The sequence below is a fragment of the Streptomyces sp. MCA2 genome (assembly GCF_023544705.1).
Classification (GTDB): Bacteria; Actinomycetota; Actinomycetes; order Streptomycetales; family Streptomycetaceae; genus Streptomyces; species Streptomyces decoyicus.
Map to the genome: position 1 here is coordinate 1 of NZ_JAMJFM010000030.1, position 57,671 is coordinate 57,671.

Sequence of the window (57,671 nt, forward strand, 5' to 3'; positions counted from 1 at the left end):
CCGCCTCCCCGTTGCCCCCCGTCTGCCGCCCCCTGCCTGTGCCGCCGCCCCTCCCCGGGGCGGGGCCGGGATGGCTCCGCAGGCGGCGGACGGCGTGGGACGGAATAGGGTGGTGGACGCCTAGACGTTCAGCCCCCGCCGAGGAGCCACCCGCCGTGTCTGACCCGCTGCGCCCGCGCGCATCCCTTCGTACCGCCGTGGTCTGGGACGTCCTCAAGGACGCCCTGGAGCGCCGGGTCAAGGCCGCCGGCCGCGACGCCCTGGACGTCCTCGACACCGGCGGCGGCACCGGCAACTTCGCCGTGCCGGTCGCCCGCCTCGGCCATCGCGTCACGGTCGTCGACCCCAGCCCCAACGCCCTCTTCGCCCTGGAGCGTCGCGCCGCGGAGGCGGGCGTCGCCGACCGGGTACGCGCGGTCCAGGGCGACGCCCACGGCCTGTTCGACGTCGTCGAGCGCGGCGGCTACGACACCGTGCTCTGCCACGGCGTCCTGGAGTACGTCGACGACCCGGCCGAGGGCGTCCGCAATGCCGTCGAGGCGCTGCGCCCGGCCGGCACCCTCAGCCTGCTCGCGGCCGGTCTGGGCGGCGCCGTCCTCGCCCGCGCCCTCGCGGGCCACTTCACCGAGGCCCACCACGCCCTCACGGACCCGGCCGGGCGCTGGGGCGAGGGCGACCCGATGCCGCGCCGGTTCACCGCCGACCAGCTCGCCGAGCTGGTGTCCGCCACCGGACTACAGGTCGGCGCGGTGCACGGAGTACGGGTCTTCGCGGACCTCGTCCCCGGGGTGCTGGTCGACACCGAGCCGGGCGCCATGGAAGCCCTGCTGAAGCTCGAAGCGGCCGCCGCGGAACAGCCCGCCTTCCACTCCGTGGCCACTCAGCTGCATGTCCTCGCCGAGCGCGACTGACCCACGTGGCACACCCGGCTACCGCGTGCAGTCGGCCACAGACCACCCGATCAGCCCCTTCGCCCCGTATGATCGGGGTACGACGTTCCGGCATGGCGGACAGGCGGGTGGGGAATGCAGGCAACATCACCACCGGTCGCCGCGGCGGCCCGGACAGTGAATTGGCGTCGAGGGGCGGGTTTCACGGGGACGATTCCCTGCCTATCCTGAAAGGGTCGCACCCCGGTCGCCCCCCGCGACCGACGAGTAGGAGGACTCCGTGCCGCTCTCGGAGCACGAGCAGCGCATGCTCGAGCAAATGGAGCGAGCGCTGTACGCCGAAGATCCCAAGTTCGCGACAGCGCTTGAGGGAAGCGGGCTGCGTACGTACACCCGGCGACGGGTCTACCAAGCGGTCGCGGGCTTCCTGGTGGGTATCGCCCTGCTCATGGCCGGCATGGTCGCGCAGCAGATCTGGATCAGCGTGGTGGGTTTTCTCGTCATGCTCGGCTGCGCGGTGCTGGCGGTCACCGGCTGGCGCAAGGCTCCCAAGCCCGGTGAGCAGCAGTCCGCTGCGGGGTCCGGAGGTGGTGTAGGTGCTCCGGCGCGCCGCCAGGCAAGGCAGCGCCGCTCGATGATGAACCGCATCGAGGACCGCTGGCAGCGCCGCAGGGACGAGCAACAGGGGCACTGAGCCGACGCAGCGACGGGGCGCGCGGGACTGCTTCCAGTGGGTCAGCCGAGCCCCGCTCCAGTCAGCCGTCGCGCCTGTGCGGCAGTTGCTCCAGCCGTTTCGTTTTCCCAGCCGTTCTCCAGCTGTCCTGGAGCTGTCATTCCGGCACTTCTTCGGGCTGTGTGCCGACCGCTCCACCCCGCGCTTTCCTCTCCACCTCCACCCGGCACATTCCTGCCCACTCTGCTACCAACTCTGCGCGGCTCGCCGACCGGTGAGCTGTCCCCTTCTCCACCGGCCCGGTGATCCGGTTCGCCACCGGCCCGGTGATCCGGCGCTTCGGCGCGCATCAGCTTTCGCCGCGGTACCGGCCTTCACCGTGGGCACCGGGACCTGCGTGCCTGTGGCCGCCCGACAGGATCGGGCGGCCACAGCACGTTGTCGTGCCTCCTGCCCCGTGCTCAGGCCCGCTGCCGGCCCGGCCGGAGGGCGGCCGCCGCGCGCCGTGCGGCCGCAACCGGGCGGCTGTTGCGGCACCGGAGCAGCAGGGCCCTCCAGCGGGCGGACCAGGCCCAGCGGAGGCGGGCCGTCGAGCGCGGGGCGAGCCGGGCGCGCCACCGCAGACGAGGGGGCGCGCAGGTCCGGAGCCCGGCGTGGACCTGTTGCACATCCCGGGTGAGCCCGGACACCGGCTGGGGTTGCGGTGCATACAGAACCTGCTCGACCGCCGCCGCAACCCGGTGGGCGGCCGCGGCGGGCTCCGGTTGCAGTTCTCCGATGTCGATGATCCGGGCGGCCGCCTTGCGCGGGGTCAGCGACTCGTTCGGCACGATGCCGAAGTCCCAGGCGGTGTCCAGCAGCTCCCGCCAGGCGGCGAGGGTGGCCGCCGCGAAGTCCCCGTCCGGGCCGCCGCCCGCCAGCCGTCTGGAGCGCGTCCGCGCACGCCACAGCAAGGGGGCCGTGGGCAGCAGCAGGACGAGCAGGGCGGCCAGTGCCAGTCCGGCGGTCGCCCAGGGGGACGAGCCGCTCTCCGGCGGGCGGGTGCCGGACTCCGCGGGCAGCGCGACACATCCCGTGCCGGAGCCCGACCGCTGCTCGCCGGGGCCGCACGAGGGAGCCGTCGAGGGGCCCTCCGAGGGGTCCGCGGTCCGGGACGGTGCGGGGTCCGGGCTGCCGGGGTCGGCCGTGCCCGGGGTGTCGGGGTATGCGTAGTCAGGGATACTGCCCCGGCTCGGGGTCGGCTCGAAGCGGGTCCAGCCGATGCCCTGGAAGTACAGCTCGGGCCAGGCGTGTGCGTCCTTGAGACCGACCGAGGTCGTGCCGTCGGGCTGCTTGGTGCCGGGAGTGAAACCGACCGCGACCCGGGCCGGTATGCCCAGCGTCCGGGCCATCGCCGCCATCGAGAAGGAGAAGTGGACGCAGAAGCCCTCCTTCTGCCGCAGGAACCGGGCAATGGCCTCGGAACCGCTGCCCGCCCGGACGTCGGTGCTGTAGGAGAAGCCGCCGTTGACCGCGAACCAGTCCTGGAGTCTGACGGCCTTGGCGTAGGCGGTCGGTGCGCCGCGGGTGACCCGGCGCGCGGTGCTCCGTACGACCGGGGGCAGTGAGCCCGGGACCTTGGTGTACTCGCGGAGCAGGCCGGCGGACGGGGCCGGTGCGGCGGCCAGCTGCTGGGAGGTGGGCCGCACTTGCAGGCTCTCGACCTGGTACTGCATGCCATGGGTGTTCTGGCCGCGGTCCCCGACGAGCGTGCGGCCCTGGGGCTCGAAGCGCCAGCGCCCGGAGATGTCCACCTTGGACGCCGGGTAGGGCAGCGGCAGCCAGTTCTGGGCGTACCACTCGGCCGTCGAGATGGAGGTGTTGATCCGGTTGAGGCTGACCGCGGAGCTGAGTCCGGACGGTCGCGGAAGCTCTTCGGGGACGTCCGTGACCGTACGCTCGGACGGCTTCCAGGTCGTGCCGTCGAACTGGTCGAGGGCGACGATCCGCAGATACAGATCGCGGGTGTCGGAGGCGGTCGTGCGGTAGTTGAGGACTTCCTTGTCCTCGGGCTGGTTGAGGCTGTCCTGCAAGGACACCAGCGGGTTCACCGCGGAGATCGTGCCGCCACCGCTGCCGGGGCCCGCACCGCTGCCGGAGCCCACCAGCAACCCGGCGTCGAAGGAGGGCAGCACGGCGGGCACCGCCACGGCGATCCCGAGCGCCACCGCACCGATCCTGCGGCCCGCACGGACCGGGGCGGACGCCTGTCCGTCGGGGCCGGAGGCGAATCCCCGTCCGCGGTCCGGCCGGTCCGCTCCGGCACCCGGCCCGCCGAACACCCGGCCCCACTGGGAGAGCCGGTCGCGGCCCTCGGCCAGCAGAAGCAGCAGATAGCCGGCCGCCGCGACCAGGAACAGCAGCCAGCCCGCACCGCCCTTCGACAGCCCCGCGGCCACCGAATAGAGCGCCAGCAGCGGCAGCCCGGCGGGCGCGGCGCTGCGGTACGTGACCGCGAGCGCGTCCACTATCAGGCCGATCACCAGCACGCCGGCGATCAACAGCAGCCGGATGCCGGGGGTGACGGGGGCGGGGATGGCGTACCGGCCGACATCCTGCATGCCGTGGCGCAGCAGCCGGCCGAATTCCGCGAGGGCGTCCGGGCCCGGCAGCAGTCCGAGGACCGCCTCCTGCCGGGCGAACAGCAGGGTCAGCAGCAGCAGGGCGGACAGTGCCTGTGCGGCGATGGTCAGGGGTCCGGCGAGGGGCACCCGGCGGGCGGCCGCGCCCACGCCGGTCATGAGGCCCAGCAGGATCGCCGCCTCGAACATCCAGCTGATCGGATCCACCAGCGGCAGCAGTGCGCCCGCGGCGCACAGGGTGGCCACCGCCGCACACAGCGCCAGCCGCGCCCGGCCGCTCATGCTCGTGCCTCGCTTCGCTCGGGACCCGGGCACCGCCCGCACCGTCCGCTGACCCGGCCGCGGGGCCGGGGCGCACTCGCCCGCCCGTCCCTCGCCGGCCGGCCGTCCGTCACCCGTCCGATGTTCACGCCCCCGTTCATGACCAGCCCCCGGCCGCCGTCTCCGGCGCGCCCGTCTCCGCCGACCGCTGCGGCCCGGCTGCGGCACGGTCCGCGGCCGCACGCCACAGGTCGGCGAGCGCCTCGCCGGGCGTCACCGGCAGCGCGGTCCAGCCCGCCCTGCGCAGCAGCCGCAGCCGTTCGGCCACCGGGACCTGGCCGCCGGAGAATCTGATGCCGCCGGGACCCCGCATCCAGGCGTCGCCGTCCAGGACGAAGGCGACGGCGGCGCTGCTGCGCTGCCGCATCCGCCCGGCGACCGCCGCCTGTTCCTCGTCCAGATCGCCGAAGAAGGCGATCAGCAGTCCTTCGTTGCCGCCGCGCACGAGGTCGTACGCCGCCGATAGCCCCTCCTCCTCGGAGTGGTCGACGACGGCGAGGGTGTCCAACAGCAGGCCCACGGCTTCGGCGGATTCGGCGCCGCCCGCGAAGCTGCCGGCGCTGTCGGGGCCCGGTACCGAGGTGCCGGTGTCGGTCAGCAGCCGTACCGAGAAGCCGCGCTCCAGCAGATGTACCGCGGTCGAGGCGGCGCCGGCCACCGCCCACTCGAAGGCCGAGTCGGGGCCCGCTCCCGGGTAGGCGATCCCGCGGGTGTCGAGCAGGACCGTGCAGCGCGCCTTCTGCGGCTGCTCCTCCCTGCGGACCATCAGTTCGCCGTAGCGCGCCGTGGACCGCCAGTGGACCCGGCGCAGATCGTCGCCGTGCCGGTACTCGCGCGGAATGAGGTCGTCCTCGCCGGCCAGCGCCAGCGAGCGCTGGCGTCCGTCGCCGTACCCGGCGGCCTCACCGGCCAGCCGCACCGGCGGCAGCGGTTCGACCCGCGGCACCACCGTCAGCGTGTCGACGGAGCTGAACGCACGGGTCAGCTCGCACATGCCGAACGGGTCGGAGAGCCGCAGTTGCAGCGGCCCCAGCGGATAGCGTCCGCGCAGGTCGGAGCGGACGCGGTAGGAGACCTCGCGGCGGCCGCCGGCCTCGACCCGGTCCAGGACGAAGCGCGGCCGGGGCCCGAGGACGTACGGCACCCGGTCCTGGAGCATCAGCACGCCCGTCGGCAGCCGGGAGATGTTCTCCATCCGCAGCCGGACCCGGGCCTCGGAGGCCGCGGGCACCCGGGCGGGGGAGAGCGTACGGCTGCCCGCGACGCGGTAGCGGGTGCGCTCCAGGACCAGGACACACACCAGCGGGAGGGCGGCGAGCAGCAGGCCGACCCGCAGCAGATCCGCCTGCCCCAGGAGGTAGGAGCACACCACGGCGGCCAGCCCGGCCGCCAGGAACGATCTGCCCCGTGTCGTCAGCCCCCCGAGGGCCGCCCGCAGTCCGCCCCGCTCCGGCGCCCCTTCGCCTCCCCCCTCGGACATCACAACCCCCGTACGCCGGGCGGCTGCTGGCCGGGATGCCGCCACGCCTGCGCGGACGGGTCGGGGACCGGGACGCGCCGGAGGATCTCCTGCACGATCTGTTCTGCCGTACGGCGGTTCAACTGGGCCTGGGCGGTGGGCAGCAGCCGGTGCGCGAGCACCGCCACCGCCAGCGACTGCACATCGTCCGGGAGGGCGTACTCCCGTCCCAGGAGCGCGGCCGATGCCTTGGCGGCGCGCAGCAGATGCAGGGTCGCCCGCGGTGAGGCACCGAGCCGCAGCTCGGGGTGGCTGCGGGTGGCCGCCACCAGGTCCACGGTGTATCTGCGCACCGTTTCGGCGACATGGACCGTACGCACCGCGTCGATCAGCTTCAGGATCTCGTGGGCGTGCGCGACCGGCTGGAGGTCGTCGAGCGGGGAGGCGCCGCCGTGCACATCCAGCATCTGAAGCTCGGCCGCCGGGCTGGGATAGCCGATCGACACCCGGGCCATGAAACGGTCCCGCTGCGCCTCGGGGAGGGGGTAGGTGCCCTCCATCTCGACCGGGTTCTGGGTGGCGACCACCATGAACGGGCTGGGCAGCTCGTAGGTCTGCCCGTCCATCGTGACCTGCCGCTCCTCCATGGACTCCAGGAGCGCCGACTGGGTCTTGGGCGAGGCGCGGTTGATCTCGTCGCCGATCACGATCTGGGAGAAGATCGCGCCGGGCTTGAACTCGAAGTCCCGCTGCTGCTGGTCGAAGATGCTGACGCCCGTGATGTCGGAGGGCAGCAGGTCGGGCGTGAACTGGATGCGCCGCACCGAGCAGTCGACGGAGCGGGCGAGCGCCTTGGCGAGCATGGTCTTGCCGACGCCGGGCACATCCTCGATCAGCAGATGTCCCTCGGCCAGCAGCACGGTCAGCGCGAGCCGTACGACCTCCGGCTTGCCCTCGATCACGCTCTCCACCGACCGGTGAACACGCTCCGCGGTGGCGGTCAGATCTCCCACTGCGCTCGGCTCCGCTCGCGCGGGGGGACCCCCAAGGCTCGCTCGTTCGTCATACGCCGTCACTCGGCCCTCCTCGGCCCCGTACTACGGGCCGACGCCCCCTCTGCGGACCCGGCCCACCCCGAAAGTGTGCGACGCACCCGATCACTGCCAGGTCGACGTCACCCACGCATTCTTGCCGCCCGCGCGGCTTCGCGTCATGACCTGTGGATAACTCACAAGGATAAGTCCCGGCCTTCCCGGCGAACCCGACTTTCCGGGCCGGTCCGCACGTCGGCCCGGACCGGCCCGGTGGCCTCAGGGCCGCGGGTCGATCTCCCGCAGCAGCCCCGTGGTGACGTCGAAGACGAAGCCGCGGACGTCGTCGGTGTGCGGGAGGAAGGGCGAGGTGCGCACCCGCTGCATGGACTGCCGTACGTCCTCGTCGAGGTCCTTGAACGCCTCGACCGCCCAGGTGGGACGCTGCCCGACCTCGGCGGCCAGGTCGTGGCGGAAGTCCTCGGTCAGGCTGAGCAGACCGCAGCCGGTGTGGTGGATGAGGACGACGGAGCGGGTGCCGAGCGCGCGCTGGCTGATGGTCAGGGACCGGATGATGTCGTCGGTGACCACACCGCCGGCGTTGCGGATGGTGTGGCAGTCGCCGAGTTCGAGGCCGAGCGCGTCGTGCAGGTCGAGCCGGGCGTCCATACAGGCCACGACGGCGACCTTGAGGACGGGACGGGCGTCCATCCCGGGGTCGGTGAAGGCATCGGCGTAGCGCCGGTTCGCCTCGACGAGACGGTCGGTGACGGTGCCACCGGCACGGTCGGCGGCGCTGTCGGCGGAGGGGGGCAGCGGCTGCGATGCAGGTATAGGCATGGATTCACGGTAATGGGCATCGGCCCTTTCGGCTGCGGGAGAGGTCGGGCATAGGGGTCAACGTCACTCCTTGTGAGGTAATCCACAGGGCCGTTCGCGTCGCCGCCGTCCGGGTGAGAAGCCCGCGGGAAAGGCGGTGCGAAAGCCGTCGCAGGACGCGCGGAACCGGTTGATTGACCGGGGCACCCGGTGGACTAAAGTGGCGCGAAGTGGGAGGCGTGACGCTCTCCTTGGATACCGGATTCCTCGCGTGCGCGCGTCGTACGTACGGCTCGGCCTCCTCCCGCTCCCATGGTCTTCCGACGTCACTTCCCCGTCGCCGGAGGGCCACTTCCCCTTCAGAGCGGGCGGGGACCAAGCGGTACGTGCGGCATCCCCCAGCCAGCGGCCGGGGACCCACCTGCCGCCCAGCCAGCCCATCGGAAGGCACATGAGCGAGCGTAGCGAGCGATTCAGGAAGCGGTGCGCGCGTGGCGCCGGCAGGCGGGCCGAGCGCGGCGGGGCCGTCGCATGACCAACAACACTCGCCACGTACCCGTCATGCTCCAGCGGTGTCTGGACATGCTCGCCCCCGCGCTCGCCGAGCCGGGTGCGGTCGTCGTCGACTGCACGCTCGGCCTCGGAGGGCACAGCGAGGCACTCCTCTCCACCTTCCCGGCGGCCCGGCTCATCGCCCTCGACCGTGACACGTCCGCCCTGAAGCTCGCGGGCGAGCGGCTCGCCCCGTACGGCGACCGCGCCACCCTGGTGCACGCCGTCTACGACGAGCTCCCCGAGGTCCTCGACCGGCTCGGAACCCCGCGCGTCCAGGGCGTCCTGTTCGACCTCGGCGTCTCCTCCATGCAGCTCGACGAGGCCGACCGCGGCTTCGCGTACGCGCAGGACGCCCCGCTGGACATGCGGATGGACCAGACGACCGGCATCAGCGCGGCGGACGTCCTCAATACCTACGCGCCCGGTGAGCTGGTCCGGATCCTGCGCTCCTACGGTGAGGAGAAGCAGGCCAAGCGGATCGTCGAGGCCGTTGTGCGCGAGCGCGCCAAGGAACCGTTCACCAACAGCGCGCGGCTGGTCGAGCTGATCCGTGACGCGCTGCCGCAGGCCGCCAAGCGCACCGGCGGCAACCCCGCCAAGCGCACGTTCCAGGCCCTGCGCATCGAGGTCAACGGGGAGCTGGCGAGCGTCGAGCGCGCCGTTCCCGCCGCGGTGAAGGCCCTCGCGGTGGGCGGCCGGATCGCCGTGCTCTCCTACCAGTCGCTGGAGGACCGCCTGGTCAAGCAGGTCTTCGCGGCAGGAGCGGCCAATACGGCGCCGGCCGGGCTGCCGGTCGTCCCCGAGCGCTACCAGCCCCGGCTCAAGCTGCTGACCCGCGGCGCCGAACTCCCCACGGAGGAGGAGGTCGCCGAGAACCGCCGGGCCGCCCCCGCCCGGCTGCGCGGCGCGGAGCGCATCCGCGAGAACGTCGAGGACACCGCGTGAGAAGCCAGGGGAGACCGCGCGGCAAGCAGAAACGCCTTGCCGCGCTGCTCCCCTCCGGCGCCGGCGGCACCGCGGCACGCACCCCCTTCGTGCTCCTCATCGTCGTGCTGCTCGGCTCCGGCCTGATCACCCTGCTGCTGCTCAACTCCGCCCTCAACCAAGGGTCGTTCGAACTGAGCAAGCTGGAGAAGAAGACCGAGGAGCTGACGGACGAGCAGCAGGCGCTGCAACAGGACGTGGACGCGTACTCCGCCCCGGGCGCGCTGGAGCGGCGGGCCCGCCGGCTGGGGATGGTGCCCGGCGGCAGTCCGGCGTTCCTGCTCCCGGACGGCACGGTCCGCGGGCGGACGAGCGCGGCCCTGTCGGAGGGGGCGCCGCTGAGCACCTCCGCCGAGCCGTCGCTCCTGAGCGCGACCGGCCACACCGCCCCGTCCGCCCCGCCCCGCCCGCAGGCGCCGCCGGTCGCACCGCCGGCCGTCCGGCCGCCGGTGCAGGCCGCCGCCGGCGCGCCGGGCCCGGACAGCGCGGTGCCGGCATCCGGCGCCCTCGCCCCGCCGCCGTCGGCCGCCCCTGTCTCCCTGGTCGCGTCCGGCAGCGACGCCTCCTCCGCACCCGCGCCCGCCGCGGCGGCCGCCCTCTCCCCGACGACCTCCGGCAGGTGATCGCGGCATGACCGAGCCCAGGGACCCTCGCCGGGTGCCGCGTCCCGCCCAGCGCGGTGGCCAGGCCGGCAGCCGCGCCGGCCGCCCGCCCGCCAAGCGCCCCGCGCCCCGGCCGGGCCCCAAGCCCCCGGTCCGCCGCCCCGCCGCCCGCCCCCGCTCCGGCGGACCCCAGGCGCTCCGTCTCGGCAGCCCGCGCCCCCGGCTGCGGCTGGTCTCCCTGGGGCTGACGCTGATCATGCTCGTCTTCGTCGTACGGCTCTTCCAGGTGCAGGCCGTGGACGCCGGGGCGTTCGCCGCCAAGGCCAACGAGAACCGCTATGTACCGGTCAAGCTGGCCGCCGAGCGCGGCGCGATCACCGACCGCAACGGCGTGGACCTCGCCACCACCGTCGACGCGTACGACATCACCGCCGACCCCAGCCTGCTGGCGCCCGCCAAGACCAGGATCGACGACGCTCCGCGGCGGGCCGCCGCGCTGCTCGCCCCGGTCCTCGGGGAGGACCAGGCCACCCTCACCGAGAAGCTCGACCAGCCCAAGGCGCGCTACGTCCTGCTCGCCCGCCAGCGGACCCCGCAGGTCTGGAAGCGGATCAAGGACCTGCGCAAGACCCTCGACGCCCGGGCGGCCGCCGCCCCCAAGAGCGCGCCCCGCCCCAACGTCCTGGTCGGCATCTTCGCCGACAAGCACAGCAAGCGCCTCTACCCGAACCAGGACCTCGCCTCCGGCGTCCTCGGCTTCGTCAACGGCGCGGGGAAGGGCGGCGGCGGCCTGGAGGCCCTCCTGAACAAGCAGCTGGCGGGCAAGGACGGCAAGCTCGTCTACGCCCAGTCCGGCGGCCGCCGGGTACCCACCGCCGACACCCAGGAACACCCCGCCGTCCCCGGCAGCAAGGTCGAGCTGACCCTCGACCGCGACATCCAGTGGGCCGCCCAGCAGGCCATCACCAAGCAGGTCGCCACGTCCGGGGCCGACCGCGGCTACGTCGTCGTCCAGGACACCCGCACCGGGGAGATCCTGGCGCTCGCCAATGCGCCCGGGTTCGACCCCAACGAGGTCTCCAAGGCCGATCCGGAAGCGCTGGGCAACGCCGCGCTGTCCGACGCCTTCGAGCCGGGCTCCACCAGCAAACTGATGTCGATGGCCGCCGTCCTGGAGGAGGGCGTCGCCACGTCGTCCACCCACGTCACCGTCCCGAACCGGCTGCACCGCGGCGACCGGCTGTTCGCGGACGACGTCGACCACGAGACCTGGCACCTCACGCTCAACGGCGTGCTCGCCAAGTCCAGCAACATCGGCACCATCCTCGCCGCCGGCCAGCTCGGCAAGACCCAGCCCGAGGCCAACCAGGTCCTCTACTCGTATCTGCGCAAATTCGGCATCGGGAAGCCCACGGGGCTCGGCTTCCCCGGGGAGACCGACGGCATCCTGGCCAAGCCGCAGGACTGGAACACCTCGCAGCAGTTCACCATCCCGTTCGGCCAGGGGCTCTCCCTCAACGCCGTACAGGCCGCCTCCGTCTACTCCACGATCGCCAACGGCGGCGAGCGCATCGCCCCCTCGCTGGTCCGTGGCAGCACCGGGCCCGACGGCCACTACCGGCCGGCGCCCAAGCCCGACAGGAACCGCGTGGTCGGCCGGAAGACCGCGACCACGCTGGCCACCATGCTCGAATCGGTGGTCGACGACGAGGAAGGCACCGGAGCCAAGGCGAAGATCGACGGATACCGCGTCGGCGGCAAGACCGGCACGTCCAACCGGGTGGACCCCAAAACCGGCCGGTACCACGGCTACACCGCGTCCTTCGCCGGCTTCGCGCCCGCCGACAAGCCCCGCATCACGGTCTACTGCGCCGTGCAGAACCCCACCACGGGCAGCTACTTCGGCGGTCAGGTCTGTGGCCCGATCTACCAGCAGGTCATGGCCTTCGCGCTGAAAACCCTCCAGGTCCCGCCGACCGGTGCCAAACCCCCGCGGCTGCCGGTCACCTTCACGCCAGGCCAATGAAATCGAGGCAATTCCGCCGTGACGACCATCACTCCCGACGGCACCCCCGACGGCACCCCCACTCCGGGAAACTGCTCCCCCCCACGGCCCTCGCTTCGCCCCGGGCCGGTTGTGCCCGGTACGCTCACCGCCGTGTCACACGCTGATCAGTCCCCGAAAGCCCAGCACGCCGAGAAGGGCGGGCCCGGCACATATCCGGGAGCGCCGCGCCCTGAAACGGTCCGCCCCACCCCCCTGGCGGACCTCGCCGAGCAGCTGGGAAGTCCCGCCCCGGACGCCGCCCATGCCGATGCCATGGTCACCGGCATCACCCATGACTCCCGCGCGGTCCGTCCCGGTGATGTCTATGCCGCGCTGCCCGGCGCCCGTCTGCACGGCGCCGACTTCGTCGCCCAGGCCGCCGACCTCGGCGCCGCGGCGATCCTGACCGACCCGTCGGGCGCCGAGCGCGCCGCGGCGACCGGCCTGCCGGTCCTGGTCGTCGAGAACCCGCGCGCCCGGATGGGTGCCCTGGCCGTCTCGATCTACGGAGTGCCCGGCGAGGACCTGCTCCAGATCGGCATCACCGGCACCTCCGGCAAGACCACCACCGCCTACCTCATCGAGGGCGGGCTGCGGGCGGCTGCCGCGAAGCGCCCCGACGGGGGACTGACCGGCCTGATCGGCACCGTCGAGACCCGCATCGGCGACGAGCGCATCAAGTCCGAGCGCACCACTCCCGAGGCCACCGACCTCCAGGCGCTGTTCGCCGTGATGCGCGAGCGCGGCGTGCGCGCCGTCGCCATGGAGGTCTCCAGCCACGCCCTGGTCCTCGGCCGGGTCGACGGCTGCGTCTTCGACGTCGCGATCTTCAACAACCTCAGCCCGGAGCACATGGAGTTCCACTCCGGCATGGAGGACTACTTCCAGGCCAAGGCCCAGCTGTTCACCAAGGCCCGCAGCCGGGCCGGCGTCGTCAACCTCGACGACGAGTACGGCAAGCGGCTGGCCGAGGGCGAGTCCGAGGTCCCGGTCACCACCTTCTCCGCGGAGGGCCACCCGGACGCCGACTGGCGGGCGTCCGACGTCGAGGTCGGCACGCTCGGCTCGACCTTCACCGTGCACGGCCCGGACGGCCGGACCCTGCGCGCCGCTTCGCCGATCGCCGGCCCGTTCAACGTCGCCAACTCGCTGGCCGCGATCGTCTCGCTGGTCGTCGCCGGCATCGACCCGCAGACCGCGGCCGACGGTGTCGCCGCGGTGCCCGGCGTCCCCGGCCGCCTGGAGCGCATCGACGCCGGCCAGCCCTACCTGGCGGTCGTCGACTACGCCCACAAGACCGACGCCGTCGAATCGGTTCTGCGCGCGCTGCGCAAGGTCACCGACGGCAAGCTGCACGCCGTCCTCGGCTGCGGCGGCGACCGCGACCCGCACAAGCGCGCCCCGATGGGTGCCGCGGTGGCCCGGCTCGCCGACACGGCCATCCTGACCTCCGACAACCCCCGCAACGAGGACCCGCTCTCGATCCTCGCCACCATGCTCGCGGGTGCCGCGGAAGTCCCCATTCATGAACGCGGCACGGTGCTGGTCGAAGAGGAGCGGGCCATCGCCATCGCCGCCGCCGTCGCCCGCGCCGAGCCGGGCGACACCGTGATCGTCGCGGGCAAGGGCCACGAGCAGGGCCAGGACATCGCCGGAGTGGTACGCCCCTTCGACGACCGCCACGTGCTGCGCGAGGCCATCGAGGATTCGCTGAAGTCACAGCATTCGCAGCAGTCACCGCAGCCGAACCACCAGGGATGACACACCGCCATGCGCGCACAACCCTTGCACCGTCACCGCCCGCCCCTCGCCGGGGGTGATCTGTGATCTCCCTGTCCCTCGCCGAGATCGCGAGCATCGTCGGCGGCCGGCAGTACGACATACCGGACGACGGCCGCCGGGTGACCGGACCGGTCGTGGCGGACTCCCGCGCGGTATGCCCCGGCGCCCTGTTCGTGGCCTTCGCCGGTGAACGTGCCGACGGCCACGACTTCGCGTCCGGCGCCGTCGAGGCAGGCGCGGTGGCCGTACTGGCCGCCCGCCCCGTCGGCGTCCCCGCGATCGTCGTCGACGACGTGGTCGCCGCGCTCGGTGCGCTCGCCCGCGCCGTCGTCGGGCGTCTGGGCACCACCGTCGTCGGTCTCACCGGCTCGGCCGGCAAGACCAGCACCAAGGACCTGATCGCCCAGCTGTTGCAGCGCAAGGGCCCGACGGTCTGGCCGGAGGGCAACCTCAACAACGAGATCGGGCTCCCGCTGACCGCGCTGCGCGCCGACGACACCACCCGCCATCTCGTCCTGGAGATGGGCGCCCGCGGCGTCGGCCACATCCGCTACCTCGCCGGGCTGACCCCGCCGAGCATCGGTGTGGTGCTGAACGTCGGCTCCGCGCACATCGGCGAGTTCGGCGGCCGCGAGCAGATCGCCCTGGCAAAGGGCGAACTCATCGAGGAGCTGCCCCCGGCCGAGGACGGCGGGGTGGCGGTGCTCAATGCCGACGACCCGTACGTGCGCGCCATGGTTCCCCGCACGAAGGCCCGCACCCTCCTGTTCGGTGAGGCCGAGGACGCCGCCGTACGTGCCGAGAATGTCCGGCTCACGGAGCTGGGACAGCCTGCTTTCACGCTTCACACACCCTCCGGGTGCAGTGATGTGACCATGCGGCTGTACGGTGAGCACCACGTGTCGAACGCGCTCGCCGCGGCCGCCGTCGCCCATGAGTTGGGCATGCCCGCAGACGAGATCGCCACCGCGCTCTCCGAAGCCGGCACGCTCTCCCGCTGGCGTATGGAGGTCACCGAGCGCGCGGACGGCGTGAGGGTCGTCAACGACGCCTACAACGCGAACCCCGAGTCCATGCGAGCGGCGCTGCGAGCGCTGGTCGCCATGGGCGCAGCCGCCAAGGCGGGGGGCGGTCGTACGTGGGCGGTGCTCGGTGAGATGGCCGAGCTCGGCGAGGAGTCGCTCGCCGAACACGACGCGGTCGGGCGGCTGGTCGTCCGGCTCAACGTCAGCAAGCTCGTGGCAGTCGGCGGCAGGGAAGCGGCCTGGCTCGACATGGGCGCCAAGAACGAGGGTTCGTGGGGTGAGGAGTCGGTGCACGTGTCCGACGCGCGGGCGGCGGTCGACCTGTTGCGCAGCGAGCTGCAACCGGGAGACGTCGTGCTGGTGAAGGCGTCCAGGTCGGTGGGGCTGGAGCGGGTTGCCGCAGCACTGCTGGACGACGCAGGCCTCGAGGGCGGAGCCGCGTCCCGATGAACTCGATGAAGCAGATCCTCTTCTCCGGAATGATCGGGCTCTTCCTGACCTTGATCGGCACTCCGGTGCTGATCAAGCTGCTGGCCAAAAAGGGATACGGGCAGTTCATCCGTGATGACGGCCCGCGTGATCACCACAGCAAGCGCGGTACGCCCACCATGGGTGGTATCGCCTTCATCCTGGCCACGATCATCGCCTATGTGCTGACCAAGGTCATCACGAGCAGCGACCCCACCTTCTCCGGTGTGCTGGTGCTGTTCCTGATGGCGGGCATGGGCCTGGTCGGCTTCCTCGACGACTACATCAAGATCGTCAAGCAGCGTTCGCTGGGCCTGCGGGCCAAGGCCAAGATGGCCGGCCAGCTGATCGTCGGTATCGCCTTCGCGGTGCTCTCGCTCCAGTTCGCCGACCTGCGCGGACAGACCCCGGCCTCCGACCGGCTCTCGTTCACCCAGGACTTCGGCTGGCAGATCGGCCCGGTGATCTTCGTGATCTGGGCGCTGTTCATGATCCTGGCGATGTCCAACGGCGTGAACCTCACCGACGGCCTCGACGGCCTGGCCACCGGCGCCTCGGTGATGGTCTTCGGCGCGTACACGTTCATCGGCATCTGGCAGCACCAGGAGTCGTGCGCCAACCAGATCACCGCGGGACCGGGCTGTTACGAGGTCCGCGATCCACTCGACCTCGCGGTCGTCGCCTCGGCACTGATGGGTGCCTGCTTCGGCTTCCTGTGGTGGAACACCTCGCCCGCCAAGATCTTCATGGGGGACACCGGTTCGCTGGCCCTGGGCGGCGCGCTGGCCGGTCTGGCCATCTGCTCCCGTACGGAGCTGCTGCTGGCCATCCTCGGCGGTCTCTTCGTCCTGATCACCATGTCGGTGGTCATCCAGGTCGGCTCGTTCCGGCTCACCGGTAAGCGGGTCTTCCGGATGGCCCCACTCCAGCACCACTTCGAACTCAAGGGGTGGTCGGAAGTCCTTGTGGTGGTCAGATTCTGGATCATCCAGGGCATGTGCGTGATCGTCGGACTCGGCATCTTCTACGGCGGCTGGCAGGCGGCCAAGTGACCACCCCGAGCCCGGCGGACTTCGCCGGTCAGCACATCACCGTCGCCGGCCTGGGCGTGAGCGGCATCAGTGCCGCCCGCGCGCTGGCCGGCCTCGGCGCCCGCGTCACCGTCGTGGACGGCGGCGACAGCGAGAAGCAGCAGGCCGCCGCGCACGAGCTGGAAGCGGAAGGGATCACGGTCCGCCTCGGCGACGGCGCGACCCTTCCCGCGGGCACGGACCTCGTCGTCACCTCGCCCGGCTGGAAGCCGGACAGCCCGCTGTTCGCGGCGGCCGCCGCGGCCGCGGTGGACGTGGTCGGCGATGTCGAGATCGCGTGGCGGCTCCGCGGTCCTGACGCGGCCGCCTGGCTCGGGGTCACCGGCACCAACGGCAAGACCACCACGGTGCGGATGCTGGCCTCGATCCTGGCCGCCGAAGGGCTGCACACCACGGCCGTCGGCAACATCGGCACCCCGATCATCGATGTCGTCCTCGGCCAGGGCAAGGACGGCGAGCGCCCCTACGACGTGCTCGCCGTCGAGCTCTCCAGCTACCAGCTGCACTGGGCGCCCTCGCTGCGCGCGCACTCCGCCACGGTCCTCAACCTCGCGCCCGACCACCTCGACTGGCACGGCTCCATGCAGGCGTACGCCGCCGACAAGGGCCGGATCTACGAGGGCAACACCGTCGCCTGCGTCTACAACGTGGCCGACAAGGCGACCGAGGACCTGGTGCGCGAGGCCGACGTCGAGGAGGGCTGCCGTGCCATCGGCTTCACCCTCGGCACCCCCGGCCCCTCCCAACTGGGCGTCGTCGAGGGCATCCTCGTCGACCGTGCCTTCGTGGAGAACCGTCAGCAGCAGGCCCAGGAGCTCGCCGAGGTCTCCGACATCGCGCCCGGCTCCGGGACCCCCGCCCCGCACAACATCGCCAACGCCCTCGCGGCGGCGGCGCTGGCCCGTGCCTTCGGGGTCCGTCCCGCCGCCGTACGCGACGGACTGCGCGCCTTCCACCCCGAGGCCCACCGCATCCAGCACATCGCGGACCTCGACGGCGTCACCTACATCGACGACTCCAAGGCGACCAACACCCACGCCGCCGAGGCGTCGTTGGCGGCGTACGAGCACATCGTGTGGATCGCCGGCGGGCTCGCCAAGGGCGCGACCTTCGACGAGCTGGTGCAGAAGTCGGCGGCCCGGCTGCGCGGTGTGGTGCTGATCGGTGCCGATCGGGCGCTGATTCGCGAAGCCCTGGCGCGACACGCCCCCGATGTCCCGGTGGTCGACCTCGACCGGACCGACACTGGGGCGATGCCTGAGGCGGTCCGGGAAGCGACCCGCCTGGCCGAGCCCGGCGACACCGTCCTGCTGGCTCCGGCCTGTGCCTCGATGGACATGTTCGTCAATTACAACAAGCGGGGCGAGGCCTTCGCCGACGCGGTCGGTGAGCTGACCGCACGGGATCACTAGACCGTTTCTCCCCGCTGTCGTCGTCAGCCGGCGGCGAGCGCACCTGTGGAGGGGACGAGGATGACGGCCCGATCGGCGAAGGCGGCCCCGTCGCGTCCGCGTCGGCCGTCCACGGTGCGAGGGCCGCGCGGGGGCCGCACACCGGGCGGCCCCCGAGGGCTCCACACCCGGCTGAAACGGGCCTGGGACCGCCCGCTGACCGCGTACTACCTGATCCTCGGCGGCAGCCTGCTGATCACCGTCCTGGGGCTGGTGATGGTCTACTCGGCGTCCCAGATCAAAGCGCTCCAGTCCGGCCTGGCCCCGACGTACTTCTTCCGCAAGCAACTGCTCGCCGCCGTCCTCGGCGGCGGGCTGCTGCTGGCCGCCTCCCGGATGACGGTGCGGCTGCACCGCGGGCTGGCCTATCCGCTGCTCGCCGTCTCGGTGTTCCTGATGTGCCTGGTGCAGATTCCGGGCATAGGGGTCGCGGTCAACGGCAACCAGAACTGGATCAACCTCGGCGGCCCCTTCCAGATGCAGCCGAGCGAGTTCGCCAAGCTCGCGCTGGTGCTGTGGGGCGCCGATCTGCTGGCCCGCAAACAGGACAAACGGCTGCTGGTGCAGTGGAAGCATCTGCTGGTGCCGCTGATCCCCGTGGCGTTCCTGCTGCTCGGGCTGATCATGCTCGGCGGCGACATGGGCACCGCGATCATTCTCACGGCGATCCTCTTCGGGCTGCTGTGGCTGGCGGGTGCGCCGACCCGGCTGTTCGTCGGGGTGCTGGGCAGCGCCGCACTGATCGGGGCGCTGCTGATCAAGACCAGCGCGAACCGGATGTCCCGGCTGGCCTGCATCGGTGCGACCGATCCGGGCCCCGGCGACCAGTGCTGGCAGGCCGTGCACGGCATCTACGCTCTGGCGTCCGGCGGATTCTTCGGTTCCGGCCTCGGTGCGAGTATGGAAAAATGGGGAGAACTCCCCGAACCGCACACCGACTTCATCTTCGCCATCACCGGGGAGGAACTGGGTCTGGCGGGGACGCTGTCGGTGCTCGCCCTCTTCGCGGCTCTAGGCTATGCGGGTATCCGCGTGGCCGGACGCACGGAGGACCCCTTCGTACGGTACGCCGCGGGAGGCGTGACCACCTGGATCACGGCCCAGGCCGTGATCAACATCGGTGCGGTGCTCGGCCTGTTGCCGATCGCCGGTGTCCCGCTCCCGCTGTTCTCCTACGGAGGCTCCGCCCTGCTGCCGACGATGTTCGCCATCGGGCTGCTGATCGCCTTCGCGCGTGACGAGCCCGCTGCACGGGCGGCGTTGGCGGCGCTGGCCACGCGGAAGCCGGTTTTCGGAAGAAAACCGGCTGGGGTGAGATGGAAGACGATGAGACGGCGCGTCAAGAAGCGGCCGTCCGGAGAGCGGTGAATTTCGGTGCATGTCGTACTCGCCGGTGGGGGGACCGCCGGCCACATCGAGCCCGCGCTCGCCCTCGCGGACGCACTGCGAAGGCAGGACCCCACCGTGGGGATCACGGCACTCGGTACGGAGAAGGGCCTGGAGACCCGCCTCGTCCCGGAACGCGGCTATGAGCTGGGCCTCATCCCGGCCGTGCCGCTGCCGCGCAAGCCCACACCCGAACTGATCACCGTCCCCGGGCGGCTGCGCGGCACGATCAAGGCCGCCGAGCAGATCCTGGAGCGTACGAAGGCGGACTGCGTCGTCGGCTTCGGCGGCTATGTGGCGCTGCCCGGCTATCTGGCCGCCAAGCGCCTCGGGGTGCCGATCATCGTCCACGAGGCCAATGCCCGGCCCGGCCTGGCCAACAAGATCGGCTCGCGGTACGCCAAGTTCGTCGCCGTCAGCACCCCCGACAGCAAGCTGCGCGGTGCCCGTTATGTCGGCATTCCGCTGCGCCGCACCATCGCCACCCTGGACCGTGCCGCGGTGCGCCCCGAGGCGCGGGCCGCCTTCGGTCTCGACCCCAACCTCCCGACCCTGCTGGTGTCCGGTGGTTCCCAGGGTGCCCGCCGGCTGAACGAGGTCGTTCAGGCCGCCGTGCCGGTCCTCCAGCGCGCCGGCATCCAGGTGCTGCACGCGGTCGGCCCGAAGAACGAACTGCCGCATGTGGACAACATGCCCGGGATGCCCCCCTATGTCCCGGTACCGTACGTGGACCGGATGGATCTCGCGTACGCCGCGGCCGACATGATGCTCTGCCGCGCGGGCGCAATGACCGTCGCCGAGTTGTCCGCTGTCGGGCTCCCGGCCGCGTTCGTCCCGCTGCCCATCGGCAACGGCGAACAGCGGCTCAACGCCCAGCCGCTGGTCAACGCAGGCGGGGGCCTGCTGGTCGATGACGCCCAGCTGACCCCGGACTGGGTGCAGAACAGCGTGCTCCCGGTCCTGGCCGATCCGCACCGGCTGTACGAGATGTCCCGCGCGGCCTCCGAGTTCGGCCGCAGGGACGCCGACGAGCTGCTGGTCGGCATGGTGTACGAGGCGATCGCGCAGCGCAACAAGTAGCGCACGAGAGAAGGCAGGGAGCGTGGCCGGACCGACAACCGCCCGCCGCGGCGAGAAGAAGTCACTGTCCGGCCCGCCCTCCGCCGCGCCGCCCGGCGGCCCGCGGCTGCGGTGGGTGCGCCTTCCCTTTCGCGCGCCGGGCCGCCGTAGTCTGATCATCATCACGGTCGTCGCGGTGCTGCTCGGCGCGTTCGGCGCCTGGGCCCTCTACGCCTCGAACTGGCTCCGGCTGGAACGCGTCAAGGCCACCGGCACCAAGGTGCTGACGCCGCATGAGGTCACCGAGGCGGCACGCGCCCCGATGAACGCCCCGCTGGTCTCCGTGGATACGGACGCCCTCGCCCGCCGGCTGCGCGCGCGGCTGCCGCGCATCAAGACCGTTGATGTCGAGCGGTCCTGGCCGCACACGATCGGTCTGAAGGTGATCGAAAGGGTGCCGGAGCTGGTGATGCGAGCGGGCGGAAAGTTCACCGAAGTGGACACCGAAGGCGTCCGGTTCGCCACCGTCGGCACGGCCCCCAAGGGTGTTCCGCTTCTGGAAATGGCCGTATCCGACTCCCCGAGTCTGCATCGTTTCGGAATCGACCGGTTGCGGCGTGCGGCCGTCGAGGTGACCCAGGATCTGCCCGCGGCCGTGCGCCAGGACGTACGCAAGGTGCGTGTACGGTCCTACGACGCCATCACCCTCGAACTGACCGGCGGCCGTTCGGTCGCCTGGGGCAGTCGCGAAGAGGGCGCCGAAAAGGCAAAGGTGCTGACCGCGCTGCTGAAAGCGGCACATGCCGGGCGTCACTTCGACGTGTCGGTGTCCAGCGCCCCTGCGGTGTCCGGGAGTTGACGTGCCGCGTCGCAGGCCAGCACCCTGGATGGCTACGACTATGGGTGATCACATAGGGTGAAAAGAAAAACGGGAGGTTCGGCGTGTTCGTTGAACGGGCGCGCCTTGTCGACTTAGTGTCTCGTTCCAAAGGGACTATGGAACCAAGGAACACAGGCACAGGTAACCCTAAACTTCAACGTTAGGGTTCGGGTCGGCGATACGAACCGTCCCATCGGCATCAGTCGGCGTCCACACGCACGTGCGGCGACGACACGTAACTCGAGGCGAGAGGCCTTCGACGTGGCAGCACCGCAGAACTACCTCGCAGTCATCAAGGTCGTCGGCATCGGCGGCGGTGGCGTGAACGCCATCAACCGGATGATCGAGGTCGGGCTCAAGGGCGTCGAGTTCATCGCGATCAACACCGATGCGCAGGCGCTGCTGATGAGCGACGCCGACGTCAAGCTCGACGTCGGCCGCGAAATGACGCGCGGACTCGGCGCCGGCGCCAACCCGGATGTGGGTCGGAAGGCGGCCGAGGACCACCGCGAGGAGATCGAGGAGGTCCTCAAGGGGGCCGACATGGTCTTCGTGACCGCGGGTGAGGGCGGCGGCACCGGCACCGGCGGCGCACCCGTCGTCGCCAACATCGCCCGCTCGCTGGGCGCCCTGACGATCGGTGTGGTCACCCGGCCGTTCACCTTCGAGGGCCGCCGTCGTGCCAACCAGGCCGAGGACGGCATCGCCCAGCTGCGCGAAGAGGTCGACACCCTCATCGTGATTCCCAACGACCGGCTGCTGTCCATCTCGGACCGTCAGGTGAGCGTGCTCGACGCGTTCAAGTCCGCGGACCAGGTGCTGCTGTCGGGTGTTCAGGGCATCACCGATCTGATCACCACCCCGGGCCTGATCAACCTCGACTTCGCCGACGTCAAGTCCGTGATGTCGGAGGCCGGTTCCGCGCTCATGGGCATCGGCTCCGCGCGGGGCGACGACCGAGCGGTGGCCGCCGCGGAAATGGCGATCTCCTCGCCACTCCTGGAGGCCTCCATCGACGGCGCCCGAGGGGTGCTGCTCTCCATCTCCGGCGGTTCCGACCTCGGTCTCTTCGAGATCAACGAGGCCGCACAGCTGGTCAGCGAGGCCGCACACCCGGAAGCCAACATCATCTTCGGCGCGGTCATCGACGACGCGCTGGGCGACGAGGTCCGGGTGACGGTCATCGCCGCGGGCTTCGACGGCGGTCAGCCGCCGGCCCGCCGCGATGCGCAGTCCGCACTGTCGTCCCAGAAGCGCGAGGAGCCCGCCCCGGCCCCGAGCCGTCCGGCCGCTCCGCCGGAGCCGCGTTCGTCGTCCTTCGGCGGACTGGGTTCGGTGCCCGTACGGGACGAGGAGCCGGCCCCGGCCGAATCCTCCGCGCTGGGCGAGGTCCCGTCGCCCCCGTCGAGCGCCCCGCAGGTTCCTCCGGCCCGTCCGTACTCGGACTCCGCGGCCGAGGAACTGGACGTCCCCGACTTCCTGAAGTGACCGAAGCACCGAAGTGATAGGGCAACAGCACCACGAGAGCGGCGCGCATTTCGCCTTCACCGACAGGTGGGGCGGGGTGAGCGCCGCTCCGTACGATCAGCTCAACCTGGGCGGTGCGGTCGGCGACGACCCGCAGGCCGTACGCGCCAACCGCGCCCGCGCCGCCGTGGAACTCGGCCTCGACCCGGCCGCGGTGGTCTGGATGAACCAGGTGCACGGCCGGGACGTCGCGGTGGTCGACGGGCCCTGGTACGGCGACGACATTCCCGCTGTGGACGCGGTGGTGACCGACCGCCGGGGCCTGGCGCTGGCCGTTCTGACCGCCGACTGCACCCCGGTCCTGCTGGCCGATCCGGTCGCCGGGGTGGCGGGGGCGGCGCACGCCGGCCGGCCCGGTCTGGTCGCCGGGGTCGTCCCGGCGGTCGTCGAGGCGATGGTGAAGCGGGGCGCGGTGCCGGCGCGGATCGTCGCGTACACCGGACCGGCGATCTGCGGGCGGTGTTACGAGGTGCCCGAGGCGATGCGTTCCGATGTCGCCGCGGCGGTGCCCGAGGCCCGTGCGACGACCAGCTGGGGCACTCCCGCGGTGGACGTCACCGCGGGGGTACGGGCCCAACTCGCCGTGGCGGGCGTGCCGGTGCGTGAGGATCCCCACATCTGCACCCTCGAATCCGCCGACCACTTCTCTTACCGGCGCGACCGTACGACGGGACGGCTCGCGAGCTATGTATGGCTCGGGGACATCCCCGGCCCGCGGCTGGGGGAGGCCGAGCTGTGACGGACGACCGCAAGACGCAACTGGCGCAGAACCTGGCACAGGTGGAGGAACGTATCTCCGCCGCCTGCGCCAGGGCCGGCCGGCCGCGTGACGAGGTGACCCTGATCGTGGTCACCAAGACCTACCCCGCGAGCGATGTCCGGCTGCTCGCGGAGCTGGGGGTGCGGCAGGTCGCGGAGAATCGCGATCAGGAGGCGGCGCCCAAGGCCGCTGAATGTGCTGATTTGCCCCTTACTTGGCACTTCGTTGGTCAGCTCCAGACGAACAAGGTGCGGTCTGTGGCCGGTTATGCCGGAATTGTTCAGTCCGTCGACCGGGCCCGACTCGTCACCGCGCTCTCCAAGGAAGCGGTGCGTGCCGAGCGTGAACTGGGTTGTCTGATCCAGGTGGCGCTCGACGCGGAGTCGGGGGAGCGGGGTGAGCGCGGCGGGGTGGCGCCCGACGGCGTCGAGGCGCTCGCCGAGGTGATCGCCGGGGCCCGGGGTCTGCGGCTCGACGGTGTGATGACCGTGGCGCCGCTGGCCGGGCCGTACGCCGGACGTGAACTCGCCGCTTTCGAACGGCTCATGGAAATCTCATCCGACCTGCGCGCCGCACATCCTGCTGCCAACATGGTGTCAGCAGGCATGAGCGCGGACCTCGAAGACGCCGTGGCGGCCGGGGCGACACATGTGCGCGTCGGCACTGCGGTACTCGGAGTCAGACCACGGCTCCGGTAACGTCGCCAAGCAAGTCGGACCACAGCACAAAATATGGTCATTCCCGCAAAAAGCGGGCAGGCCGCGTGGATCCAAGGCCCCTGGTGACGGAGCCGATCCACCACAGAGCGGAGGACGCAGAGAATGGCCGGCGCGATGCGCAAGATGGCGGTCTACCTCGGCCTCGTGGAGGACGATGGGTACGACGGCCGGGGGTTCGACCCCGATGACGAGTTCGAGCCCGAGCTTGACCCGGAACCCGATCGGGGACGGCGTCAACAGCACCAGGTGCAGGCCGAAATTCCCCCGGAACGGGAGGAACCCGTCCGTGCCGTGACGCCTCCGGCGCAACGCGAACCGGCCCCGCTCGCCGCGGAAAGCGGACGACCCGCGCGAATCGCCCCCGTGGCATCCATCACACCCGAACGCCCAAATCTGGAGAAGAACGCACCGGTGATCATGCCCAAGGTTGTGTCCGAGCGGGAGCCCTACCGCATCACCACACTGCACCCCCGGACCTACAACGAAGCCCGTACCATCGGGGAACACTTCCGTGAGGGCACTCCGGTGATCATGAATCTGACGGAGATGGATGACACCGACGCGAAGCGACTTGTCGACTTTGCGGCCGGTTTGGTGTTTGGTCTTCACGGCAGTATCGAGCGGGTGACGCAGAAGGTGTTCCTGTTGTCTCCTGCTAACGTCGATGTCACGGCGGAGGACAAGGCCCGTATCGCAGAGGGTGGGTTCTTCAACCAGAGCTGAGACGCAACACCGGGCACACCGAGGCCGTAAGGCCAACACAGGAGCAAGGCAAGGGGAGAGGGACGCGCGAGATGAGTGTTTTTGGTCAGGTGATCTACATCGCGCTGTACTGCTTCCTGATCGTGTTGATCTTCCGGCTGGTGATGGACTATGTCTTCCAGTTCGCCCGTTCATGGCAACCCGGCAAGGCGATGGTGGTCGTTCTTGAGGCCGCCTACACTGTCACTGATCCGCCACTCAAGCTTCTGCGGCGGGTCATCCCGCCGCTGCGTCTCGGGGGCGTGGCGCTCGACCTGTCCTTCTTCGTATTGATGATCATCGTGTACATCCTGATCACCGTCGTGAGGTCGGTGTTGTTGGTGTGAACGATACGGTCTTGCCGATTGCCGACGACTACGTTGAGGTGAAGTAGAGATGCCGTTGACCCCCGAGGACGTGCGGAACAAGCAGTTCACGACCGTCCGCCTCCGAGAAGGCTATGACGAGGACGAGGTCGATGCCTTCCTCGATGAGGTCGAAGCCGAACTGACCCGGCTCCTGCGGGAGAACGAGGACCTTCGCGCCAAGCTGGCCGCTGCCACCCGTGCCGCCGCGCAGAACCAGCAGCAGCAGGGTCTGCGCAAGGGACCGGACCAGCAGCAGGAGCAGCAGCAGCGGCCCGGGTCTCCGGTGCCCGCCGCCATATCCGGTCCGCAGCCGGTGCCGCCGCAGCAGCAGCAGGGGATGGGTGGCCCGCCCCAACTGCCCGGTGGTGCACCGCAGCTGCCTCCTGGTCCCGGTGGCCACGGCCCCGGTCCGCAGGGCCCGCACGGCCCCGGTCCGATGGGCCCCGGCGGTCCGATGGGTGGCCCGATGGGCGGCCCCGGCGGACCGCAGCAGCTGCCCCAGGGCGGCCAGCAGGGTGGTCCCGGTGGTGACAGCGCCGCGCGTGTGCTGTCGCTGGCACAGCAGACCGCCGACCAGGCGATCGCGGAGGCCCGTTCCGAGGCCAACAAGATCGTCGGCGAGGCGCGCAGCCGTGCCGAGGGCCTGGAGCGGGACGCCCGCGCCAAGGCCGATGCGCTGGAGCGGGACGCGCAGGAGAAGCACCGCGTGGCGATGGGCTCGCTGGAGTCGGCCCGCGCGACGCTGGAGCGCAAGGTCGAGGACCTGCGCGGCTTCGAGCGCGAGTACCGCACGCGACTGAAGTCCTACCTGGAGAGCCAGCTGCGTCAGCTGGAGAACCAGGCGGACGACTCGCTGGCCCCGCCGCGGACGCCGGCCACCGCTTCGCTGCCGCCGTCGCCGTCGATGGCGTCGGCCGGTGCGGGTGCCATGGGTGGCAACCACACCATGGGTGGCGGTCAGCAGATGGGTGGCAACCACTCCATGGCCGGTCAGTCCAACGGTGGTCCGTCCTACGGCGGCCAGCAGCAGATGTCGCCGGCGATGACCCAGCCGATGGCTCCGGTGCGGCCGCAGAGCCCGCAGCCGATGCAGCAGACGCCGTCGCCGATGCGCGGCTTCCTCATCGACGAGGACGACAACTGACGTCCGCGTAGCGCGCACAGTCGGCAATCAGGGCCGGGCCCCGAGGGAACATTCCTTCGGGGCCCGGCCCTTTTGTGTGTACTTGTGCGCCCCGTCCGGGTACCTCCGCGGAAACGGCGGAGCCCCCCGGCGCGGGCTGCGCCGGGGGGCTCCGTACGCGGTGGTGACCGCGGGGGCGGTTATGCCTTGCGCAGCTGGAACGTCAGGGCCAGGCTCTCGTCGGTGAACGCGGGGCCGTAGGAACCGTCCGCCTCGCCGGGGGTGAATTCCTCGGCGAGCACCTCGTCGGAGATCAGGCCGGTGTGGTCGGCCAGCGCCGTGCGCACCTCCTCGTCGGTGGACTGCCAGCGCAGCGCGATCCGGTCGGCGACGTCCAGGCCGCTGTTCTTACGGGCCTCCTGGATCAGCCGGATCGCGTCGCGGGCCAGGCCCGCCCGGCGCAGCTCCGGGGTGATCTCCAGGTCGAGGGCGACCGTGGCGCCGGAGTCGGAGGCCACCGACCAGCCCTCGCGCGGGGTCTCGGTGATGATGACCTCGTCGGGGGCGAGCGAGACGGTCTCCCCGTCGACCTCGACGCTCGCCGTGCCCTCGCGCAGGGCGAGGGAGAGGGCCGCGGCGTCCGCGGCGGCGACGGCCTTCGCGACCGCCTGGACGCCCTTGCCGAAACGCTTGCCCAGGGCACGGAAGTTCGCCTTGGCGGTGGTGTCGACCAGGGATCCGCCGCCCCCTCGACCAGAGGAGGATTCAGCGAGCGAGGCCAGCGAGCTGACGTTGAGCTCCTCGGCGATCTGCGCCCGCAGGTCCTCGGACAGGCCCGCGAAGCCATGGGCCGCGACCAGCGCGCGGGACAGCGGCTGGCGGGTCTTCACCCCCGACTCGGCGCGGGTCGCCCGGCCCAGCTCGACCAGCCGGCGCACCAGCTGCATCTGGCCGGACAGCGCCGGGTCGATGAGCGCGCGGTCGGCTGCCGGCCAGCTGGTGAGGTGGACCGACGCCGGCGCCTCCGGGGTGACCGGGACGACCAGGTCCTGCCAGACCCGCTCGGTGATGAACGGGGTGAGGGGCGCCATGAGGCGGGTGACGGTCTCGATGACCTCGTGGAGCGTGCGCAGCGCGGCCGCGTCGCCCTGCCAGAAGCGGCGGCGGGAGCGGCGGACGTACCAGTTGGAGAGGTCGTCGACGAAGGAGGAGAGGAGCTTGCCGGCGCGCTGGGTGTCGAAGGACTCCAGCGACTCGGTGACCTGCTCGACCAGGGTGTTCAGCTCGCCGAGCAGCCAGCGGTCCAGCAGCGGGCGGTCCGCCGGGGCCGGGTCGGCCGCGGAGGGCGCCCAGCCGGACGTACGGGCGTACAGCGCCTGGAAGGCGACGGTGTTCCAGTACGTCAGCAGCGTCTTGCGGACGACTTCCTGGATGGTGCTGTGGCCCACCCGGCGGGCGGCCCACGGCGAGCCGCCGGCGGCCATGAACCAGCGGACCGCGTCGGCGCCGTGCTGGTCCATCAGCGGGATCGGCTGGAGGATGTTGCCCAGGTGCTTGGACATCTTCCGGCCGTCCTCGGCGAGGATGTGACCGAGGCAGACCACGTTTTCGTACGAGGACTTGTCGAAGACGAGCGTGCCGACGGCCATCAGCGTGTAGAACCAGCCACGGGTCTGGTCGATGGCCTCGGAGATGAACTGCGCCGGGTAGCGCTTCTCGAACAGCTCCTTGTTGCGGTAGGGGTAGCCCCACTGCGCGAACGGCATCGAGCCCGAGTCGTACCAGGCGTCGATGACCTCCGGGACGCGGGTCGCGGTGCCCTGGCAGGTCGGGCAGGCGAAGGTGATCTCGTCGATGAACGGGCGGTGCGGGTCCAGGCCGGACTGGTCGGTGCCGGTCAGCTCGGTCAGCTCGGTGAGCGAGCCGACGCAGGTGAGGTGGTTCTCCTCGCAGCGCCAGATGGGCAGCGGGGTGCCCCAGTAGCGGTTGCGGGACAGCGCCCAGTCGATGTTGTTGTTGAGCCAGTCGCCGAAGCGGCCGTGCTTGACCGACTCGGGGAACCAGTTGGTGCGCTCGTTCTCCCGCAGCAGGGCGTCCTTGACCGCTGTGGTGCGGATGTACCAGGAGGGCTGTGCGTAGTAGAGCAGCGCGGTGTGGCAGCGCCAGCAGTGCGGGTAGCTGTGCTCGTAGGCGAGGTGCCGGAAGAGCAGACCGCGGGCGTCGAGGTCGGCGACCAGCGCCTCGTCGGCCTTCTTGAAGAACTGACCGCCGACCAGGGCGAGTTCTTCCTCGAAGGTGCCGTCCGCGCGGACCGGGTTGATCACCGGCAGGTCGTACGCCTTGCAGGTCCTGAGGTCGTCCTCACCGAAGGCCGGGGCCTGGTGGACGAGGCCGGTGCCGTCGTCGGTGGTGACGTACTCGGCGTTGACGACGATGTTGGCGCCCTCCAGCTCCACGAGGGAGAACGGGCGCTCATAGGCCCAGCGCTCCATCTCGCGGCCGGTGAAGGACTCGCCGGTGGCGGTCCAGCCTTCGCCGAGGGCCTTCTCCAGCAGCGGCTCGGCGACGACCAGCTGCTCGCTGCCGTCGGTGGCGACGACATAGGTGACGTCGGGGTGCGCGGCGACGGCGGTGTTGGAGACCAGGGTCCAGGGGGTGGTCGTCCAGATCAGCAGCGAGGCCCGGCCGGCCAGCGGGCCGGACGTCAGCGGGAGGCGGACGAAGACCGAGGGGTCGACGACGTTCTCGTAGCCCTGGGCCAGCTCGTGGTCCGACAGGCCGGTGCCGCAGCGCGGGCACCAGGGGGCGACGCGGTGGTCCTGGACCAGCAGGCCCTTGTTGAAGATCTCCTTCAGCGACCACCACACCGACTCGATGTAGTCGGGGTCCATCGTGCGGTACGGGGCGTCCAGATCGGTCCAGTAGCCCATACGGGTCGTGAGCTCGGCGAAGGCGTCGGTGTGGCGGGTCACCGACTCGCGGCACTTGGCGTTGAACTCGGCGATGCCGTACGCCTCGATGTCCTTCTTGCCGTTGAAGCCCAGCTCCTTCTCCACGGCCAGCTCGACCGGGAGGCCGTGGCAGTCCCAGCCGGCCTTGCGGTCGACGTGGTAGCCCTGCATCGTGCGGAACCGGGGGAAGACGTCCTTGAAGACGCGCGCCTCGATGTGATGCGCGCCCGGCATGCCGTTGGCGGTCGGGGGGCCCTCGTAGAAGACCCACTCGGGCCGTCCCTCGGACTGCTGGAGGGTGCGGGCGAAGATCTTCTGTTCCTGCCAGAACTCGAGCACGGCATGCTCGAGGGCGGGGAGGTCTACCTGGGCGGGTACCTGGCGGTACTGGGGCTGCGGACTCATCGGGGGCTTCCTCCGGCGGACACCTGCTGTGTTTTCCGTCCGGAGGGACGAGAGCGTGCTCCCGCGGTACCACCCTCCTTGGCGGTGAGGATCCACCGCCCCCTCATTGGGGTCGCGCTGCCGGTTCTACTCGCCCCGGGGGTGATCCACGGGCTTTCTTCCGGCGGCTCCGGGGTGATCTTCACGTCGTGCACGCCCCCGGGCTTCCACCGTCCCCGGGTCGCTCCTGGCTGCGTACGACGCTACTCGTCCCATCAATGCCTCTCGCTCGGCCCAGTGTACGGGGCCGTGCCGACACCGGCCGACCGAATTTACGGCAGCCGGGGGGCGGGCCGGGCCACCGGCGGCGTACGGGGGTGCCCGCTCTCCCACCGTGCCGCGTCCCGGCCCTCGCCGGGTCAGGTCCCGGCCCCTCGCCGGGCCGCGTCCGGGCTCCGCGGCGGGTCACGCCCGGCCCCTCGCCGCGCCGCGTCCGGGCGCGTGCCGTGACCCGAATGGCGAGCGGGCGGGTGCCGTGCCGACCGGCGGATTACCGGCCGGGGAGCGGGGCACAACCGAGACGGACCGGGCGTTCCGGGCCGGGTGGTGGGACCGGGAGGGCGGTGCGTCCCGTTGCCGCGTGGCGTGCGGCGATTTATCGTTCCCGTCACGATTCGCGAACAAAGTCACATAGGTGAAGGGGTCGCGGCCATGGTGGCGAAAAAGACCGCCGCGGAGAAGAGCACGACGCCTGCCGACGAGGCCGTCGCGAAGAAACCTGCACCGAAGAAGGCGGCTCCGAAGAAGGCCGCGGCCAAGAAGACGGCGGCCGGCACGACCACGCCGGTGAAGACCACGGCCGAAAAGGCGGCGCCGAAGAAGGCGGCCGCGAAGAAGACCACGAAGAAGACCGCAAAGAAGACCACGAAGAAGACCGCGAAGAAGACCGCGAAGAAGGCTCCGGCCACGACGGCCGCGGTGCCCGCGAAGAAGACGGGAGCCAAGACGGTGGCGGCGAAAAAGACTGCGGCCGCAACGGCCAAGGCACACGGCGACGACTCCGCGGTGCCCATGGTCCGGGTGGCCGCGGCGCCGGGAGAGCTCGCCGTACGGCCGGGCGAGGACCCCTGGACGCCAGGGGAGGTCGCCGCGGCGCGGACCGAACTGATGGAGGAGACGGCCCGGCTGCGGCTGGAGATCGTCTCGGCCGAGGACGCCATCGCCGGGCTGATGCGCGACTCCGGCGACGGAGCGGGCGACGACGAGGCCGACACCGGCACGAAGAACATCACCCGCGAACACGAGATGGCGCTCGCCTCCAACGCCCGCGAGATGCTCCACCAGACCGAGCGCGCCCTCGGCCGGCTGGACGCGGGCACCTACGGGCTGTGCGAGAACTGCGGCAACCCCATCGGCAAGGCGCGGATGCAGGCCTTCCCGCGCGCGACGCTGTGCGTGGAGTGCAAGCAGAAGGAGGAGCGCCGCTGAAGGCGGCCGGCAAGTGTCGCGGGCCGCACCCGGAGCGCCCGTGACCGTACGCGTGTGCCGTACTCTCGTGGTTCAGCCGGGCACGGCCCGGCCGTGTACACAACGGGTTGAGGGACTCACACGTGGCAGAGGCGGAACGCATCACCGGTACGCCGGAACCCGAGCCGGGTACCGGAGCGGATCCCATGACGGGCTCCGAGGGGGGAGGTCCGGTGGAGCCGGAAACGGGCGGCCGCGGCAAGCGGCGGATCGGCGCGCTGCTGCTGGTCGCGCTCGTCGTCTACCTGCTCGACCTGGGCAGCAAGGTGCTGGTCGTCGCGAAGCTGGAGCACCACGAGCCCATCGAGGTCATCGGGACGCTGCTCCAGTTCACCGTGATCCGCAACCGCGGGGCCGCGTTCAGCATGGGCGAGGCGCTGACGATCTTCCTCACCATCATCGCGGCGGTCGTGATCGTGGTGATCATCCGGATCGCCCGCAAGCTCTACAGCCTGCCCTGGGCGATCGCGCTCGGACTGCTGCTCGGCGGTGCCTTCGGCAACCTCACCGACCGGCTGTTCCGCTCGCCGGGGGTCTTCGAGGGCGCGGTGGTCGACTTCATCGCCCCGGCGCACTTCGCGGTCTTCAACCTCGCCGACTCCGGGATCGTCTGCGGCGGCATCCTGATCGTGATCCTTTCCTTCCGCGGACTGGACCCCGACGGGACCGTCCACAAGGACTGACCGGGGCCCGGAAGGGCCGGGGCCGTCCGGGTCCCGGCCGCCGGGCAGGGCACCGTGGTGGGACTGCCATACTCGTGGGGTGAGCACCATTCCCGAGATCCGCACCCTGCCCGTACCGGACGGCCTGGAGGGCGAGCGCGTCGACGCTGCGCTGGCCCGGATGTTCGGCTTCTCCCGTACGAAGGCGGCCGAACTCGCCGCCGCCGGCAAGGTCCGGGTCGACGGCTCCGAGGTGATGAAGTCCGAGCGGGTGAGCGGCGGCGCCTGGCTGGAAGTCGAGATGCCGCAGGCCGCGCCGCCCGTGGAGATCATCGCGGAGCCCGTCGAGGGCATGGAGATCGTGCATGACGACGACGACATCGTCGTGATCGTCAAGCCGGTCGGCGTCGCCGCGCACCCCAGCCCCGGCTGGACGGGAACGACCGTCATCGGCGGTCTGGCCGCGGCCGGCTACCGCATCTCCACCTCCGGTGCCGCCGAGCGCCAGGGCATCGTGCACCGCCTCGACGTCGGCACCTCGGGTCTGATGGTGGTCGCCAAGTCCGAGCGCGCCTACACCCTGCTCAAGCAGCAGTTCCGCGAGCGCACGGTCGACAAGCGCTACCACGCCCTGGTCCAGGGCCACCCGGACCCGATGAGCGGCACCATCGACGCCCCCATCGGCCGGCACCCGCAGCACGACTACAAGTGGGCGGTGACGGCCGAGGGCAAGGCGTCCGTCACGCACTACGACCTCATCGAGGCGTTCCGCGCGGCCAGCCTGCTCGACATCAAGCTGGAGACCGGCCGCACCCACCAGATCCGGGTGCACATGGCCGCGCACCGCCACCCCTGCGTCGGCGACCTGACCTACGGCGCCGACCCCACCCTCGGCAAGCGGCTCGGCCTCACCCGGCAGTGGCTGCACGCCATGCGGCTGGGCTTCGAGCACCCCTCCGACGGCCGCTGGGTCGAGTTCGAGAGCGCCTACCCGGACGATCTCCAGAAGGCCCTGGACACCGTCCGGGACGAGAGCAACTGACGCGGCGGGCATCCTGCGGGAGCCGACACAGCGGGCAACCGCGGGTGCCGTGGCACGCTGGGGTCGGAAAGTGATCGAATCCGACCCCGGAGCGTAGCCACCGTGGACCAGCTGGCTCTGATGTTCGTCCTTCTGCTCGGAGCCGTGGTCATGGTTCCGGTCGGCGACCGGCTGGGACTCCCTTCACCGGTGCTGATGACCCTCGTCGGTGGTGTCCTGGCACTGCTGCCGTTCGTGCCCAACGTCGAGGTACCGCCCGAGTTCATCCTGCCGGTGGTGCTGCCGCCGCTGCTCTACGCGGCCGTGCAGCGCACCTCCTGGCGGCAGTTCACCGCCAACCTCCGGCCGATCTTCCTGCTCGCCGTGGCACTGGTCTTCGCCACCACCGCCGCGGTCGCCGCCGTCGCCCAGGCGGTGGTGCCCGGTATGCCGGTGGCCGCCGCGGTGGTGCTCGGTGCGCTGGTCGCCCCGCCCGACCCGGTGGCCGCGACCGCCGTCGCCGGCAAGCTCGGGCTGCCCCGCCGGATGGTCTCGATCCTGGAGGGCGAGGGGCTGTTCAACGATGTCACCGCCATCGTGCTCTACCACGTCGCGCTCACCGCGGCGGTCACCGGAACCTTCTCGGTGCCCGGCGCGGTCGGCTCGCTGGTGCTCTCCGCGGTCGTCGCCATAGCGGTCGGCCTGGGGCTCGGCTGGCTCACCAACAAGCTGATGGGGCTGCTCGGCGACCCGACGCTCCAGATCGGTCTGACGCTGCTGGTGCCGTTCGTCGCGTACGTCCTGGCCGAGGAGTTCCGGGGCTCCGGGGTGCTCGCGGTGCTGACCTGCGCGCTCTTCCTGGCCGAGCACGCGGTCGATCCGGACGATGTGATGGGCCGGCTGGCCGGCTACACCTTCTGGGAGGTCGTCGACACCCTCGTCACCGGGGTCGCCTTCGGGCTGATCGGCCTGGAGCTGCACAACATCTTCGGGGCGGCCTCGCACCGTTGGGGCCAGTTGCTCGGGGCCGGCGCCGCCGTCGTCGGGGTGGTCGTCGGCGTGCGGCTGCTGTGGCTGCTGCCCGCCGCCTGGCTGGCCAAGCGGATGCACAAGCGCCGCGACTACGACGAGGAGATCCCGATGAGCTGGCGGGAGACGCTCATCATGTGGTGGTCGGGGATGCGCGGGGTGGCCTCGGTGGCGCTGGCGCTGGCCATCCCGTACAGCATCGACGGCGGCGGTGAGTTCCCGGTCCGCGACGAGATCCTCTTCATCGCCTTCGCGGTGGTGCTCAGCACCCTCCTCATCCAGGGCCTCACCCTGCCCTGGCTGGTGCGCAGGCTGCGGGTACGGGCCGACACCGATGCCGTCGACGCGCTGGAGCGGGAGCTGGCGCTCCGGGTGATCAAGGCGTCCAAGCGGCGGCTGAAGGAGATCCTGGAGGTCGAGGAGCTGCCCGACGAGGTCACCGACCAGCTGGCGCGCCGGGCGCACGACATCGGGGCCCGTATCGCGCCGGACATCGTCGACGACGAGCGGCGCGAGCTCTTCGAGAAGCGCATCACCCGCCTGAAGAAGGTGCAGCGCATCCAGGGGGAGATGCTCTCGGCCGCCCGGCACGAGGTGCTGGCGGCGCGCAGTGAACCGGGCGCCGACCCGGAGATCGTCGACCGGGTGCTGCGGCATCTGGACATGCGCAGCCTGCGGGGCGCGCCGTGAGGCCGTGACGGGGGAGCGGGGCGGGTGGGGCCAGCAGGGTCGATGGGGTTCAGCCCCGCGCGGACTCCGGGCCCGGCTCCCGGCCCCGGTCGAGCACGGGGGTGCCGGTAGGCGCCGGCGCGGTGCTGATCCGCGGCAGCGCGTAGGCGTGCTCGGCCTGTAGCCACTCCAGCATCCGCTCGCGGACCTCGCAGCGCACCGTCCAGAGGGTGTCCGCGTCCCGGGCGGTGACCAGCGCGCGCACCACGATCGTCGACGGTGTGGTGTCGGTGACCACCAGGCTCCAGGACCTGCCGTCCCACTCGGGGCACTCCTGGAGGACTTCCAGCAGCCGCTGGCGCATCTTCTCCACCGGTGCGCCGTGGTCGAGGTGGAAGAACACCGTGCCGGTCATCTGCGCACCGCCGCGCGACCAGTTCTCGAACGGCTTGCCGGTGAAGTACGACACCGGCATGGTGATCCGGCGCTCGTCCCAGGTCCGTACGGTCAGGAAGGTCAGCGTGATCTCCTCGACGGTGCCCCACTCGCCGTCCACGACGACGGTGTCCCCGATCCGCACCATGTCGCCGAACGCGATCTGGAGCCCCGCGAAGAGATTGCCGAGCGTGGACTGGGCGGCGATACCGGCGACGATGCCCAGCAGCCCGGCCGACGCCAGCATGGACGTGCCGACCGCCCGCATCGCCGGGAACGTCAGCAGCATCGAGGCGGCCGCGACGACGATCACCACGGCCGTCACCACCCGCTGGATCAGCGTCACCTGGGTCCGTACCCGCCGCACCCGCGCCGCGTCCCGGCCGCTCGCCGCGTAGCGCGAGTACGACGACTCGACGATCGCCGCCGCGGCCCGGACGACCAGCCAGGCGGCGGCCGCGATCAGGACCAGGTTCAGCGCCTGGCCGATGCCGGCCGCGTGTTTGTCGGCGGACTTGAGCCCCGCCTGCTCGAACGAGCCGCGCAAGAGGGCCGCGCAGAGCGCCACTTGCAGCGGTATCCGGCAGCGGCGCAGCAGCCCCCACAGCGGTGTCTCCGGATGGGCGGCATCGATCCGGCGCAGTGCCCGGTCGGTGAGCCAGACCAGGATGAGCGTGAGCAGGACCGCGCCGCCGATGACGACGACCGGACGCAGGACGTCCTCCAATGACACGAGACTCCTCCTCCGTGGGGTGCGAGGGGCTGTGGTGTGCTGGTACCCGGTCCCCGTGACCGTAACTGGCACGATGGGGGGAGATCGATCCAACCCCAGGGAAGTGATGTCAGTGCCGGCCTCCACCGAGTCCTCGACCAGCGGACTGTCGACGATTGTCCTGATTCATTCGGTGTGCGGGCTGCGTCCCGCGGTGCACGCGGCGGCGGACCGGCTGCGCGCCGCCGGGCATGAGGTGATCGTCCCCGATCTGTTCGACGGCCGGACCGCCGACTCGGTCCCGGACGGCATTCTCATCAAGGACGAGATCGGCAAGGAGGAGCTGCTCAAGCGCGCCATCACGGCCGTTGCGCCCTACTCCGACCGCGGACTGGTCTACGCCGGCTTCTCCTTCGGCGGCTCGGTCGCCCAGAACCTCGCGCTGGGCGACGAGCGGACCCGCGGGCTGCTGCTGCTGCACGGCACCTCGGACATCGCGGACGGCACCGTCGCCGACGACCTGCCGGTGCAGCTGCATGTCGCCGACCCGGACCCGTACGAGCCGCACGACTGGCTGAACGCCTGGTATCTCCAGATGCGCCGGGCCGGCGCGGACGTAGAGGTCTTCCGCTACGCCGGCGCCGGCCACCTCTTCACCGATCCCGATCTCCCCGACTACGACGCGGAGGCGGCGGAGAGCGCCTGGAAGGTGGCACTGGGCTTCCTCGCCGAGCTGTGAGCCGGTCGGTCGGGGGCGGGCCGGTGTGCCCTAGGTGAGCGGCTGGTCCGCGCGCTCCACCTGCTGGCTGCCGGACCGGGTCAGGTACGAGCGCAGCAGGGTGCTGGTGGCCTGCGGATCGGTTTTGTCGGAGATGCCGAAATAGTCCATCTGCGTCCGCTCGGCGGTGACGTCCAGCACCCCGTAGCCGTGCGAGTCCATGTCCAGCCACTTCACATGCCGGTTGGCGGCCTTGATGGCGGCGACTCCGGCCATCGAGATCGTGTGCGGGGCGACGTGCAGGAAGTCGTCCACGTTGTCGGAGGTGACGGAGGTGACCACGAACTCCGTCGCCACCGCGCGGTCGGCGGGGTAGGTCGCGGCCTGGAGCGGCACCTCGTTGGCCCACGCCATGTGGATGTCGCCGGTCAGGAACACGGTGTTGTCGATACCGCGGTCGCTGAGGTGGCCGAGCAGCTCGCGCCGGTCGTCGGTGTAGCCGTCCCACTGGTCGGTGTTGATCGCCAGGCCCTCCTTGGGTATCCCGAGGATCTCGGCGAGCGGTCCGAGCAGCTTCGCGGGGACGGCGCCGAAGGCGACCTGCGAGATCATCACCGAGGTGCCGACCAGCCGCCAGGCGGTGTCCGAGCGTTCGAGTCCGGACTTGAGCCAGTCCAGCTGGGCCCGCCCGGTGATCGTGCGGCTCGGGTCGTCGACCTCCCCGCTGCCCGGCTTGGCCTGTGCGTCGCGGAACGACCGCAGATCCAGCAGATGCAGGTCGGCGAGGGTGCCGAAGCGCAGCCTGCGGTAGGTGGTGCCGGCGATCGAGGGGCGCACCGGCATCCACTCGAAGTAGGCCTGCTTCGCGGCGGCCATCCGCGCGGACCAGGGGCCCTCGGTGTCCGCGGTGTGGTTCACCGCGCCGCCCTTCCAGGCGTTGTCGGCGAACTCGTGGTCGTCCCAGATGGCGATGACCGGGTGCATGGCGTGCATGGCCATCGCGTCCGGGTCGGTCTTGTGGACGCCGTGCCGCATGCGGTAGTCGGTGAGCGTCAGCAGCTCGTGGGCGGGGGTGTGCGGGCGGACGACGTACTTGAACTCCGGGTATTCGCCGGACTTGTACTCGTAGAGGTAGTCGCCGACGTGCAGCACCGCGTCCAGCTCGGTGCGGGCAGCCAGATGACGGTAGGGCGAGAAGTAGCCGGACTCCCAGTTGGCGCAGGAGACCACGCCGAAGCGGACGTTGCTGGCCGCGGTGCCGTGGGCGGGGGCGGTGCGGGTCCGGCCGACGGGGGAGTGCTGCCCGTCCACGGTGAAGCGGTAGTAGTAGTGGGTGGCCGGGTGCAGGCCGCGGACGTCCGCCTTGACGGTGTGGTCACTGGCGGCGGAGGTGGTCAGGTTCCCCCGGGCGACAACGGACGTGAAGTTCTTGTCGCTCGCCACCTGCCAGCTCACCTTGGTGGCCGGCCCCCGGCCGGAGCCGGGGGTCGCCGACGCGGTCGGCGTGACCCGGGTCCACAGCAGGACGCCGTCGGGGAGCGGGTCACCGGAGGCGATCCCGTGCTGGAAGAACGAGCCCTGGGCCGCGGCCTCTTGGGCGTGCGCGGTGGCGGCGCCGGCGAACGGCAGGAGAGCGGCGGTGGCGGCTACGGCCGTGACGGCAGTGCGGCGCGAGATCTGGTCATGATCGGTCACGGCCGATCACCTTACTGGCCGGTAATCGAACCCGGGAGGGCGATTCCCGATAACTCCGAGAATTCGCCCTCCCGTTGTCCGAAAGGCACTCAGTTCGCGCCCGTGGGGTCCTTTTCGCCCTCGCGGATGCCCTTCCCGCCGTCTTCGCCCTTGCTGCCGTCCTTGCCCTGGTCCGCGGAGCCCTTCGCCGGACCGAACTCCTTGTCGATCATCTTCTTGAAGTTGGCCTGCGCGAGCTGGCTGTACTGCGCCTGCGTCATCTGCTGCTGCGGGACCTGCGGCAGCGTGAGTTTCTTGTCGCCGTGCAGGAACATGGGCGTGCCCTTGACGCCCTTGCGGCCGAACAGCGCGGTCATCTCCATCGCCCAGCGGTCGTACGTGCCCTTCTTGACCGCCGCGGCGAACGCCTTGTCGTTCTTCAGCTCCGGTACGTCGGCGGCGACCTTGAGGAGTGCGGAGTCCTTGCCGTAGACGTCCTCGCGCTCGTCGGGGTGGTGCTTGGCCGAGTACAGCGCGGCCTTGTACTTCAAGAAGGCTTCCGGGCTGATGTTCAGCGCCGCGCCGAGCGCGCTCAGCGCGTTCTTCGAGCCCTCACCGCCGCCCATACCGTCGATGAAGGTGTACATGGTGAAGCGGACCCGGTACCGGCCGTCCTCGATGTCCTTGGCCAGGGCCTTGCCGCTGCTCTGCTCGAAGGCCGCACACGACGGGCAGCGGACGTCCTCGAAGACCTCCAGGGTCTGCTTGGCGTTCTTGTCGCCTATCAGGATCTCGGTGCCGTTCTTGCCCTGGGTGTGCGCGGGCGTGACGAGCTCGGCCTCCTTGGCGGCCTCCCAGCCCTTGGGCTCGTTGGCCTTCATCACGGCGTAGCCGATGCCGCCGGCCAGGGCCAGGACGCCGATCACCGCGCCCGCCGCGGTCAGTTGGCGGCGCAGCTTCTCCTTCTTCTTCTGGCGGTCCCGCTCGGCCCGGATGCGTTCGCGGGCCGCGGTCTTGTTGGCCTGGTTGTTGCGGTTGCTCATGGGTGGTGCCGTCCCCTCGAGGGTGTTGCTGGCTTCTGCGTGCTGGTCAGGCGGCGGCCGTACCAGGAGGGCCGCGGCGCAGTACGCAGTGCAGGAGGAGGGGGAGCGGGCGGGCCGGCGGCAGCGGGTGCAGCGGGCGGATCCGCCGGCGGGGCGGGGTGAGTGCGGCGGTGGCCACCGCGACCGCGGTGAGCAGGGGGCGGAACGCGCCGGCCGCGGCGGCGCGCAGCAGGGCGTCCAGGGCGGCATCGCCGCGGTGCAGCCAGCCGGCGGCGAGCAGGCCGACCACGACATGGGCGGCGAGCAGCAGCCAGGGGGCCGCCGCCGGAACGGCCGGCGGCAGCGGCGAGCCCGGGTGCGCGGCCATCCGGGCCAGCGGGGTGCCCAACTCGCCGCCCCGGCACAGCAGATCGACGCCGACCGAGCGCAGCGGGCCGGTGACCGGGCCGCCGGCCGCCCCGTAACAGGTGTGCTGTCCGGCGGTGAAAACGGTGTCGGCGGCCAGCTCCAGCGGTACCAGGAGCGCGGCGACGGAGCCGTAGCCACGCTCCCGCCCGGTCAGTGCGTAGGCCGCGGCGAAGACACCGGCGAAGACCGCGACGACCGGCGCGGGCGGCAACGGGGCGTGTGAGAGCAGCACATGGGAGGCCGCGGACAGGGTGGTGCACAGCACGGTGAACAACACCGCCCGCACCGCCCGGAGCTGGACCCCCGGCGCGGCCGCCGGCCGGGTCCGGGGGCGTACTCCCGTCGCCTGCATGCCGGGAGTCTGCCATGCGCACGGCACCACCGGGTCAAGATTTGGCATCGGCCGACGTGCACGGAGCACGCCGGCCGAGGGACACCGGAGGCGGACCGGCCGGGGAGCCGGCCGCTACGTCACTTCTTCAGCGCCTTGTCCACCAGGGAATTGAAGGCGGCCACGCTGGACGGTGCCGACGTGCCCTGCGGGGTCTGCGTGCCCAGAACCTTGCCGTTGAGCTTGATCGTCGGGGTGCTCTTGACGTCCTTGACGGAGTCGAAGGCCTTGGACACCTCCAGCCCCCACCGGTCGTACGTGCCGTCCTTGACGGCCTTCTGGAAGGCGGCGTTGCCCTTGAGCGCCGGGATGGTGTCGGCGACCTTGATGAGGTAGCTGTCGTCGGCGAACTTGTCAGGACCGGTCTCGTCCGGGTGGAACTCCTTCGAGTACAGCGCGTACTTGTACTTCAGGAAGGCGTCCGGGCTGACGTTGAGCGAGGCGCCCAGCGCGCTCAGCGCGTTCTTGGAACCGGTGCCCTGGAGGTTGCCGTCGAGGAACGTGCCCAGGTGGTAGGAGGCCTTGTACTTGCCGTCCTTGATGTCCTTCTCGATGGTGGCGCCGGCGGTCTGCTCGAACGCGGCGCAGCCGGGGCAGCGCGGGTCCTCGAAGAGGTCCAGGGTGTTCTTGGCGTCCGGCTTGCCGACGACGATTGTGGTGCCCTTGGGGCCGCTGGTGTTGGCGGGCTTGACCAGCGGGCCGCTGGCGGCCTTCGCGTCGCCGCCCATGTTGGCGACCGCCACCCCGATACCGCCTGCTACCGCCAGGACGCCGACGATCGCACCGCCGACGATCAGCTGCCTGCGCAGCCGGTCCTTCTTCGCCTGCCGTTCACGCTCGGCGCGCAGCCGCTCGCGGGCTGCCTGCTTGTTGGCCTGGTTGTTGCGGTTGCTCATGACTGTTCCTGCTCCGTGGGTGTCCGTGGGACGGGAGATACGTGCGGTCGAGGGCGTACGCGCGCTCAGCGGGCGTACGCGGGCCGCGCGGCCGAAGGCTCACGCGGCGAGCGCGCAGGGCGGCCCACGGCGCACGACACAGTGCACGAGCAGGGGGACGGCGCGGGCGGGGTGCCCGGACCGTACGGGGGCGGGCACCGGCCGGGGGGCCGCGGTGCCCGTGCCGATGACCGCGACGGCGATCAGCAGCGGGCGGAAGGCGAAGCCGGCCACCGCGCCGAGCAGCCGGCCCAGCGCCCGCTCGCCGCGGCGCAGCCAGCCGGCCGCCAGCAGTCCCGTGCAGACATGCGCCGCGAGCAGCACGAGCCAGGTGACCACGGGCGCGGCGTCGTCCTGGGGCAGCTGGGCCAGCGGCGTACCGACCGGGTCGCCACCGCACAGCAGATCCATGCCCAGCGAGCGCAGCGGGCCGGCGACCGGGCCGCCGGCCTCCCCGTAACAGGCGTGCTGCCCCAGGCTGAAGACCAGATCGGCGGCCAGCTCCAGGGGGATCAGCAGCGCCGCGATCCGCCAGAAGCCGCGTTCGCGGCCGGCCAGTGCGTAGGCGAGGGCGAAGACGGCGCCGCAGAGCGCGGCGACGGTGGTCAGCGGCAGCGGCATACGGGACAGCAGCACATGGGAGGCCGCGGACAGCGTGACGCACAGCGCGGTGAAGAGCGCCGCGCGCAGTGCCCGCAGGTGTGCCGCCGAGATGTCCATTGCAGCCGAGTGTGCCATGGGCGGGGATAAGAGGTGCCTAAGGGGGTCCGAAGCCGTACGCACCGGGAAATACGGTGCGTACGGCAGGTGTCGGACGTGGCCCAGGGCCCCTACAGACCCGGGATCCGCCCGTTCCGGAACAGATCCACGAAGATCTGGTGGTCGGCGCGGGCGCGGGCGCCGTAGGAGTGCGCGAAGTCCACCAGCAGCGCGGCGAAGCCGTCCTCGTCGGCCGCGATGGCCGCGTCGATGGCCCGCTCCGTCGAGAACGGCACCAGCGAGTGGCCGCTCTCGTCGTCGGCGGCGGCATGCATGGTCGCGGTGGCCCGGCCCAGGTCGGCCACCACCGCGGCGATCTCGTCCGGGTCGTCGATGTCCGACCAGTCCAGGTCGACCGCGTACGGGGAGATCTCGGCGACCAGCTGGCCCGCGCCGTCGAGTTCGGTCCAGCCCAGCCACGGGTCGGCGTGATCCTGGAGGGCGCGCTGGGAGATCACCGTGCGGTGGCCCTCGTGCTGGAAGTAGCCGCGGATCCCGGGGTCGGTGATGTGCCGGGAGACGGCCGGGGTCTGCGCCTGCTTCATGTAGATCACGACATCGTTCTCCAGGGCGTCGCTGTTGCCCTCGAGCAGGATGTTGTACGACGGCAGACCGGCCGAGCCGATGCCGATGCCGCGGCGGCCGACCACGTCCTTGACGCGGTAGGAGTCCGGGCGGTCCAGGCTCGACTCCGGCAGCGTCTCCAGATAGCCGTCGAAGGCGGCGAGGACCTTGTAGCGGGTCGCCGCGTCCAGCTCGACGCTGCCGCCGCCCGCCGCGAAGCGGCGCTCGAAGTCGCGGATCTCCGTCATCGAGTCGAGCAGCCCGAACCGGGTCAGCGAGCGGGCCATGCGCAGCGCGCCCAGCAGCGGGCCCTCGGCGGTGTCGAGCGTGAAGGGCGGCAGCTCGTCCCGGTCGGAGCTCTTCGCCCCGGAGGCCAGCGCGTGGATGCGCTCCCGGTAGGCGGCGGCGTAGGTGCGCACCAGGTCGGTGATCTGCTTGTCGCTGAGCGCCTTGGCGTAGCCGATCAGCGCGACCGAGGCGGCGAACCGCTTGAGGTCCCAGGTGAACGGGCCGACGTACGCCTCGTCGAAGTCGTTGACGTTGAAGATCAGCCGGCCCGTGGAGTCCATGTACGTGCCGAAGTTCTCGGCGTGCAGATCGCCGTGGATCCACACCCGCCCGGTCCGCTCGTCCAGATACGGGCCGCTGTCTTTGCCGCCGTCCTCCTGCGCGGCCTCCAGGTCCCGGTAGAACAGACAGGCCGTGCCCCGGTAGAAGGCGAAGGCGGAGGCGGCCATCTTCCGGAACTTCACACGGAAGGCCGCGGGGTCGGCGGCGAGCAGCTCCCCGAAGGCGGTGTCGAAAACGGCGAGGATCTCCTCGCCGCGCTGCTCGGCGTCCTGCGCCGGGGCGTGCTGGGACGGCATCGCTGGGTGCCTCCTGAGGTGCGGAAGGGGGTACGGAGAGCCGTGGCGGAGCCCGTCGCGGTTCTGCCACTGACAACGCGCGAGGCTACTCGTCGGTGCCCGGCGATTGTCAGTCAGGAGTCGTAGACTTCGAGACCGTCTCACCCATCCGTCGCCGGCCGTCCATCCGCCGGCCGGTCACCGTCCCTCGCCGAGGCGCTCTGCGCCGCTCCGTTCTCTTGGAGGTCCTCCGTCGTGGCAGCCTCGTCCAGGCCCCCCTTCACGCACCTGCATGTCCACACCCAGTACTCACTGCTGGACGGTGCGGCGCGGCTGTCGGACATGTTCAAGGCGTGCAACGAGATGGACATGACGCATATCGCCATGTCCGACCACGGCAACCTCCACGGCGCGTATGACTTCTTCCACTCGGCGAAGAAGGCCGGGGTGACGCCGATCATCGGCATCGAGGCGTATGTGGCGCCCGAGTCGCGGCGCAACAAGCGCAAGGTCCAGTGGGGCCAGCCGCACCAGAAGCGCGATGACGTCTCCGGTTCCGGTGGTTATACGCACAAAACGATCTGGGCGGCGAACAAGACCGGTCTGCACAACCTCTTCCGGCTGTCCTCGGACGCCTACGCCGAGGGCTGGCTGACGAAGTGGCCGCGGATGGACAAGGAGACCATCGCCCAGTGGTCCGAGGGCCTGATCGCCTCCACCGGCTGCCCCTCCGGTGAGCTTCAGACCCGGCTGCGCCTCGGCCAGTTCGACGAGGCGCTGAAGGCCGCGTCCGAGTACCAGGACATCTTCGGCAAGGACCGGTATTTCCTGGAGCTGATGGACCACGGCATCGAGATCGAGCGCCGGGTCCGCGACGGCCTGCTGGAGATCGGCAAGAAGCTCGGCATCCCGCCGCTGGTCACCAACGACTCGCACTACACCTACGCCCACGAGTCCACGGCGCACGACGCCCTGCTGTGCATCCAGACCGGCAAGAACCTCTCCGACCCGGACCGCTTCCGCTTCGACGGCACCGGCTACTACCTCAAGTCCACGGACGAGATGTACGCCATCGACTCCTCGGACGCCTGGCAGGAGGGCTGCGCGAACACCTTCCTGGTGGCCGAGCAGATCAACACCGACGGGATGTTCGAGAAGCGCGACCTGATGCCGAAGTTCGACATCCCGGAGGGCTTCACGGAGGTCACCTGGTTCCAGGAGGAGGTCCGGGTCGGCATGCAGCGCCGCTACCCGGGCGGTGTCCCCGACGACCGGCAGAAGCAGGCCGAGTACGAGATGGACATCATCATCCAGATGGGGTTCCCCGGCTACTTCCTCGTGGTCGCCGACTTCATCATGTGGGCCAAGAACAACGGCATCGCGGTCGGCCCCGGCCGTGGTTCCGCGGCCGGTTCGATCGTGGCGTACGCCATGGGCATCACCGACCTCGACCCGATCACGCACGGACTGATCTTCGAGCGGTTCCTCAACCCCGAGCGTGTCTCCATGCCCGATGTCGACATCGACTTCGACGAGCGCAGGCGCGTCGAAGTCATCCGGTATGTCACGGAGAAGTACGGCGCCGACAAGGTCGCCATGATCGGCACCTACGGCAAGATCAAGGCGAAGAACGCCATCAAGGACTCCGCGCGCGTCCTGGGCTACCCGTACGCGATGGGTGACCGTCTCACCAAGGCCATGCCCGCCGACGTCCTAGGCAAGGGCATCGACCTCAGCGGCATCACCGACCCCAAGCACCCGCGCTACAGCGAGGCGGGCGAGATCCGGGGGATGTACGAGAACGAACCGGACGTGAAGAAGGTCATCGACACCGCCAAGGGCGTCGAGGGCCTGGTCCGGCAGATGGGTGTGCACGCGGCCGGCGTGATCATGTCCAGCGAGCCCATCGTCGACCACGCCCCGGTCTGGGTCAGGCACACCGACAACGTCACCATCACGCAGTGGGACTACCCCCAGTGCGAGTCGCTCGGCCTGCTGAAGATGGACTTCCTGGGCCTGCGCAACCTCACCATCATGGACGACGCCGTCAAGATGGTGCGGAAGAACAAGGGCGTGGAGCTGGAGATGCTCACCGTCCCGCTGGACGACCCCAAGACGTACGAAATGCTCTGCCGCGGTGACACGCTCGGCGTCTTCCAGTTCGACGGCGGCCCGATGCGTTCGCTGCTGCGGCTGATGAAGCCCGACAACTTCGAGGACATTTCCGCCGTCTCGGCCCTGTACCGCCCGGGCCCGATGGGCATGGACTCGCACACCAACTACGCGCTGCGCAAGAACGGCCTCCAGGAGATCACCCCGATCCACCCGGAGCTGGAGGAGCCCCTCAAGGAGGTCCTCGGCCTCACCCACGGCCTCATCGTGTACCAGGAGCAGGTGCAGAAGGCCGCCCAGATCATCGCCGGGTACTCCCTCGGCGAGGCCGACATCCTCCGCCGCGTCATGGGCAAGAAGAAGCCCGAGGAGCTGGCGAAGAACTTCGTCCTCTTCCAGGAGGGCGCGCGGAAGAACGGCTTCTCCGACCAGGCCATCCAGGCCCTGTGGGACGTCCTGGTCCCGTTCGCCGGCTACGCCTTCAACAAGGCGCACTCCTCCGCGTACGGCCTGGTCACCTACTGGACCGCCTACCTCAAGGCCAACTACCCGGCCGAGTACATGTCCGCGCTGCTGACCTCGGTGCGCGACGACAAGGACAAGTCGGCGGTCTATCTGAACGAGTGCCGGCGGATGGGCATCAAGGTGCTGCCGCCGAACGTCAACGAGTCCGAGGCCAACTTCGCCGCCCAGGGTGACGACGTGATCCTCTTCGGCCTCACCGCGGTCCGCAACGTCGGCCAGAACGTCGTCGATTCGATCATCCGGTGCCGCAAGGCGAAGGGGAAGTACTCCTCCTTCCCCGACTACCTCGACAAGGTCGACGCGGTCGTCTGCAACAAGCGCACCACCGAATCACTGATCAAGGCCGGCGCCTTCGACGAGATGGGCCACACCCGCAAGGGCCTGACGGCGCACTACGAACCGATGATCGACAATGTCGTCCAGGTCAAGCGCAAGGAGGCCGAGGGGCAGTTCGACCTCTTCGGCGGCATGGGCGACACCAGCGCCGACGAGGGCCCCGGCTTCGGGCTGGACGTGGAGTTCTCGGACATCGAGTGGGACAAGACCTACCTCCTCGCCCAGGAGCGCGAGATGCTCGGTCTCTACGTCTCCGACCACCCGCTCTTCGGCCTGGAGCATGTGCTGTCCGACAAGGCGGACGCCGCCATCGCCCAGCTGACCGGCGGTGACTACTCGGACGGATCGATCGTCACCATCGGCGGCATCATCTCCGGTCTCCAGCGCAAGATGACCAAGCAGGGCAACGCCTGGGCCATCGCCACGGTCGAGGACCTGGCCGGCTCCATCGACTGCATGTTCTTCCCGGCGACCTACCAGCTGGTGTCCACCCAACTCGTCGAGGACACCGTGGTGTTCGTCAAGGGCCGGCTCGACAAGCGGGAGGACATCCCGCGGCTGGTCGCCATGGAGATGATGGTCCCCGACCTCTCGGAGGCCGGCACCAACGCCCCCGTGACGATCACCATTCCGACGGTCAAGGTCACCCCGCCGATGGTCGAGAAGCTCGGCGAGGTGCTCAGCAGCCACCGCGGCTCCACGGAGGTGCGGATCAAGCTGCAAGGGGCGCGCAAGACGACGGTGCTCCGCCTGGACCGGCACCGGGTCACGCCCGACCCGTCGCTGTTCGGCGATCTGAAGGTGCTGCTCGGCCCGTCCTGCCTGGCGGGCTGACCCGCCGGCTCCGGCCCTTTCCGCCCCGAGGGGCGCGCCCGTAGCGGACGTGCCCCTCAACCTCTGTACGGCGTGGATCAGTTGTGACCGAAGCGCCGCTGGTGCTTACGTGCAACATCGGCCGGGCTGCCCTGCGCCTGTGACCGCGACTGGGACTGTGCCTCCAGGCTCGCCTTCTGGGCCTCCTGCTGGCCGCGCTCGGCCGCGGATGCCGCCTTCTGCTGCTGACTGCGGTCCTGCTTCTTGTCCTTGGCCATGATCGTGCCTCCTGGGGGGGAATGAGGATCGGGGCCGGAACCAGACTTACATGACGGACAGACGCCTGCATTTCGGGCAATTACCCTGCGTTATATGGTTGATCACACGCTGTACTCAAGATCCCCGCCGAATCCGCCACGCCGATGATCGAGTTCGGGCAGATAACGCCCGTAGGGTCGGGCAGACTCGAAGGACAACCGAAGAAAACTCGTGCCACGGGCCGAGCCGGGGGGCGACCGGACATCAGCACCTCAGGGAAGAGGGTGGATCGTGGATCGCTGTGTCGTCCTGGTGGACGCCGGGTATTTGCTCGGCGCCGCGGCGAGCCTGCTCGCCGGAGAGCCCGCCCGTTCCCGGATCACGGTGGATCACGCCGCCCTCATCCAGGGCCTGCGCCAGCGCGCCGAGGCGGACACCGAACGCCCGCTGCTGCGGATCTACTGGTTCGACGGCGCACCCGACCGCGTCCCGCAACCCGAGCACCGACGGCTGCGTGTGATGCCCCGCGTCACCGTCCGGCTGGGGGCGCTGACCCGCAGCGACGGGCGCTGGGCGCAGAAGGGCGTGGACGCCGCGATGCACGCCGAGCTGACCGAGCTCGCCCGTAACCGCGCCTGCTCCGACATCGTCCTGGTCACCGGCGACGGCGACCTGCTGCCCGGCCTGATGTCGGCGAAGGAGCACGGCGTCGCCGTCCACCTGTGGGCCGTCCAGGCCGCGGACGGCGACTACAACCAGTCCGAGGACCTGGTCGCCGAGGCCGACGAGCGGCGGGTGCTGGACCGGACCTGGATCACCCGCGCGGTACGCGCCAAGGAACTCGGCGGTCCCTGCGCCCCGCCGCCCGTACCCCGCCCCGAGATCGCCGCGATCCTCTCCGCGCCGCTGCCGGAGTCCGCCGTCGCGGCCGCGGCCGCCGCGGCGGCCGCCGCATCCGGCCCGGAAGCCGCCGAGCACACCCATGACCACAACGGCGCCAACGGCGTCGCCCGGCCGCCGGCCGGCACCGAGGGCGCACCGGTCGCCGGCGACGAGCCCGGCGCCGCCGGTTCCAAGGTCGTGCCCACCCCCAAGGACCTGGCCGGTCTCGGCCGGGCCCACGCCGCGGGCCAGGGGCCCGGCGGTACGGGCGGCGCCGCCCCGCAGGCGCCCGCGGCCGGCGCCACCCTGCGCTGGTCGTCCGACAAGGGCTGGGTCGAGCGCGGCGGCCCGGTCGGCGAACCCTCCGAGACCGCGGCCCTGCCCACCCTCGCCCAGCTCACCAGCGCCGAGCAGCGCTGGGCCGACCGCGAGGAGGACATCACCGCCGTCAGCGGCGACCCCTTCGAGGTCGGCCAGGTCTTCGCCCGCCGCTGGACCGACCGGCTCTCCGACACCGCGCATCTCCAGCAGCTGTCGACGGAGTACCCGCGCATCCCGCACCGCATCGACGGTGAACTGCTGCGCTACGCGGCCCGGTTCGGGCTGCTCGCCCACAAGGACGACCAGATCGACGAGCACGACCGCTACGCGATCAGGGCCGGTTTCTGGCGCGAGGTCGATCTGCGGACGGCCGCCGAGCACGCTCCGGCCGGGGACTGACCAGCCCGGCCGCCCCGCGCCCCGTCCCGCCCGCCGGTGCCCCGCGGCCCGGAGGCGGGCCGGGGACGCGTACCCTCATAGCTCGTGAGGACGGGCGCAAAACAGGTGGAGCACGGCGTGCCGGTGTGTGCCGTACAGGACCTGGTCAAGACGTACCCCGCGATGCGCGGGCGCCGCGGGGCGGCACGGGCGTCCGCCGTACGCGCCAATGACGGCATCACCCTGGACGTACACGGCGGAGAGATCTTCGGGCTGCTCGGGCCCAACGGCGCCGGCAAGTCCACGCTGGTCCGCCAGCTGACCGGACTGCTGCGCCCGGACTCCGGCAGCGTCCGCGTGCTCGGCCACGATCTGGTGCGCCACCCGGAGCGGGCCTCCCGGCTGCTCGGCTACCTGGGCCAGGAGTCCACCGCCCTGGACGAGATGACGGTCGCGCTGGCCGTGGAGACCACCGGGCGGCTGCGCGGCCTCGGTGCCCGCGAGGCGCGCGCCGAGCGGGACGCGGTGATCGGCGAGCTGGGGCTCGGGGACATCACGGGGCGGCCGCTGAAGAAGCTTTCCGGCGGGCAGCGGCGGCTGGCCTGCCTGGCCACCGCGCTGATCGGCGAGCGGCCGCTGCTGGTGCTGGACGAGCCGACCACCGGTATGGACCCGGTCGCGCGCCGTGCCGTGTGGGCCGCGGTGGACCGGCGCCGGGCCGAGCGCGGCGCCACGGTGGTGCTGGTGACCCATAACGTGCTGGAGGCCGAGAGCGTGCTCGACCGGGTCGCGGTGATCGACCGGGGCCGGGTCATCGCCTGCGACACGCCCGGTGGGCTGAAGGAAATGGTGAGCGAGGAGGTCCGGCTGGAGCTGGTGTGGCGCGACCGCCCGCCGCTGGAGGTGCCGGAGGTCGCCGCCCTCGAAGCCGAAGCGCACACCTCCGGCCGCCGCTGGACCCTCCGCCTCCCCGCCGACCGGGCCCGCTCCGCGGTCGCCGCGGTCACCGCGGGCCCCGCCTTCGCGGCCCTGGACGACTTCACGCTGGCCACGCCCAGCCTGGAGGATGTGTACCTGGCCCTGGGCGGCCGGTCGGAGGGACTGGTCAAGGGGTGAACGGGCGCTGGTACGGCGGACGTATGAAGGACCACGGGGGCAGCGAGGAAGGCTTGGTGACAGCGTGAGTGTGGTTCCCGCGCAGGCGGTGGCCGGGGTGGCCCCGGACACCGGGGCTCGGCCCGAGGAGGCCGCCCCGCTGGCGCCGCGCGCCCGTCTGGTGCCCGCCCTGGGCGCCGTCTACCGCGCCCAGCTCTCCCGGGCCCGGGTCGCCCGGATCCCGCTGCTGTTCGTCGCCACCTTCCAGTCCGTTGGGATCATGGTCCTGCTGCGCGGGGTGGTCGACGGCGGCGAGGCGGCCCGTTCCGTGGTGTCCGGCTCCAGCGTGCTGGTCGTCGCCTTCGTGGCGCTCAACCTGCTCGCCCAGTACTTCGGGCAGCTGAGGGCCGGCGGCGGGCTCGACCACTACGCGACGCTGCCGGTGCCGCCGGCCGCCGTGGTGCTCGGCGCCGCCGCCGCGTACGCCTCGTTCACCGTGCCCGGGACGGTGGTCACCGCGGTCACCGGCTGTGTGCTCTTCCAGCTGCCGATGGCCCATCTGTGGGTGCTGGCCGCCGTGCTCCCGCTCGCCGGGGCGGCACTGGCCGGCCTCGGCGCGGCGCTGGGCCTGCTCGCCCCGCGCCCCGAACTCGCCACACTGTGCGGCCAGTTGGGCATGTCGGCGGCGCTGCTGCTGGGAGTGCTGCCGGCCGAACGGATGCCCTCGGTGATCGGCTGGGCCCGCGATCTGCTGCCCTCGACCTACGGGGTGGAGGCACTGGCGCGCAGCTTCGACCCCCATCCCGACTGGGTCGCGGTCGGCGCCGACCTGGGCGTCTGCGCGGCCGTCGGAGTGCTCTCGCTGGGCGTCGCCACCTGGGCCTACCGCCGGGCGGCGACCCGATGACGGATTCCACCACACCGAACGGCCGTCCTGCTTCGGGTCCCACCAGCCCCACCTGGCACGATGACGGGGTGATCGCACCGCTGACGCCACCCGACAACCAACCGCCCGAAGAGCCGCAGCACCCCGAGGCCGCGCCCGTCGCCGACCACGCCGACCACATCGGCCTCGGCGGCCCCGAGCTGGCCCGCGAGCTGCGCGAGGGCGCACTGATCGCGCTCGTGGTCGCGGTGAGCGGCGTACTGCTCGGCGTGCTGTGGAACTGGCTCGCGCCGCATACCCCGCTGATCTCGGACACCCGCAACGTCTACCTCAAGAACACCGAGGGCGAGGAGGCGATCGGCGCGGACGGCACCTTCGTCCTGCTGTGCCTCGGCTTCGGTGTGCTCACCGCGGCCGCGGTCTTCGTCTTCCGCCGCCGGGGCGGGATTCCGCTGGTCGTGGCGCTGGTCGTGGGCGGGCTGCTCGGTGCGGTGCTCGGCTGGGTGACGGGTATGTGGCTGGGCCCCACCCCGGACGTGGCCGCGCACGCCAAGCAGGTCGGCCCCGGTGTGACCTTCGACGGACCGCTGCGGCTCCAGGCCAAGGGCGCGCTGCTGGCCTGGCCGATCGCCGCGATGCTCACCCAGCTGGCGCTGACCGGGCTGTTCGGGCCGCGTGACCCGGAGCCGGAACCACCGCACTGGCCGGGCGACCCCCACGCACAGCAGCCGCCCGCCGCGGACTGACCGGCGCGGATCTCCGGGGCGGCCGGTCCGCCGGCCGTCCCGCAGTGCGTTCAGCCGCGGGCGATCGGTGCGAGGTGCGCGCCCGTGAGGGTCACCAGATCCTCCGGCGCCAGCTCGACCTCCAGCCCCCGCCGCCCCGCCGAGACACAGACCGTCGGCCGGCCCTCGGCCGAGGCGTCCACGACCGTGCGCAGCCGCTTGCGCTGGCCCAGCGGTGAGATCCCGCCCCGGACGTAGCCCGTGCTGCGCTCGGCCGCGGCCGGGTCCGCCATCGTGGCCCGCTTGCCGCCCACCGCGGCCGCCAGCGCCTTGAGGTCCAAGGACCCCGACACCGGGACCACGGCGACCGTCAGGGTGCCGTCGACGTCCGCCAGCAGTGTCTTGAACACCTGCTCCGGCGCGACACCGAGGGCCTCGGCGGCCTCCTCGCCGTACGACGGGGCGGCCGGGTCGTGCTCGTAGGAGTGTGTGGTGAAGGGGACGCCGGCCGCGGTGAGGGCGACCGTCGCCGGGGTGCCGACGGACTTCTTGGACTTCTTCGCCACCGTCTTCGTGCCTCGCGTCAGTGGGGCCGGTCGTGGGGGGCCGGGCGGTTCAGTTGGGGCTGGTCGGCTGCCGGGTCAGATCCACGGCCGGCAGCGACGGGAGCTTACCGAGCAGCGCCGATTCCTGGCGAAGCAATTTCAGCTCCTGCCCGAGCCGGGACGCGGTGTCCGGCGCCTCCAGCAGCCGCTGCTTGGCGGGGACGTCCAGCACGGCCGCCGCGGCGACGAGGTACGAGAGCACCGAAGGGTCGGCCGGCAGGTCCTGCCCGCTCGACAGGGTCCGCTCGTTCGCCCAGGCCAGCCGCTTCTGGTACGTACGGAAGGCCCGGACGACGCCCGAGGCGAGCGCGCCCGCGCCCTCTCCCTCGCCGTCCTCCAGCTCCTCCAGCTCGCCGGTCAGATACGGACCGGAGGAGTCCACGGACAGCAGCCGGAAGCGGGTGGTGCCGGTGGCGAGGACCTCGTAGCCGGTGTCGTCGTCGGAGGACTTCTCCCGGATGGTCGCCGCGTCGGCGATACAGCCCACGGCGTGGAACGCCCGCATCGGCTCGTCACCGAAGCCCGCCGCGGGACCTTCCGCGGCCGGCAGGGTGGCGTCCGGCATGCCCTGGGCGGTGGCGGCGACCTCCCGGCCGTCCCGGATCGCGATCACGGCGAAGCGGCGGTCGTCCTCGGGCACCGCGCTCAGATCGCGCATCATGGCCCGGTACCGCGCTTCGAAGACGTTCAGCGGGAGCACGAGTCCCGGGAACAACACCGAGTTCAGCGGGAAGAGCGGTAGGCGCACGGAGGTCACAGCCCGTAAGCCTAGAGCCTGTGACGGCCGGGGCCACCACCCGTACCCCCGCTATTGCCGTCGCAGCAGCCGGGACGCGCCGGCCGCGACCGTCGTGGCGAGCACCCAGCCCGCCAGGATCAGGATGGCGGCCGCCCACTGCGCACCGCCGCCCGGCTTCCAGGCGGCGCCCTGATTGAGGTCGATCACCGGCAGCAGCAGGTCCAGGGCGTAGAGATACGGATTCCAGGGCGGCGCCTCGTCCGGCTTCAGCGGCGGCGGCGGGGACATCGAGAAGTAGATCGTCCCGATCGCCCACAGGATGGCCATCCACACCGCGGCCCGCCCCGGGCGGTAGCCGTAGGCCACCGTCCAGTCCTGAAGGAAGCCCCAGGCCTTGGCCGCCAGCGGCAGCGTCTCGCGGCGCCGCCGCTGCTTGGCCAGCAGCACCTCGCGGGCATCGGAGTCCTCACCGGTGGTGCGCAGCGAGGTGGCGAGCATCTCGTACGGCTCGGGAGCGTACTCGGGGGTCGCCGCGGCCACCCACTGAAGCCGCAGCGCGAGCGGGAAGTGGCCGCGCGGGATCAGCGTCTCGTACGCGAAGCCGGCCATCCACAGCCCGCCGAGCCCCGGCCAGCTCGCCGACTTGTCGACGAGATTGACGACCCGGGCGCCGGAGAGGATCACCCGGCCGCGCTGCGGCCGCTCGCCGAGGAACCGCAGCTCGGGCGTCTGGATACGGCGCAGCGACAGCTCCTGGTCGGACTCCATGATGAACCGGGCGTGCTCGAAGTCGACCGCGTCGCCGAACCGCCCGTCGTCCAGCCGCATCCCGCCCTCGCACTCGAAGCGCTGCATACGGGTGCCGCGCGAGGGGGTGTGCGCGATGCCGTACGGGGGAGTGGCACTGCTGGAGAACGGGGAGTTGGCCAGGCCCGCCGCGGTCAGATAGAGGGTGCGCTCGACGGTGAGCTGCGGGGCGTTCAGCGCCCGGCGGCCGAACGGATTGCTCAGCCGGCTGCCGCGCAGGCTCAGCGACACGCCGATGGTGGCGCCGCGCAGCGACAGCTCGCCGTAGGACTCCATCATCTCGGCCTGGAGGTCCTGGGCGACGGTCATCCCGTCCGCCATGATCGACCGGCCTTGGCGGTCCTTGTGCACCACGGTCTGATTGAGCATCAGGTCCGTGCCGATGTGCGCGTCGGTGAGCCGGATGCCGGAGTGCACCACACAGCGCGGCAGATGGAGATCGCCCTCGGTGTGCAGCCGGGCCGCCTCCACCCGGGGTATCGCGCAGTTCACCAGCCGCAGCGTGGTGAACCGGCTCTCCGGCAGCACCACCTCGGCCTCGAAGCGGCAGTCCCGCAGTTCGACGAATGGCTTGATCGTGCCGCCCGCAACGTCGAGAGTGTCCGTGATGTACGCACCGGTGATCTTGAGCGCGGAGACCCGGCCGGGCTGCGGTGGCGGCCCGTCGAGCAGCAGCAGCGCCACGACCCGGGCCCGCACCCGGCGCTCCGGGCCCCACAGATGCTGCCCGTGCGGATCGTCGCGGGCCGGATCGCCGATGTGCAGATCGCAGGTGCTGCCGTTGCGGAAGGCCTGCCACATGCTCCATTCCGCCGATGTCAGCTGAAGGTCGGCGGGCGCGTCGCCGTCCCCGGGCTCGGTCACTGTGGATCCCCCTTGCTCTCCCGTGGTGTGTCGCAACCTGTTCGGACGCATTTCGTGCACGGGTCGTGATGCGTCCCACAGGTGTCCCCGTACGCCGTCACGTGGCCCTTGCCCGCCCCGTGACTGCTTGAACACGCGTGGTCAGGGCCAACTCCGGTCAACTTCAGGCGGCCTGGTCACGGCGTGTCCGGAGCGTGTGCCGTTGTGTATCACTGAGTGATACGGCCGCTCGGGCCCAGGAGCGGGTCTGAGACACTGGGAGGGTGATCTCCCGAATCGATCTGCGCGGTGACGCCCTCCCCGAGGGCGGCGCCCTGCGCGACCTGCTGCCCCGTGCCGAGTTCGACGTGGAAGCCGCCCTGGAGAAGGTGCGGCCCATCTGCGAGGACGTACGCCATCGCGGCACCGCGGCGCTGATCGACTACGCGCGGCGGTTCGACGGCGTCGAGATCGAGCGCGTACGGGTGCCCGCCGAGGCCATGCAGAGCGCGCTCGCGGAGCTGGACCCGGCCGTCCGGGCCGCCCTGGAGGAGTCCATCCGGCGCGCCCGGATCGTCCACCGCGAACAGCGCCGCACCGACGTCACGACCAAGGTCGTCCCCGGCGGCACGGTCACCGAACGCTGGGTGCCCGTCGAGCGGGTGGGCCTCTATGTCCCCGGCGGCCTGGCGGTCTACCCGTCCTCCGTCGTCATGAACGTCGTCCCGGCGCAGGAAGCCGGTGTCACGGGCATCGCCGTCACCTCCCCGCCGCAGAAGGAATTCGGCGGCCGGCCGCACCCGACGATCCTCGCCGCCTGCGCCCTGCTGGGCGTCGACGAGGTCTACGCCGCCGGCGGCGCCCAGGCCATCGCGATGTTCGCGTACGGCACCGAGGAGTGCCTGCCGGTCAACCTCGTCACGGGCCCCGGCAACATCTTCGTCGCCTCCGCCAAGCGCCTGCTCAAGGGCCGTATCGGCATCGACGCCGAGGCCGGACCGACCGAGATCGCGGTGCTGGCGGACGCCACCGCCGACCCCGAGCACGTCGCCGCCGACCTGATCAGCCAGGCCGAGCACGACACCCTCGCCGCCGCCGTCCTGGTCACCGACTCCACCGAGCTCGCCGACGCCGTCGAGGACGCGCTCAAGCGGCAGGTGGCGGCCACCAAGCACATCGACCGGATCACCGAGGCGCTGGCCGGACAGCAGTCCGCCGTCGTTCTCGTCGACGGCGTCGACGAGGGCCTCAAGGTCGTGGACGCCTACGGCGCCGAACACCTCGAGATCCAGACCGCCGACGCCTCCGCCGTCGCCGCCCGGGTCCGCAACGCCGGCGCGGTCTTCGTCGGCCCCTACGCCCCGGTGTCCCTCGGCGACTACTGCGCCGGCTCCAACCACGTCCTGCCCACCGGCGGCTGCGCCTGCCACTCCTCGGGCCTGTCCGTGCAGTCCTTCCTGCGCGGCATCCATGTCGTGGACTACTCCCGCGACGCACTGGCCGAGGTCGCCCACCATGTGGTGACCCTCGCCGAGGCCGAGGACCTCCCGGCCCACGGCGCCGCGCTGAAGGCCAGGTTCGAGTGGAAGGTCCCGCAGAGCAAGTGAGCAGGCACGTGACCCGTATTGACGATCTCCCCATCCGGGACGAGCTGCGCGGCAAGTCCCCCTACGGCGCACCGCAGCTGGCCGTCCCGGTGCGCCTGAACACCAACGAGAACCCCTACCCGCTGCCCGAACCGCTGGTCCGGCGGATCGCCGAGCGGGTGACCGACGCCGCCCGGCAGCTCAACCGCTACCCCGACCGGGACGCGGTCGAGCTGCGCACCGAGCTGGCCCGCTACCTCACCCGCACCGCAGGACACGAGGTCGCCGCCACCCAGGTCTGGGCCGCCAACGGCTCCAACGAGGTCATCCAGCAGCTGCTCCAGACCTTCGGCGGCCCCGGCCGCAGCGCCATCGGCTTCGAGCCGTCGTACTCGATGCACGGGCTGATCTCCCGCGGCACGGGCACCGGGTGGATCTCCGGCCCGCGCAACGACGACTTCACCATCGACGTCGAGGCGGCGGAGCGGGCGATCGCCGAGCAGCGGCCCGACGTGGTCTTCATCTGCTCGCCGAACAACCCCACCGGCACCGCCGTCGGGGAAGCGACGGTGCTCGCCCTGTACGAAGCGGCGCAGGCGGCCCGTGCCGACGGTGCCGGCGCCCTGGTCGTGGTCGACGAGGCCTACGGCGAGTTCAGCCACCACCCCTCGCTGCTGCCGCTGATCGAGGGCCGGCCGAATCTGGTCGTCTCCCGCACCATGTCCAAGGCCTTCGGTGCCGCCGGACTGCGGCTGGGCTATCTCGCCGCCGACCCCGCCGTGGTCGACGCGGTGCAGCTGGTCCGGCTCCCGTACCACCTCTCGTCCGTCACCCAGGCCACCGCGCTCGCCGCGCTGGAGCACACCGACACGCTCCTGAAGTACGTCGAGCAGCTCAAGACCGAGCGGGACCGCCTGGTCACCGAGCTGCGGGCGGCCGGCTGCCAGGTCGTCGCCTCCGACGCCAACTTCGTGCAGTTCGGCCTCTTCGACGATGCGCACGCCACCTGGCAGGCGATCCTCGACCACGGCGTGCTGGTCCGTGACAACGGCGTACCGGGCTGGCTGCGGGTCACCGCCGGCACCCCGGCCGAGAACGACGCGTTCCTCGACGCGGTTCGCGCAGTACTGAAGGAGAGCAAGCGATGACCCGCGTAGGACGCGTGGAGCGCACGACCAAGGAAACGTCCGTGCTCGTCGAGATCGACCTCGACGGCAGGGGCGAGGTGGAGGTCTCGACCGGTGTCGGCTTCTACGACCACATGCTCGACCAGCTCGGCCGGCACGGTCTGTTCGACCTGAAGGTCAAGACCGACGGCGACCTGCACATCGACACCCACCACACCATCGAGGACACCGCCCTCGCGCTGGGTGCCGCCTTCAAGCAGGCCCTCGGCGACAAGTCCGGGATCTACCGCTTCGGCAACTGCACCGTCCCCCTGGACGAGTCGCTCGCCCAGGTGACCGTCGACCTCTCCGGCCGCCCGTACCTGGTGCACACCGAGCCGGAGAACATGGCGCCGATGATCGGCTCCTACGACACGACGATGACCCGGCACATCTTCGAGTCGTTCGTCGCCCAGGCCCAGATAGCGCTGCACATCCACGTCCCGTACGGTCGCAACGCCCACCACATCGTGGAGTGCCAGTTC

The 57,671-nt window shown here is 71.2% G+C and carries 47 protein-coding genes (1 of these 47 running past the window's edge); 31 read left to right on the top strand and 16 right to left on the bottom strand.

What is annotated here, in order from left to right; all coding sequences use genetic code 11:
* Positions 1 to 155 precede the first annotated feature (155 nt).
* Together M8I34_RS23815 and M8I34_RS23820 are read left to right on the top strand one after the other, a co-directional pair.
* Positions 156 to 911, top strand: a complete 756-nt coding sequence (locus M8I34_RS23815) for a methyltransferase (RefSeq protein ID WP_250052209.1) — start codon at positions 156 to 158, stop codon at positions 909 to 911.
* A 259-nt stretch (positions 912 to 1,170) separates the two neighbouring features.
* Positions 1,171 to 1,584: a DUF3040 domain-containing protein gene (locus tag M8I34_RS23820; RefSeq protein ID WP_244415359.1), complete on the top strand. Its 414-nt coding sequence runs from the start codon at positions 1,171 to 1,173 to the stop codon at positions 1,582 to 1,584.
* 440 nt (positions 1,585 to 2,024) lie between these two features.
* Here M8I34_RS23820 and M8I34_RS23825 read toward each other — a convergent pair whose 3' ends face one another.
* From M8I34_RS23825 to M8I34_RS23840, 4 genes are all read right to left on the bottom strand, one after another.
* The gene (locus M8I34_RS23825; protein ID WP_250052211.1) at positions 2,025 to 4,466 is read right to left on the bottom strand and encodes a DUF3488 and transglutaminase-like domain-containing protein; all 2,442 of its coding nucleotides are present in this window, start codon (positions 4,464 to 4,466) and stop codon (positions 2,025 to 2,027) included.
* Positions 4,467 to 4,602: 136 nt separating this feature from the next.
* Entirely contained in the window at positions 4,603 to 5,985 is a 1,383-nt protein-coding gene (locus tag M8I34_RS23830) for a DUF58 domain-containing protein (RefSeq protein WP_250052220.1), read from the bottom strand.
* The gene (locus M8I34_RS23835) at positions 5,985 to 7,040 is read right to left on the bottom strand and encodes an AAA family ATPase (RefSeq protein ID WP_374210976.1); all 1,056 of its coding nucleotides are present in this window, start codon (positions 7,038 to 7,040) and stop codon (positions 5,985 to 5,987) included. The genes M8I34_RS23830 and M8I34_RS23835 overlap by 1 nt, the downstream gene beginning before the upstream one ends.
* Positions 7,041 to 7,274: 234 nt before the next feature.
* On the bottom strand, positions 7,275 to 7,835 hold the full coding sequence (locus tag M8I34_RS23840; protein WP_250052222.1) for a carbonic anhydrase: 561 nt from the start codon (positions 7,833 to 7,835) through the stop codon (positions 7,275 to 7,277).
* A 510-nt stretch (positions 7,836 to 8,345) separates the two neighbouring features.
* Between M8I34_RS23840 and rsmH the strand changes: the two genes are divergently transcribed.
* From rsmH to M8I34_RS23920, 16 genes are all read left to right on the top strand, one after another.
* The gene (gene rsmH / locus M8I34_RS23845; protein WP_030988567.1) at positions 8,346 to 9,314 is read left to right on the top strand and encodes a 16S rRNA (cytosine(1402)-N(4))-methyltransferase RsmH; all 969 of its coding nucleotides are present in this window, start codon (positions 8,346 to 8,348) and stop codon (positions 9,312 to 9,314) included.
* The gene (locus tag M8I34_RS23850; RefSeq protein ID WP_250052224.1) at positions 9,311 to 9,976 is read left to right on the top strand and encodes a septum formation initiator family protein; all 666 of its coding nucleotides are present in this window, start codon (positions 9,311 to 9,313) and stop codon (positions 9,974 to 9,976) included. The genes rsmH and M8I34_RS23850 overlap by 4 nt, the downstream gene beginning before the upstream one ends.
* 7 nt (positions 9,977 to 9,983) lie before the next feature.
* Positions 9,984 to 11,981, top strand: a complete 1,998-nt coding sequence (locus M8I34_RS23855; RefSeq protein ID WP_250052226.1) for a penicillin-binding protein 2 — start codon at positions 9,984 to 9,986, stop codon at positions 11,979 to 11,981.
* An 18-nt stretch (positions 11,982 to 11,999) separates the two neighbouring features.
* Positions 12,000 to 13,763 carry a UDP-N-acetylmuramoyl-L-alanyl-D-glutamate--2,6-diaminopimelate ligase gene (locus M8I34_RS23860; RefSeq protein ID WP_374210977.1) on the top strand — a complete coding sequence of 588 codons (1,764 nt, stop codon included), beginning with the start codon at positions 12,000 to 12,002 and terminating at the stop codon, positions 13,761 to 13,763.
* A 62-nt stretch (positions 13,764 to 13,825) separates the two neighbouring features.
* On the top strand, positions 13,826 to 15,259 hold the full coding sequence (gene murF, locus M8I34_RS23865; protein WP_030988574.1) for a UDP-N-acetylmuramoyl-tripeptide--D-alanyl-D-alanine ligase: 1,434 nt from the start codon (positions 13,826 to 13,828) through the stop codon (positions 15,257 to 15,259).
* A 5-nt stretch (positions 15,260 to 15,264) separates the two neighbouring features.
* On the top strand, positions 15,265 to 16,329 hold the full coding sequence (gene mraY, locus M8I34_RS23870) for a phospho-N-acetylmuramoyl-pentapeptide-transferase (RefSeq protein WP_030085860.1): 1,065 nt from the start codon (positions 15,265 to 15,267) through the stop codon (positions 16,327 to 16,329).
* The gene (gene murD / locus M8I34_RS23875) at positions 16,326 to 17,780 is read left to right on the top strand and encodes a UDP-N-acetylmuramoyl-L-alanine--D-glutamate ligase (protein ID WP_250052230.1); all 1,455 of its coding nucleotides are present in this window, start codon (positions 16,326 to 16,328) and stop codon (positions 17,778 to 17,780) included. Before mraY ends, murD begins: the two co-directional genes overlap by 4 nt.
* Positions 17,781 to 17,840: 60 nt before the next feature.
* Positions 17,841 to 19,187: a putative lipid II flippase FtsW gene (gene ftsW, locus M8I34_RS23880; RefSeq protein ID WP_244415374.1), complete on the top strand. Its 1,347-nt coding sequence runs from the start codon at positions 17,841 to 17,843 to the stop codon at positions 19,185 to 19,187.
* Positions 19,188 to 19,193: 6 nt separating this feature from the next.
* A complete protein-coding gene (gene murG / locus M8I34_RS23885) occupies positions 19,194 to 20,285 on the top strand; it encodes an undecaprenyldiphospho-muramoylpentapeptide beta-N-acetylglucosaminyltransferase (RefSeq protein WP_030988579.1) in 1,092 nt (363 codons plus the stop codon).
* A 22-nt stretch (positions 20,286 to 20,307) separates the two neighbouring features.
* A complete protein-coding gene (locus M8I34_RS23890; protein ID WP_250052232.1) occupies positions 20,308 to 21,123 on the top strand; it encodes an FtsQ-type POTRA domain-containing protein in 816 nt (271 codons plus the stop codon).
* 282 nt (positions 21,124 to 21,405) lie between these two features.
* A complete protein-coding gene (gene ftsZ, locus M8I34_RS23895; RefSeq protein WP_250052234.1) occupies positions 21,406 to 22,632 on the top strand; it encodes a cell division protein FtsZ in 1,227 nt (408 codons plus the stop codon).
* Between the two features lie 13 nt (positions 22,633 to 22,645).
* Positions 22,646 to 23,410 (top strand): peptidoglycan editing factor PgeF, encoded by a 765-nt coding sequence (gene pgeF / locus M8I34_RS23900; RefSeq protein ID WP_250052236.1) that lies wholly within the window; start codon positions 22,646 to 22,648, stop codon positions 23,408 to 23,410.
* Positions 23,362 to 24,129, top strand: a complete 768-nt coding sequence (locus M8I34_RS23905) for a YggS family pyridoxal phosphate-dependent enzyme (RefSeq protein WP_250052238.1) — start codon at positions 23,362 to 23,364, stop codon at positions 24,127 to 24,129. The genes pgeF and M8I34_RS23905 overlap by 49 nt, the downstream gene beginning before the upstream one ends.
* A gap of 123 nt (positions 24,130 to 24,252) precedes the next feature.
* The gene (locus M8I34_RS23910; protein ID WP_030988586.1) at positions 24,253 to 24,873 is read left to right on the top strand and encodes a cell division protein SepF; all 621 of its coding nucleotides are present in this window, start codon (positions 24,253 to 24,255) and stop codon (positions 24,871 to 24,873) included.
* A 71-nt stretch (positions 24,874 to 24,944) separates the two neighbouring features.
* On the top strand, positions 24,945 to 25,238 hold the full coding sequence (locus tag M8I34_RS23915) for a YggT family protein (protein ID WP_006606159.1): 294 nt from the start codon (positions 24,945 to 24,947) through the stop codon (positions 25,236 to 25,238).
* 49 nt (positions 25,239 to 25,287) lie between these two features.
* Entirely contained in the window at positions 25,288 to 26,403 is a 1,116-nt protein-coding gene (locus M8I34_RS23920) for a DivIVA domain-containing protein (RefSeq protein ID WP_244415384.1), read from the top strand.
* A 179-nt stretch (positions 26,404 to 26,582) separates the two neighbouring features.
* Here the strand turns inward: M8I34_RS23920 and ileS are convergent, their stop codons facing one another.
* Complete coding sequence (gene ileS / locus M8I34_RS23925; RefSeq protein WP_250052240.1) at positions 26,583 to 29,738, bottom strand: isoleucine--tRNA ligase; 3,156 nt, start codon at positions 29,736 to 29,738, stop codon at positions 26,583 to 26,585.
* Positions 29,739 to 30,428: 690 nt separating this feature from the next.
* Between ileS and M8I34_RS23930 the strand changes: the two genes are divergently transcribed.
* From M8I34_RS23930 to M8I34_RS23945, 4 genes are all read left to right on the top strand, one after another.
* A complete protein-coding gene (locus M8I34_RS23930) occupies positions 30,429 to 31,205 on the top strand; it encodes a TraR/DksA C4-type zinc finger protein (RefSeq protein ID WP_250052242.1) in 777 nt (258 codons plus the stop codon).
* A gap of 122 nt (positions 31,206 to 31,327) precedes the next feature.
* On the top strand, positions 31,328 to 31,927 hold the full coding sequence (gene lspA, locus M8I34_RS23935; protein WP_250052244.1) for a signal peptidase II: 600 nt from the start codon (positions 31,328 to 31,330) through the stop codon (positions 31,925 to 31,927).
* Between the two features lie 79 nt (positions 31,928 to 32,006).
* Positions 32,007 to 32,948, top strand: a complete 942-nt coding sequence (locus tag M8I34_RS23940) for an RluA family pseudouridine synthase (protein WP_030085886.1) — start codon at positions 32,007 to 32,009, stop codon at positions 32,946 to 32,948.
* 120 nt (positions 32,949 to 33,068) lie between these two features.
* Entirely contained in the window at positions 33,069 to 34,646 is a 1,578-nt protein-coding gene (locus tag M8I34_RS23945) for a Na+/H+ antiporter (protein WP_284050731.1), read from the top strand.
* 49 nt (positions 34,647 to 34,695) lie between these two features.
* Here M8I34_RS23945 and M8I34_RS23950 read toward each other — a convergent pair whose 3' ends face one another.
* Positions 34,696 to 35,787 carry a mechanosensitive ion channel family protein gene (locus tag M8I34_RS23950; RefSeq protein ID WP_250052384.1) on the bottom strand — a complete coding sequence of 364 codons (1,092 nt, stop codon included), beginning with the start codon at positions 35,785 to 35,787 and terminating at the stop codon, positions 34,696 to 34,698.
* Between the two features lie 112 nt (positions 35,788 to 35,899).
* Here M8I34_RS23950 and M8I34_RS23955 point away from each other — a divergent pair, with 112 nt between their 5' ends.
* Complete coding sequence (locus tag M8I34_RS23955) at positions 35,900 to 36,511, top strand: dienelactone hydrolase family protein (RefSeq protein ID WP_199812770.1); 612 nt, start codon at positions 35,900 to 35,902, stop codon at positions 36,509 to 36,511.
* A 30-nt stretch (positions 36,512 to 36,541) separates the two neighbouring features.
* Here the strand turns inward: M8I34_RS23955 and M8I34_RS23960 are convergent, their stop codons facing one another.
* The 6 genes from M8I34_RS23960 to M8I34_RS23985 all read right to left on the bottom strand — a co-directional run bounded on the left by M8I34_RS23960 (position 36,542) and on the right by M8I34_RS23985 (position 43,130).
* Positions 36,542 to 38,185: an alkaline phosphatase D family protein gene (locus tag M8I34_RS23960; protein ID WP_250052246.1), complete on the bottom strand. Its 1,644-nt coding sequence runs from the start codon at positions 38,183 to 38,185 to the stop codon at positions 36,542 to 36,544.
* A gap of 89 nt (positions 38,186 to 38,274) precedes the next feature.
* Positions 38,275 to 39,207: a thioredoxin domain-containing protein gene (locus tag M8I34_RS23965; RefSeq protein ID WP_250052248.1), complete on the bottom strand. Its 933-nt coding sequence runs from the start codon at positions 39,205 to 39,207 to the stop codon at positions 38,275 to 38,277.
* A 46-nt stretch (positions 39,208 to 39,253) separates the two neighbouring features.
* Entirely contained in the window at positions 39,254 to 39,967 is a 714-nt protein-coding gene (locus tag M8I34_RS23970) for a hypothetical protein (RefSeq protein WP_250052250.1), read from the bottom strand.
* A gap of 119 nt (positions 39,968 to 40,086) precedes the next feature.
* Entirely contained in the window at positions 40,087 to 40,902 is an 816-nt protein-coding gene (locus M8I34_RS23975) for a thioredoxin domain-containing protein (protein WP_250052252.1), read from the bottom strand.
* 99 nt (positions 40,903 to 41,001) lie between these two features.
* Positions 41,002 to 41,661: a hypothetical protein gene (locus tag M8I34_RS23980; protein ID WP_250052254.1), complete on the bottom strand. Its 660-nt coding sequence runs from the start codon at positions 41,659 to 41,661 to the stop codon at positions 41,002 to 41,004.
* 110 nt (positions 41,662 to 41,771) lie between these two features.
* The gene (locus tag M8I34_RS23985) at positions 41,772 to 43,130 is read right to left on the bottom strand and encodes a DUF2252 domain-containing protein (protein ID WP_250052256.1); all 1,359 of its coding nucleotides are present in this window, start codon (positions 43,128 to 43,130) and stop codon (positions 41,772 to 41,774) included.
* A gap of 234 nt (positions 43,131 to 43,364) precedes the next feature.
* Between M8I34_RS23985 and dnaE the strand changes: the two genes are divergently transcribed.
* On the top strand, positions 43,365 to 46,916 hold the full coding sequence (gene dnaE, locus M8I34_RS23990) for a DNA polymerase III subunit alpha (RefSeq protein ID WP_250052265.1): 3,552 nt from the start codon (positions 43,365 to 43,367) through the stop codon (positions 46,914 to 46,916).
* Between the two features lie 77 nt (positions 46,917 to 46,993).
* Here dnaE and M8I34_RS23995 read toward each other — a convergent pair whose 3' ends face one another.
* Positions 46,994 to 47,173, bottom strand: a complete 180-nt coding sequence (locus tag M8I34_RS23995; protein WP_030988618.1) for a hypothetical protein — start codon at positions 47,171 to 47,173, stop codon at positions 46,994 to 46,996.
* Between the two features lie 271 nt (positions 47,174 to 47,444).
* On the opposite strand from M8I34_RS23995, the gene M8I34_RS24000 reads away from it, so the two are divergent.
* From M8I34_RS24000 to M8I34_RS24015, 4 genes are all read left to right on the top strand, one after another.
* The gene (locus M8I34_RS24000) at positions 47,445 to 48,755 is read left to right on the top strand and encodes an NYN domain-containing protein (RefSeq protein ID WP_244415409.1); all 1,311 of its coding nucleotides are present in this window, start codon (positions 47,445 to 47,447) and stop codon (positions 48,753 to 48,755) included.
* Positions 48,756 to 48,839: 84 nt separating this feature from the next.
* On the top strand, positions 48,840 to 49,850 hold the full coding sequence (locus M8I34_RS24005; protein ID WP_374210978.1) for an ABC transporter ATP-binding protein: 1,011 nt from the start codon (positions 48,840 to 48,842) through the stop codon (positions 49,848 to 49,850).
* Between the two features lie 64 nt (positions 49,851 to 49,914).
* The gene (locus M8I34_RS24010) at positions 49,915 to 50,736 is read left to right on the top strand and encodes an ABC transporter permease (protein ID WP_374210979.1); all 822 of its coding nucleotides are present in this window, start codon (positions 49,915 to 49,917) and stop codon (positions 50,734 to 50,736) included.
* 68 nt (positions 50,737 to 50,804) lie between these two features.
* Positions 50,805 to 51,461 carry an ABC transporter permease gene (locus M8I34_RS24015; protein WP_250052267.1) on the top strand — a complete coding sequence of 219 codons (657 nt, stop codon included), beginning with the start codon at positions 50,805 to 50,807 and terminating at the stop codon, positions 51,459 to 51,461.
* Between the two features lie 50 nt (positions 51,462 to 51,511).
* Here the strand turns inward: M8I34_RS24015 and ybaK are convergent, their stop codons facing one another.
* Genes ybaK through M8I34_RS24030 form a run of 3 tightly spaced genes read right to left on the bottom strand, consistent with a single transcriptional unit; the run spans position 51,512 to position 54,455 of the window.
* A complete protein-coding gene (gene ybaK, locus M8I34_RS24020; RefSeq protein WP_250052268.1) occupies positions 51,512 to 52,006 on the bottom strand; it encodes a Cys-tRNA(Pro) deacylase in 495 nt (164 codons plus the stop codon).
* Positions 52,007 to 52,055: 49 nt separating this feature from the next.
* A complete protein-coding gene (locus tag M8I34_RS24025; RefSeq protein ID WP_250052270.1) occupies positions 52,056 to 52,802 on the bottom strand; it encodes an LON peptidase substrate-binding domain-containing protein in 747 nt (248 codons plus the stop codon).
* Positions 52,803 to 52,853: 51 nt separating this feature from the next.
* Positions 52,854 to 54,455, bottom strand: coding sequence for an oxidoreductase (locus M8I34_RS24030; RefSeq protein WP_250052272.1), 1,602 nt, complete (start codon positions 54,453 to 54,455; stop codon positions 52,854 to 52,856).
* Positions 54,456 to 54,718: 263 nt separating this feature from the next.
* Between M8I34_RS24030 and hisD the strand changes: the two genes are divergently transcribed.
* The 3 genes in view from hisD to hisB are tightly spaced (at most 8 nt apart) and all read left to right on the top strand, a layout consistent with a single transcriptional unit that may run on beyond the window.
* Entirely contained in the window at positions 54,719 to 56,041 is a 1,323-nt protein-coding gene (gene hisD / locus M8I34_RS24035; RefSeq protein ID WP_250052273.1) for a histidinol dehydrogenase, read from the top strand.
* A gap of 8 nt (positions 56,042 to 56,049) precedes the next feature.
* Positions 56,050 to 57,168, top strand: a complete 1,119-nt coding sequence (locus tag M8I34_RS24040; RefSeq protein WP_250052275.1) for a histidinol-phosphate transaminase — start codon at positions 56,050 to 56,052, stop codon at positions 57,166 to 57,168.
* A protein-coding gene (gene hisB / locus M8I34_RS24045) for an imidazoleglycerol-phosphate dehydratase HisB (RefSeq protein WP_030085936.1) crosses the window boundary here: on the top strand, positions 57,165 to 57,671 show its 5' portion. 87 nt of this gene lie beyond the right edge of the window; 507 of the gene's 594 nt are visible here — the first part of the coding sequence; its start codon is at positions 57,165 to 57,167; its stop codon lies beyond the right edge, outside the window. The genes M8I34_RS24040 and hisB overlap by 4 nt, the downstream gene beginning before the upstream one ends.

Excerpts from the sequence above, each read along its gene's own strand:
- M8I34_RS23825 (WP_250052211.1), bottom strand. The coding sequence starts at position 4,466 with ATGAGCGGCCGGGCGCGGCTGGCGCTGTGTGCGGCGGTGGCCACCCTG.
- M8I34_RS23830 (WP_250052220.1), bottom strand. The coding sequence starts at position 5,985 with ATGTCCGAGGGGGGAGGCGAAGGGGCGCCGGAGCGGGGCGGACTGCGG.
- M8I34_RS23840 (WP_250052222.1), bottom strand. The coding sequence starts at position 7,835 with ATGCCTATACCTGCATCGCAGCCGCTGCCCCCCTCCGCCGACAGCGCC.
- rsmH (WP_030988567.1), top strand. The coding sequence starts at position 8,346 with ATGACCAACAACACTCGCCACGTACCCGTCATGCTCCAGCGGTGTCTG.
- M8I34_RS23855 (WP_250052226.1), top strand. The coding sequence starts at position 9,984 with ATGACCGAGCCCAGGGACCCTCGCCGGGTGCCGCGTCCCGCCCAGCGC.
- mraY (WP_030085860.1), top strand. The coding sequence starts at position 15,265 with ATGAAGCAGATCCTCTTCTCCGGAATGATCGGGCTCTTCCTGACCTTG.
- ftsW (WP_244415374.1), top strand. The coding sequence starts at position 17,841 with ATGACGGCCCGATCGGCGAAGGCGGCCCCGTCGCGTCCGCGTCGGCCG.
- M8I34_RS23905 (WP_250052238.1), top strand. The coding sequence starts at position 23,362 with ATGGCTCGGGGACATCCCCGGCCCGCGGCTGGGGGAGGCCGAGCTGTG.
- M8I34_RS23910 (WP_030988586.1), top strand. The coding sequence starts at position 24,253 with ATGGCCGGCGCGATGCGCAAGATGGCGGTCTACCTCGGCCTCGTGGAG.
- M8I34_RS23915 (WP_006606159.1), top strand. The coding sequence starts at position 24,945 with ATGAGTGTTTTTGGTCAGGTGATCTACATCGCGCTGTACTGCTTCCTG.
- M8I34_RS23920 (WP_244415384.1), top strand. The coding sequence starts at position 25,288 with ATGCCGTTGACCCCCGAGGACGTGCGGAACAAGCAGTTCACGACCGTC.
- ileS (WP_250052240.1), bottom strand. The coding sequence starts at position 29,738 with ATGAGTCCGCAGCCCCAGTACCGCCAGGTACCCGCCCAGGTAGACCTC.
- M8I34_RS23930 (WP_250052242.1), top strand. The coding sequence starts at position 30,429 with ATGGTGGCGAAAAAGACCGCCGCGGAGAAGAGCACGACGCCTGCCGAC.
- M8I34_RS23945 (WP_284050731.1), top strand. The coding sequence starts at position 33,069 with ATGTTCGTCCTTCTGCTCGGAGCCGTGGTCATGGTTCCGGTCGGCGAC.
- M8I34_RS23955 (WP_199812770.1), top strand. The coding sequence starts at position 35,900 with ATGTCAGTGCCGGCCTCCACCGAGTCCTCGACCAGCGGACTGTCGACG.
- M8I34_RS23965 (WP_250052248.1), bottom strand. The coding sequence starts at position 39,207 with ATGAGCAACCGCAACAACCAGGCCAACAAGACCGCGGCCCGCGAACGC.
- M8I34_RS23970 (WP_250052250.1), bottom strand. The coding sequence starts at position 39,967 with ATGCAGGCGACGGGAGTACGCCCCCGGACCCGGCCGGCGGCCGCGCCG.
- M8I34_RS23975 (WP_250052252.1), bottom strand. The coding sequence starts at position 40,902 with ATGAGCAACCGCAACAACCAGGCCAACAAGCAGGCAGCCCGCGAGCGG.
- M8I34_RS23980 (WP_250052254.1), bottom strand. The coding sequence starts at position 41,661 with ATGGACATCTCGGCGGCACACCTGCGGGCACTGCGCGCGGCGCTCTTC.
- M8I34_RS23985 (WP_250052256.1), bottom strand. The coding sequence starts at position 43,130 with ATGCCGTCCCAGCACGCCCCGGCGCAGGACGCCGAGCAGCGCGGCGAG.
- M8I34_RS23995 (WP_030988618.1), bottom strand. The coding sequence starts at position 47,173 with ATGGCCAAGGACAAGAAGCAGGACCGCAGTCAGCAGCAGAAGGCGGCA.